The sequence below is a fragment of the Rhizobium sp. BK098 genome, assembly GCF_014193155.1.
Classification (GTDB): Bacteria; Pseudomonadota; Alphaproteobacteria; order Rhizobiales; family Rhizobiaceae; genus Rhizobium.
In genome coordinates this window covers 456,609-514,279 of sequence record NZ_JACHYY010000003.1, presented here as the reverse complement: position 1 = coordinate 514,279, position 57,671 = coordinate 456,609, and the positions used below count along the sequence as shown (strand labels likewise).

Sequence of the window (57,671 nt, the reverse complement as noted above, 5' to 3'; positions counted from 1 at the left end):
TGGAAGCCTTCCACAGCCGCAAGATTACCCTGGAGCGCCGCCAGGGTGGCGCAAGGCTGGTTAGCGACATCGAACTCACTCACCGCCAGAGAAAAGGGAACCTGATTTTGCGCCTCTTGGACGATCGAAGACCCATATTCAAAGATAATTCGACCTCGGATCAGGGCGCACGATCCCCGCGCCGATAGCGGTTAGTGCGATTGCCGCGCACGCTTCGAACCCGCGCAAAGTGAAGCAAAAGCAAATGCACCACGTCTGCGCCATTCGACATTGAGATGTATTCCCTTATGCTGGAACGTGACATACTCAACGATTAGATGCAGTTGGAGCATGTTCGATGCAACGAGAAGCGATCTGGTCGCTGGTCTTGCTTGTTCTTCTTGCCCTAGGCGCTTTCGTCGGCTCGATACTGCGCACCAAATTGCCTGCGCCGCATCGCGGCAACGAGACAATGGACTTTCTTCGGGTGGTAACCGCACTGCTCGTGACTTTTGCAGCCCTTGTCATGAGTTTGTTGCTGGCATCGGAACTCAATGCCTTCACCGCCGCCTCCCACGATCGCAATCGTTATGCCGCGGAGCTCGCCGAGATGGACGGTTGCCTGAAAAATTACGGCTCGGCCCTCGACAATGAGAGGCAGCTGTTGCGCAGCTATACCGCTGCCGTCATTGCCAGCACCTGGCCCGATGAAGCGCCTCCGCAGGGCGAGAAATATCCCGACATCTCGGACTTGCCTTTGACCGGCGAGGCGCCGGCCCTTGGATCGATGTTGAATAATGTCGGGCTTAACATTGACCGCCTGCAGCCCGCCGACCCCTTGCATCAGGCCCTTGCGACCCGCTGCAGCCAGCTTTTCAGCAATGTCATGGCCGCGCGATGGACCGTCATCGAAGATGCACATGGCTCGCTTTCCGCGCCATTTCTTGGCGTTCTCATCTTCTGGCTTATGCTGGTATTTTTGAGTTTCGGGCTTCAGGCTCCCAAAAACCCACTCGCCGGCGCGATTGTCCTTGTGGCCATCATCTCGGTCGCAAGCGTCATGTTCGTAATCCTGGATCTCGACCTTCCCTATGGCGGCTTTTTCGGTATTTCGAGCACATCGATGCGACACGCGCTGACCGACATGCAGCGCAACTAAAAATCGCAGTCTTGCATATATGTGGATCGTAGCGCTCCTGCGATGACCTCCCCTGGAGCAACACCCGCAGTCGCTTCACCTTCTGCTCATTTGCTGACATGATGGAAGGAGCTGTTTGCTGTCGTGGGCTTATCATGAACGGATCAACACCGGAAGAAAGCAGGATGCGCGCGCCGGCAGGCTCGGTTACCGGGCTTTGCTCGGCATCGGCAACCATGTTCGCAGTTGGGATGGCGTTCCTTGGCTACTGGGGCGTTTATGAGCAAGGGCGCTGGCATGTCCCGGATTATTTTGTGGTGGCCCTGGCACTCATAGGCTTTGCGGCGCTGGGTTCCGTTCCCTGGATCGTAACAACGCCGGTGGCGCGCGAGGATGAAGAAAAGGTGGTTGGCGCGCGGCGAGCGCTGGCGCTTGGAATTGCCTTGCTCTGGCTGTCGGTCTGTATCGCAGTATTTGCCTGAAAGTCCTGAATGCCCTTGTGGCAGCCACGGTTTAACGCCCGGCGCGCTCAGGCGTTCTACACATTCCACCCCTGAGGTTTTCATTGGAGAAGCATCATGAATCTCGAACTCGACGGCAAATTAGCTCTGGTCACCGGCAGCACCGCCGGCATCGGTCACGCAATCGCGGCAACTCTCTTGCGCGAGGGTGCCCACGTTATTGTCAATGGGCGGACCCAAGAAGCGGTCGATCGTGCGGTTGCCGAACTTGCTGCGATTGGAAGCGGCCGCGTGGAGGGGTTTGCCGGCGATCTCGCAACCGAGCAGGCCGCAGATGAAATCGTAAGGCGCTTTCCGAATGTCGAGATCCTCGTCAACAACCTTGGGATATTCGAACCCAAGCCGTTCGAGGAGATCCCGGACGCTGACTGGCGTCGGTTCTTCGATGTCAACGTGATTTCTGGCGTTCGTCTCGCCCGCCTTTGTCTGCCCTCGATGCGCCAGCGTAACTGGGGTCGTATCATCTTCATCTCGAGCGAAAGCGGCGTGCATATTCCGGCCGAGATGGTGCATTACGGCGTGACCAAGGCGGCCCAGATTGCAGTGGCGCGTGGTATTGCGGAATCCGTTGCGGGCACCGGAATCACGGTCAACAGCGTCTTGCCAGGTCCAACGAAATCGCGCGGCGTCGTCGATTTCGTCGCCGCGCTGCCCGGCTCGGAAGGAAAGACTTTCGCGCAATTCGAGACCGAATTCTTCGAGAAAATCCGGCCGACTTCCCTGATCAAGCGCTTCACCCAGCCTGAGGAAATCGCGACCATGGTCGCCTATGTAGCAAGCCCCCTGTCTTCGGCTACCAATGGTGCCGCGCTTCGGGTCGATGGCGGAGTGGTGAAGAGCGCGTTCTGACCATCGCGACCAAACGAACGAACTCCGGCGGCAAGATGCGCCAAGCGCAACCTATAAATGTCGCCGGACGCCACCAGATTACTCTTTTCCCACGGCGATGAGATGGGCCAGATTAAAATCATCGCCGACTCGCGGATTGAGCTCATGAACACAGAAGCATTCTTCACCAAAATCCGGACCTACACCCCTCTGTCAGAAAAAGCCGAGCTCGCCTGGTCATCACTCCTGCGGCCGAGACAGTATCGTAAGGAGGAGCCCTTCATTCGGGCGGGCGACGTACCGACGACCTATGCCTTCGTCGTCAAAGGCCTGCTGTGTCAGCGCTATGTCGGCCGCGACGGCAACATGATTATCAAATGCTTCTTTCCTGAGAACCGCATTGCTTCTTCGGTCAGCGCGACCCTGCTCGGCGAGCCCAGCCCTTTCGCGATTACGGCGATCGAGAACACCACCGTCCTCGAATATGACTTTGCGGCTTTTAGGTTGCTCGTCAGCGACTTTGCCGACATTGCCGCCTTTTATATCCGGTACATGGAGCGCCATTGGATTATCGACAAAGAACCGGGCGAGATTGCGTTCAGGCATGACGACGCGATGCAGCGCTATATCGATTTTATCCGCAAGGAGCCGGAACTGCATAAGCGTTTGAAGCAGCATCACATCGCCGCCTGGTTGGGCATCACTCCGGAAAGCCTCAGCCGGCTGCGAAAGACAATCGCTATCACAAGGCCAGACAGAGGCTGACGCGATTTCTTACCAAACATCAATTCTTTCACGGTCGGATTGCGGCATTTCTGCCGGGCAAGCAACCACCGTAACGGTCACGGCGGGCATCAGCCAGCGGATATCGACCGCGGGTGCGGCCCTGTCCTGCCGTGAAGAAAGGAAACCAAAAATGACCAAGATGATTTTCGTGAACCTGCCGGTGACCGACCTGGCTCGGTCCAAGGCCTTCTATGCAGCCCTGGGATTTGCCAATAACGCCCAGTTCAGTGACGATAGCTCGGCCTGCATGGTGGTGAGCGAGACGATCAACGTCATGCTCCTCACTCACGAAAAGTGGCGCGGTTTCACCAGCCGCCCGATCCCGCCGGCAACCTCAAGCGAAGTGATGCTGGCTATATCCTGCGAGAGCCGTAAGGCCGTCGACCAGATGAATAATGCCGCCGCGGCACATGGCGGGCAAGCGGACATCAATCCAAAACAGGACCTCGGCTTTCTGTATAATCGCAATCTCGCCGATCCGGACGGTCACGTCTGGGAAGCCGTATGGATGGATCCGAGCGCAATGTCCGCCGGTAACTGAAGCTCGTCAGGTCGCGCGGTAAAGCGTGGGGCTCCGAGCGTACCGTTTGAATGACGAGAGCCAAATTGGGGCGCAATGCTGTCCTTCAGCGATTGCGTTCCAAATATCTGAAAAACCGGGCGAGACCTGGAAAGGACGTGCCGTCGAAGCCGACCACGCGGTTCAGATACCGGCGTACGACTTATATCCGCGGTGGGGAATGGCGATGAATGCTCGCCTTCCTTCAATTAATACGCTATGCGTAGTATATGATAAATAAAGTCGATCAAGAAGCCCTCTCTCTCCTGCGCGCCGTCCTGGCGCTCGGACGGCGGCTGCGCGGCGAGCGCCCGCAAGGCGCGCCGACGCTCGCTGCCATCAGTCTTCTGGGAACGCTCGGTCGCCTCGGACCGATGCCCGCTGTGCAACTGGCGACCGAGGAACGCCTTCAGCCTCAATCTCTGACACGGATCGTAGCCGGTCTTGAAGGCGATGGACTGATCGAACGCCGGCGAGATCCGGCTGACCAGCGAGCGTTGATCATCGCTCTGACAGAGAAGGGCAAGACGGTGCTCGCAAATGATCTGCGCGCGCGACAGGCGTGGTTGCGCGAGGCGATGTTGCGCGTGCTTTCAGAAAGCGAGCGCACGACGTTGATCGCGGCAACCGACATTATGCTCAAGCTCGCCTTTGATGATCAAGGCAGATTGGAGATCGATGCTCATGGCGCATTGGATCGATAACGCCATCTTCTGGCACGTTTATCCCCTCGGTTTCGTCGGCGCCGAGCAGAGGGCCCATGCGGGCATTCGTCATCGCCTGAACCATATCGTCGATTGGCTCGACTATGCCGTCGCGCTGGGGGCATCGGGTCTGCTGTTGGGGCCGATTTTTACCTCATCGACACACGGCTACGACACGATCGATCATTTTCGCATCGATCCCCGCCTTGGTGACGATTGCGATTTCGACCAGCTCATCATGGAGGCGCGACGACGTGGATTGAAAGTCATCCTTGATGGCGTCTTTAACCATGTCGGAAGGGATTTTCCGCTTTTCCGTGCCGCCATTGAGAATGGAACGGCCTCTCAGGAGGCGAGCTGGTTCCGCTTGCTCGGCGGCAAGGACGACACGGGCGGCCCCGCCTATGCGACGTTCGAGGGACATCATGCACTGGTGGCGTTGGACCATGATTCTTCGGATGTTACCGACTATGTGACGAATGTCATGAACCACTGGCTGGACCGTGGCGCTTCAGGGTGGCGGCTTGACGCAGCCTATGCAGTATCTCGCCCATTCTGGAAAACGGTGTTGACGGATGTCCGCCAGCGCCATCCCCACGCTTACATATTCGGCGAGGTCATCCACGGCGACTACAATGGCTTTGTAACGGCGACCGGCGTCGACGCAGTGACGCAGTACGAATTGTGGAAGGCGATCTGGAGCGCGATCAATGACTGCAACCTGTTCGAACTTCAGTGGGCGCTGGAGCGGCACAATGGGTTCCTGGAGCATTTCGTACCACTCACCTTTGTCGGCAATCATGATGTCACGCGGCTGGCGAGCCGGTTGACTGATGAACGGCACATCGCTCACGCTCTTGCCATTCTTATGACAGTCGGCGGCACGCCGGCCATCTATGCCGGTGACGAGCAAGCTTTCCGAGGCATCAAGGAAAACCGGGTCGGCGGCGACGATGCAATCCGGCCTGCCTTTCCCGCAAGGCCCGAGGAGCTCGCTCCGTTTGGCTGGCCGATTTACCGGCTTCATCAGCAGCTTATTGGGGTTCGTCGCCGTCATCCCTGGCTCTTCAGAGCCAAAAGCCGAAAAATTCACCTCACCGCTCGGCAGGCCGTCTGGGCCATGGAGGCAAATAACCAGACGATCCTCGTCGCCCTTAATCTCCGTGATGGCGACGCCATTCTCCCTGCGCCGGGTGCCAAAAACCTGCTTGCTGGAACCGCTGCAGCAATAACGATTGAGCTGGATCGATCGACCTCGATCCGGTTGCCCGGATACGGCTGGGCCGTGCTTTCGACGGAGAAACAATAATCATATCGTGAAAGAGCAGGTTCCGACCCTTTCGCCGAATTGGGAGAAGTGGCTTTCGCATCTCATCCACCGGCTGATCATTGCCTTGACATTGATCACTCCATTGCTCGGGCATTCCCTTTCAAGTAACTTCTCGCAGAGCGCTGGAGCTCTCTTCCGGCACTGAAGCATCATTTCAGAACTCGGATAACGACGCGCTGTCCAATCGCCAAAGGGGCATCGCGTGGAACGGTGATGATGCAGTTTGCCGTACGTATATCGCTGCGTTCTCCGGGATTTTCCGTCGATTTCGCGTGTGTCAATACTTTGGAAACTCGGCCGACACGGCCTGAAACGGTTTGTGTGGAGCGCCCTTCGGGAATGATTTCGACAGTCATGCCAGGACCGACAAGGTTGAGATATTCTTCCGGAATGTCTGCGCGCACGATTTTCGGGCCATCCGGCAAGAGGACAAACATCTCACTCATCGCCTGTGACGAAACGGCTTCGCCGGCCTTTACCGCCTGGCGTATGATGACGCCGTCGGCCGGCGCCGTGATCTCGCGCAGACTCACCTCCCGTTTGGCCATTTCGAGACGTTCCCGCGCGATATTCAGGGCCGTCGCAACGGAGTTGGTCTCGATAGCCTGCGTCTCATAGGCGTTGCGCGCATCTTCGAGTGCCTGATCGGAAACGGCTTTGCCGGCAGCGGCGCGGCGCATTCTTTCATAGGTCTTCGAAAGGTTCCTTTCCTTGATTTCGAGGAGTTTATGATGATCTTCGGCTTGGGAAACCTCCCGCTCGGCGATACGAACCGCAGCTTCCTCCTGCCTTCTGTCGAGAAGGGCAAGGACATCACCCTTGCGCACATAAGCCCCTTCCCTTGCCGGCACGTCGGCAACGATCCCGTCGCGCACGGCCGTTATTCGATAAAGGCCTCCCTCGACATCGACTGTTCCGCGCGCAGCGGCGGTGATTGCTGGCGCAATGCGTTCGGCAGCATCCGAGCTTTCGTCCGCCTTCGGGACGCCGACGGCAGTCCATAAAATGCCCAATGTCAGGGACGAACCCAATAGGCCGGCCGCCCAAAAACGGCGCGAACGTTTAGTTTGATCCATGCCAGTACTCTCTTGTATCGGTGTTTCGCCCGGAGGCGGGCCGTTCCTCAGGCAACAGGCGCCCGTCCTCCATCCTGAGGAGGCGATCTGCTTTCGAAAACAGACGGCTATCGTGCGAGACGCACAGAACCGCCGTTCCCAACTGTCTGGCCGTATCACGCAGGATCTCGACGATCCTCGACCCATTGCTGCTGTCGAGCGCACTCGTCGGCTCGTCTGCAAACAGGATCGCGGGCTCTTTGACGATGGCTCTCGCAATGGCAACGCGCTGCTTCTCGCCGCCGGACAGATGCGAAGGCCGTAAATGCTGGCGGTGCAGCAGGCCGACACGCTCCAGCGCCGCAAGCGCCCGAGCTCGTGCCTCGGCTTCCGGAACCTTGAGGTAATCCAGCGGCACTTGAACCTGCTCGAGCGCGGAAAGTGCCGGAAAGAGATTGAAGCCCTGAAAGATAAAACCGCAGCTTCTCAGGCGAAACGCATCTCTCTGCGCGTCCGTCGAGGAAGAGAGATCGGTTTCGCCGGCGCGAAGCTGTCCGCTGTCGGGTTTGGTCATACCGCCGAGCGTCGCCAGAAGCGTGCTCTTGCCGCAGCCGGAAGGGCCGCTCAGGACAGCGAATTCACCGCGATACATCTCGACGGAAATATCGACGAGCGCGTTTGTACGAACGCCCTGGACGGTGAAGGACTTGTGGAGATTGAGAGCAGTGATAGCAGATCGCATCATATCATCTCAATAAGGAAGCCGGGTCTGCCTGACGCAGGCGATGAATCGAAAGAAGACAGGCAAGTACCGCCACGACGAGAACAACGAGCGAGGCGAGAAGGATGACGATGCCGTCGAGCACGAAAGGAACCTTGTAGACCTGCGCAATGAGGGCGATGAGAAGGCTTAATACGCCGCTGATGATCAGGCCGGAAACCCCCACCCAGGCCGCCTGCTCGGCGACAATGGTTCTCAACTCGCCAAAGGGCACGCCGAGCGCGCGAAGCGTGGCATATTGCGGAAGCGCGCCTGCGACTGCCGCCATGAGGGTCTGGCTGGTTATGAGCGCTCCGATGGTTGCGGCTATCAGCGTCGCAAAGATGAACGCAATACCGGCGCCGGAATCGAACAGCATATAGCTGGTCGACATGCTCGCAAGCCTGCCGGAAGGCCATATCTCGAACCGGTCGGCAGAGGCTCGCTCATTAAGATGCCTGATCACGCCCGCGGACTTATCGCCAGTTTTGATATCGAACAGAAAATAGGTAGCGGCACCATCGGTAGGTAGCGTCTGATCAAGCACGCGTGCGGTATCGAGCGAACCGACGACATTCACGCCACCCAGACCGCGAAGCCCGTCAATGAGGCCGACCACGCGTACGGCATGACCGTTGACCTCTGCCAGATCCCCGGGTTTGGCGGAGAGCTTGTCGCCGTCGGATGCGTCAACGACCACGGCACCGGGCTCGCGCAGCTGGCTGCGCAATCCTGCCGGAACGACCTTAGCCAGCCCGGCACTGCCGGTCTCGGTATCGATGCCTATGATCGTGACGCTGACGCCACCATTGCCTCCGGCGGCGCGCCAGTCGCCGGATCCGAGCAGCAACGGCTCGATATGGGACACAAGAGGCTCGGAATAGAGGCTCGTCAACACGCGCGCTTTCACCGTTCGCCCAAGTTCGACGCTTTGCGTGCCGGGATAGCCGGCCCAGTAATCGGCGGTCGATTGCGATACATAAAGCGAATTCGCACTCACAATCCCAAGCAGCAACGCTCCTTGGGCCGTCATGAGAAGCCCGGAAAAGGCAACGGCTGCAACAGCCGGCAAAAAGCGCCGCCATTCGTAGATAAGGGTTTTGCGCGCGATCGGAACTGGCATGACTACATCCGCCTTTCCGCTACAGGAGATGAGGAAGCCTGCTGCGCGGTACCTGTTGCCTTGTAGAAAGCGATGAGGGCGCGGGCTTCGTCTTCGATACTGTCTGTCAGGGAAGCCCGCAGTTCCAATATATCGAGCGCGCCCCTGATGGACTTCGATTTATCTTCCAGACCTTCTTGAACGAGCTTATCAGCGCTGTTGCGCACCATCGTCGCTCGCTTCAATCTCGATCTCAGCAGCGTCGTCTTTTGCCGCGCCGCATTGAACTCACGCAGCGCTTTTGACGCTTCCTCATAGGCAACGAGAACGGCCTGCCGGTATGCCAGGCCCGCTTCCCGAAATTTGGCTTCGCTCGCCGCGACGACGTCTTTGCGCCGGCCCAGATCGAACAGCGGAATTTGCAGCGATGGCCCTCCGGAAGCGCCAAACAAAGAACTTCCAATCGGAGCGCCAATCCCTATCGTGCCGGAGAGGCGTAGTTTCGGATAGAGGTCGCTTTTCGCAATGCCGACCTGCGCGCCCGCTTGGGCTACCGCGAATTCGGCTCGCCGCACGTCGGGTCGCAAACGCAGCAGATCGGCGGGATGGCCTCCCAGCAGGCTGGCTCGGACGGTTGGCTGCGGCTGAGGTTTAAGAAGGTCCGCCGTCGGCGTCGACGTTCCTTCGAGGGTCGCGATTTGCTGGACTGACGTAGCGATCTCGCTTTCCAACTCAACGAGCCTCGATCTGGCAGTGTCGATGACCGATTTCTGCAGTTCCGTGTCGGACGCCGTCGCCAGACCTACCTGCTCCCTGACGTTTGCCAGTCTGGAATTCTTCTCCAACAGACCGATCATCTCGGCAGTGTCGGCACGACGTCTTTGGAGCGCCCGAAGGTGAACGTAATTGGCGGCGATTTCCGCTGCCACCGCCAGTTTTGCCGCCGCCAGATCCTCATAAGCGATCTGCGCAGTCAGATCGGCCGATTTCTGGACCTGCCTGTCTTGTCCAAACAGAGCGACCTCCCAGCCTGCCTCGAGATTCAATTGCAGCGGACGCCGCGTGAAATCGTTATTCACCCGGGGTCCGGTTGCAGCATTTGCAATCCCGGTTGCCCCCAGCTCCGGCCGATAGCCGGAAAGCGCCGAATGCGCCATCGCTCTTGCCGCTGCAAGGTTCTGCTGGGCCTGCGCAACGGTGAGGTTGCTGTTTGCGGCACGAGAAACGAGCGACGACAACATCTGGTCGTGAAAGCCTTCCCACCATGCCAGATCCTTGGCGCCAGCCTGAGAACTGCCGGGCGATGCCCCTGCATAGGCAGAAGGCAAGGGCGGAGGCGCTGCGGGTGGAGATAGATCCATCGTTTGACAGGCCGGCAGAGCGAATGCCAACATCATCATCGACAGGATGATTTGCAGGCACCGGTGTACGCGCTTCGGTATATCGGAACTGTCATTTTGACCCATGCCGTGCGGTCGGCACACAATACTATAAGATCTGCCGATCATGATCCCGTCACTAAGCGATCCATTTCGTAACCGTTGCAGTCGCACTTTGTGGCTGATCGCATAACGAAAAGCTCGGCAACACTGCCCGGTGAAATAGCCTGGTTCTGTGCAGATTTCATGGAGATTGCATACAGATTGAGTGAACGGCGGCGCATGGCGGGCAGCCAGTGTTTCACTCGTGAATTACTCTGCGGACCCTCACAATTGCCGATGATAGCGCTGCGGCGACAGAGGCAAGCATCAAGCGCTGCAACATGGCCGAGAGATTCTAAGGACGCTCTCGAAGAGTTTTGACATCAATCATTGCTGTGTTTAAGCGCAAACTATCTGAATATACTGCCCGCCCCATCAATATAAACAGCGATCGATTGCAGGATTTTATCTTAAGCCGGGGGAAAATATTACTTCATTTCTGAGGACGCCTGAGTATGCTAAGAGAGGTACTTTGGGGATGCTGCAGCAACTTAACCAATTCAAGAAGCAAGTTTGCACATTTCTTTTGGAGGAGGCCCGGAGTGTTGGATCCTTTGATACCGACAATATTTCACGAGCACTGGTGGCTCGATGCTGCGACGAAGGGACGAGCCGAGATATCCGAAGTGACCGAAGGCGGGCGGACAGTGGGCCGACTGCCCTATCTCAAGGAAACGAGACTTGGTCTGCACAGCATCAATATGCCGACCCTCACCCACTTTCTCGGCCCGGGCATCAACGACGGTTCCGGCAGCGAGCCGAACCGCTTCGTGAAGCGTCAGGCGATCACGCGTGAGCTCATCCGCAAGCTGCCGCAGTTCTCCTCATTCCGTCAGAAGCTGCACCACAACGTCAGAGACGTGCTTGCTTTTCAGGCCGAGGATTTCGAGGTGACGGCTCAGTTCACATTCGAAGTCGGCCCGGCCCCTCTGGAAGTTATGTGGAAAGCCATGCGGGACAAGACACGAAATGTCATCCGTCGGGCAGAGGAGCGTTACGGCGTCTCGAACATCATGGACCCGCAGGCATTCTTCCGCTTTTCCATCGCCAATCTTAGGGCCAAAGGTGAGGAACCCAATATCGACTTTGTCACCTGCATAGATGTCGCCACCAGGGCACTTGACCGCGGACGTGGTCATTTCTACGTCGCAGTGGACGACAAAGGGGATGTCAGGGCAGCTATATTTTGTGTCTGGGATGCCAGATCGTATTACTACATGTTATCAACCCGCACGGCCGACAGCGGCAACGGCGCGATCCCTCTGTTGATCTGGAGTGCCATCAAAAATGCCGCTTCGATGGGGCTGGTCTTCGACTTTGACGGTGTGGCGAATGCCGGTTCCATCCTGCTCTATTCCGGCTTCGGCGGCACCGTTTCTCCGCGCTACATTGTGATGAAGTCGAACACCCTCTACCAGACTTTGCGCAGGATCCGCCGCATCAACCCAAGAGTTTCGAACCATTTTCTTTGAGGACAGGGACAAGCACGTACCGTTCACGCTGCGTCGACCGAAAAGCACGGCATCAGATAGCTCGGAACTGCATTATGTCGCCGCGTCAGCTCGGCCGGTTCGTGCTGTGAGGCGGCTGCCAGGATGCCGGTGCGCACCAGCACGGAGGCCAGACCCATATCGCCCGCGCCCTTGATGTCGTGTTCGATACTGTCGCCGATGCAGACGATCCTGCCGGCTTCGGCATTCGTCCAACGGGATATCGCCAGCATGTAGATCTCGCGATATGGCTTGCCGATCCAGTGCACCTTACCGCCAAGCTCCTCGTAGATTCTGGCGATCGCACCAAGGTCGCCGACTAGGTAAAGGCTTCCGGCGTCACCCTCAACCTCGAGATCGTCAACCTGTTCGAGAGCAATATGCTGAACACTGCCGCCCAGGGCATGGCTTACATTCGCGATACCACCGCCTCCAACGTTTTCCTGTATCTCGACACGTTCCATATGAACATCGAGGAGGCCGATGTCGGGCTCGCTATCCGCCATGCTGGCGACAAGATCGGCTACGTCCATATCGGCGAAAGCCATCGCGGCTATCTCGGAACCGGCAATATCGATTTCGCCGCCATTTTCGATGCCTTAGTCGCAATCGGCTGGAACGACTACGTAACCTTCGAATCCTTCTCAACCGCCATCGTCGATAAGGACCTATCGCTGAAGACTGCGATCTGGCGCAATCTCTGGGACGACAATGTTGCCCTTGCCAGACATGCACGGCAATTCGTCGAGCTGGGATTGGAAACCGCCAGCCGCAAGGCGGAACTGGTGAAGCTGGCCCATCTTTCCGGTTGAGCCATTTCCGAAATAATGGATCAAAGGTCACCCGACGGTCAGCAAACACCGGCGTAGAATTGCTCATCTCGCACGGCAAAGCACATACAGATCTACTTTGTCGCTCCAGCCGTGAGGCCTGTGATGAGTTTGCGCTGGAATAGCATGTAAGCGAGAATGAGCGGGCCGATAACGATGACAGCGCCCGCCGTCAGCACAGGCGTATTAACCGTATACCGTCCCTGGAAAAACAGCATGCCGATCGGCAGGGTGCGATAGTTGTCGTCATTGACCAGAACAAGTGGAATAAGAAATTCGTTCCATGTCCAGATAAACAGGAACAACGCCAGCGTCGACATCGACGGCAGCATCAAAGGCACGATAACTTTCAACAGAATGTATTGTCTGGATGCTCCATCGAGGACGGCTGCCTCTATGATCTCCGATGGCAACTGCTGCATCGCACTTGCCATGAACATCGTCGCAAAAGGCAGCGACATGGCAATTTGCGGAAGGATTAGCGCTGCATAGGTGTTGATGAGGCCGACATAGCGCATCTCATAGTAGAGCGGAATGATGAAGGCCTCGGTCGGCACCATCATGCCTATAGTCAAGAGAACGAAAATTGTGCGTCTGAAGGGAAAGCTCAGGAATGCGAAACTGAATCCCGTCAATGTCCCGAGTATAATGCTGACAATGACTACAGGGAAAACGATCAGAACCGAATTCAGGAAATAGACGTTAAAATGGCCTTCGATCCAAGCATTCGCATAATTCTCGAAATGCGGATAGGCGGGCAATACGAATGCGCCCTGGATAAGATCGGCACGGCTCTTCAGAGACGTCAGTATCAGAAGCGCGAAGGGGATAACCGTCAGGACCGCAAAGACCCAAAGAATGATACGCGACGGCAGAACCGCGTCTATCCCATGAAAATTTCTGCTCACGATGCACTCCCCTCATTCACTGGCCGCACCAGACGATGAACGGCATAATTGATTGTGAAGACGAGAATCGCACCGATGATGGCGACGGCCGATGCATAGCCATATCGATTCAATTGGAAGCCAAGCTCGTACATGTAAATATTGGGAACGAGGGTTGCATTGGCTGGGCCGCCCCTGGTCATCGTAAAGATCAGGTCAAAGCTCTTGATGGAAGCAATGATGGTGAGAAGCAACGCGATGCGTATTTCCGGCAGCAGGAGCGGCAGCGTTATGAAAAAGAAAATCCTGCTTCCTGAAGCACCGTCCACCCTCGCCGCTTCAAACAGCGAAGGATCAATCCGCTGAATACCGGAAAGAAACAGGACCATACAGAAACCGAAGAAATACCAGCTGGCGACGATGCCTACGGCCGGTAGGACAAAGGTGAAATCGCCAAGCCAGGGTAAAGCGATCGAACCCAGGCCAGCCAGCTTCAACGCTTGATTGATCGGACCGAAGGCGGGATTGTAGAGCCAGTGCCAGATGATGCCGAGAACGGCGGTCGGCATGATATAGGGCAAAAACAGCAATGTGCGCAGTGCGAACTGCTCTCGCTGCCTGAGCGACCAGACCAATGCGGCAAGCAAGAGGCCGACGACGATCGGGATGACACAGTAGAACACCATAAAGAGCGCATTGTTTTTCAATGCGACATAGAAAGTCTCATCCGAAAGCAATTTTGCATAATTGCCGAAGCCAATCCAATTGGGCGAACCGATCCCGTTCCACTCGGTGAAGCTGATACCGATTGCTGCGATAATGGGGCCGAGTACGAGAGCAAAATAAACCAGCAAACCAGGCAGAATATAAATGAGATTTCTGCTGGCGTTGGCATCAAGTGGCGAACGTTTCATGCACCATCTCATGAATATGCCAGGGGCCGACTAGCGCCTCTCTGGCCGTGATCAGGATTGACGTAGCGAAGTTTCCCGCCGCTGCTTCTCATCAAATGGAGCAGCGGCAGGATTGCTGTGTCTGGCAATCACTTGCTCTTCATGTAGGCGGCATAATCCGCATCGAGCTTGCCGATCAGCTCTTCAGGCGTTTGTTTGTTCGCAAGCAGCAAGGGCGTATTTTCATCAAACGTCTTAAGCATGGTGGGGCTCGCCCAATCGGGATAATGCCCCAGTGCGTTATCATCGTTCAGCGATTTCCAGATCGCGATACCCTCCTTCAGAAGCGGGGAAGCGTTAACCCCGGCATCTTCCGGAACGGGAGTTGCTGGCAGATAGCCGGCTCGGGCCCAGGTCACGGATGCGTCCTTGGAGACCATGTAATTGATGTATTCGCCGGCGAGATCCTTCATTTTGTCGCTCTTCGCCAGGCTGGTGATCGCCCAGGCAAGGTCGACACCGCCAACCGAAAGCGGGTGCTTGATACCGGCGGGCGCCGGGATCGGCATGAAATGGATATCCGGATTGTTCTGCATATCGCCGAAGTACCAGGTACCAGAAATCAGAAAGGCCCCTTGGCCGGCGACAAAAAGCTGAACCGCATCGTCACCCGAGATGCCCTGGTAACCATCGGAGAAATAGCCGTTTGTTGCCCATTTCTGAGCAAGTCTCACCGATTCCAGATTGCCTGGCGTATTCCAGGTTCCGCCGCGGCCATAGATCAGGTCATCGAGCGCCTTTCGATCGGACGCATCGATATGCGCCTGACTGATCCCGGCCAGCATATGGAGCGCCAGGTGGCCCTTCGCAGTGCCTATGGTAAGCGGTGGGGTGCCTGCCGCCTTGACCTTATCGAGGGCTGCAAGGAAATCGTCGAAGTTCTTGATCGGCAGCTCGACTCCGGCGGCTTTCAAGACCTTTTCGTTGTAATAAAGACCGACGATTTCGGCGAGCGACGAGATACCGTAGGTCTCCCCGACACCGAACTCGCCCTTGCTCGACCATCGGTCGCGCGCAAGCAGACTATCGGACTGGTTTTTATCCCAGCCATATTTCTTGAGATAGGTATCGACAGGAACGAGAAGGTTTTCCTTCACCATCGCGCCCATGTCGCCGGCGCCCTGGTTAACTTTGGTCACTACTGGACCATCGCCGGATGAAACCGCAAGCTTTAGCGTAAGATTGAGATCCTGGAAGTCGCGTACCGTATGGTCGAGCTTAACATCAGGATGCGCCTTCTGGAAATTGGCGTTGAGCTCGGTCATCACGGCAGCCCGCGACTCCGAGTCATGATCGTCCCAGACGGTAAGCGTCTCGGCAAAGACAGCCGTCGACATGCCGAGCCCGACGAACGTGGCGCCCGCCAAAATTCCTGCCTTCTTCAGCATTGATGCCATGTTGATGGAGATGAAATCGCTAAACATTGATTGGTTCCCTCTAGCTGCGTTTTGGCAGTTCCTATCGTTTCCAACCGGCCGGTCCTGCTGAGACGAGCCGAATGTCTTGCATCGTCAGGCCTTTACTGACCTGATGAATTTCCTTATCCTTTTCAAAAGATCAGCGGGCTTTCATCCCGCAGATGCAGTGCCTCAACCTTCCCAGTTTTACCGCTGCCTGATGTCAGCTCGCGCCGTGCAGCGGCCAGCAAATCGATGGTGCGATGCCTCCTAAGATCGACAATTATTTCATCCGTCCGGCGACCGAGAACGACGTTGACGCCCTCTTTCATATTTGCCTGGTGACGGCTGACGCGGGAGCCGATGCGAGTGCGCTTTACAGCAATCCGCGCCTTCCCGGTTACGTATGGGCGGTGCCCTATCTCAAATTCGCTCCGGAATTCGCGTTCGTTCTTGCCAGCCATGACCGGGTCGTCGGCTATGTTGTCGGTACGCCGGATACCGCCAGCTTTGACAAAGCGCTCGGCAGAGATTGGTGGCCGGTTGTTCGCCGCGAGATCGCCGGCCTGGTACCCAGCACGGAAAAAGACGCCGATGTTCTGGAGCGAATAGCCAGTCCTCACAGCGGCACGCCGGGCCTTGAAGAAACCTACCCCGCGCATCTCCACATCAATATTCTGCCCGAAGCGCAATCGGGCGGATGGGGACGCCTGATGATCAAGACCATGCTCAATACGCTTTCGAGCAACGGCGTGCCCGCGGTCCATCTTGGCGTCAGTCCCGCAAACGAACGTGCCAAGGGCTTCTATAGGCATCTCGGCTTCGAAGAACTCAGCCATGACGGGCACCTTGCCTTCGTTATGAAATTGGACAAGCCGGCAATCTGAACAGAAATCTTGCCGGCCTTCCTTCATTATCTATTCTCCGCGTTTGCCGCTTCCAGGCCATATTTGAGGACGACAGCCGCCGGCATCGCGCTCCATCCCTGCAGCAGGGAGCCGCGTCCATAGGGTGGCGAGAAATATTCGACAGCGCCGGCCCAACCATTTGCCAGGCAGGTTTCCCACCAACGTATAAGGGCATAGCGTGCGCCACCGAGACCGTGGCGTATTCTCTCTTCCGCATAGACGCCGTCCCAATAGGGCCAATCGGATCCATTGTGATAGCGAAAGGGGAAAGCGGTTTTCGATCTCACGTCACTTGCCCGCTTGAACGGCGGATAGGCGCACAACACACCCCAATCGCCATAGGGCTGTCTGGTATTGTTTCGAGCTTCTAAGACCTCTTCCATGGCCTTGAGGAGGCCAGTGGCGCGTGTCTGCGAAATCGCCCCATAACGGGAGAGCGTCAGACTGTCGAGGACAAGATGATCCTCGACAAATCCATCAGGAGTGACGAAATCGGCGTAACCATTTCTGCTGGTGACAAAAAGCCTGTCCTCGATTTCGGCACGAGCGGAGGCCGCTACCTCGCGTGCCTTCTGCGCCAATGCGGGGTCATGTCCGGCTCCCAGCTTGGCCACGCCATCCAATGCACCGACGAAAAGGCCGAGATTGTAGGAGACGAGGCCCTCCCGGTAGACATTGTCCGCCCAATCCCTGTCGTTTCGCGGCTTCAGCGGCAATACGCTGCCGGGGCCTGCAAGAGCCAGATATCGTTCAACGATGGCGGTCACAAGCGGCCAGTGCCGCACCGCCTCCGTCATATCCCCCGTCGTTTCCACATAGTCGGCGAGAAAGAGGATGAAGAAAAGCGGGCTGTCAAAATGATCGCTCCACCAATCATCGGGACGATTGTGATGCTCCGGAGCAGCCTTCCCGCGATATTTCTCGGGATTTCGTGTGGCATCGAGAACGAAGTTCTGCCAGGCGCGCGATTGCGCCGGTCCGGTCAAAATCACACCGCTCGGCGCCTCCCCGTCGGGCTGTACTCCCTTGGCCAAAAGTCGAATTTCATCGCGTACCGCTTCCGGCGCAAGCTTCAGCAGCATTTGCATCGTCCAGTAGCCATCGCGATAATAGGTACGTGCAGGCGCACTGTAGGCCTGACCCGCAGCCAGACCGGCAAACACGCCATTCTCGTCCAGCCGAATGCTGGAAAGTGCGGCGTGTGCTCCCTGCATCACCATGCTGCGCAATACGGGATCGGCCTTCGGCGTGAGGTCGCAGCGGGCTATATAACTCGCGGCTTCTGCGACGATAGCGTCGTTTGCGAGACCGAATGCAGCTTCTGCTTCCTCTTTTGAGGCTCCGGCAGCAATACGGATATCGCCATCATCGACCTCGATGATCATCGTACCCCAATCGGTCACGACGATACGGCGATTATTGCGTTTGGTGAGCTTGGGCTTCGGACTATCCTTGTCACTCTCATGCCACCAAGCGCAGCGACGCGCCGGATAAACGCCCTCCAGGCGGGCATTGCGGATCAGAAGGATGGGCCTTGATTGGGCGACAAAGATGCCACCCGCTTCGGCAATAATCCTGTTCGGCCCATAAATGTAAGGTCCGGTAAGCCTGGAAAAACGTATGCGCCCTAGACGACCGCTCCCCCAAAGAGCGAGATCAAGATAGCCATCGGGATGCGCATCCGCCTGCAGCCGAGGCGCCATGATCGGCAGAATGACCGGGTGGCTGGTTGTGATTTCGCCGTGGGACGTGGGAGTCATCATGGCAAATCAAGCACCTTTCACCGCGCGGTGTCGGACATGGGATGACGTATGAAAATCAGGCGGCAATACCAAGCAATCTTGCCGAAATGGAGCGCTATAAAGTCCGCGGCATAGGCGAAAGGAGCTCTCTCATCCGTTGGCCTCGCTTTCATGACCCCTCCGCAATTTGCTTAGTCACTGGGGAAGTCTACAAATCACGCGCCGAATTTGTCAATGATATGGACAAATTAAATGATTTCGCCCAGCCAACCGACTGAGATTTACTTGCTTTTTGTTCATTTTCCCTGGAATTTGACATTGCCGCAGCACGACATGGATGAATTAGGAAAAGGTCCCGAACTAATTAGAGGTAGAATGCGAGACCGCCATCATGCCTAACGCGCCACAGACACCGATCGCGCGAAAAATCTCGACGAACTCTGTCATTCGGACCATCCTTGCCAAAGGCCCTATTTCCCGCGCGGATATTGCCAAGCAAACCGGCTTATCAAAGCAAACCATTTCCGACGTCGTTCGCAGTTTGGAGAGCAACGGGTGGCTGAAGCCGACCGGATATACCGATGGGCGTTTGGGGCGAACGGCAATAACCTATGAGCTCGATGCGAGCGCGGGCTTTGCCGCCTCCATTGATCTTGGCGGAACCAAGATTGCCGCCATCATCTGCGATCTCGTCGGAAATGTCGTCGCCGAAACGAAGGTGCCGACGAACGCACGCGGCGGGCTCCACCTGGTCGATCAATTCCAGGCCATTATTGAGGATCTTGCCCACAGCGCCGGTATCGATCTTTCCAAATTGCGCATCATCGTGCTGGCGACGCCAGGCATACTTGACCCGGCCACCGGACATATCAACGTTGCGCCGAACATCCCGGGTGTGGAAACGATCGACTTGCGCCGGCTCCTGAGTGACAGGATGGCAACCCCGGTTATCATCGAAAATGACGTCAATCTTGCTGCGCAAGGAGAACGATGGCGAGGGCACGGCTCCACGTCGGATAATTTTGCCTTCGTGGCACTCGGAACCGGTATCGGGATGGGCATCATTGCAAATGGTCGCCTCATGCGCGGCGCGCGGGGCGGCGCCGGCGAGATAGCCTATCTGCCTCTCGGCGGGGAGCCATTTGATCCAGACGGCTTTACACTTGGAACGCTGGAAAGCGCCGTGGGCAGCGCGGCAATGGTGCGGCGCTATTGCGGATATGGTGGGCAAGGCAAGGCAACGGTAGCGGATCTTTTTTCGGCGCTGGTGGCCGGCGAACCAGCCGCTATCGCGGTCATCGAAGAAACGTCACGATTGATTGCGCTTGCCATTGCCGCAATCGGCGCAACGCTCGACCCCGAATTGGTGATCATGGGCGGCAGTATCGGCGCGCGGCCCGAACTTGTCGAAGCTATCAGCAGATATCTACCACGTTGCACACCGTACCCCCCGCGCATCGAAATCAGTCAGTTTGGCAATCGGGCGGCACTCATCGGTGGCATCAGCATTGCCGTCGAGCACATGCACCACGAGCTGTTCGGTGTCGATTTGCAAGATCCGTGAAATAGACATCTATCGCTCGGATGACGCGGAAAAGCTGTCGATTGCAACGGTGTCTACGGATCGCTGACGACCCTCAGGCCTCGGCAGCGTGATACCCTCCGGAGATAGTCACCGGTTTGCCGCTTTGCAATCTCGATTTCCCTATGCCACCGGGCTATCTTCCAAGGCCAGAAAGCCTCCCGACTGCCGTCGCCACAATCTTGCATAAAGGCCATCTTTGGCGATCAGCTCCTCATGCCTCCCCTCCTCGACGATCCGGCCCTCGTCGAGCACGATGAGCCGGTCGAGTTCCGCGATCGTTGAAAGACGATGCGCGATGGCAAGCACTGTCTTGTCGCGCATCAGACGATGAAGTTGGCCCTGGATCACCGCTTCCACCTCTGAATCGAGGGCTGAGGTAGCTTCGTCGAGCACGAGGATGGGAGCATCCTTGAGCAACACGCGAGCAATGGTGATGCGCTGGCGCTGGCCGCCGGAGAGTTTGACCCCGCGCTCGCCTACGCGCGAGTCATAGCCGGCACGCCCTTCCTGGTCAGAAAGTCCTATGATGAAATCATGGGCGGCCGCCTGCTGGGCCGCGGTCTCGATTTCTTCCCGACCGACCCCCGTGCGGCCATAGGCGATGTTTTCATGGATTGAGCGATGAAGCAGCGAATTATCCTGCGTTACAACGCCGACATGCCGCCGCAGGCTGTCCTGGGTAACGCCTGCGATGTCCTGACCATCGATGAGGATTCGGCCGGACTGGATCGGATAAAGACGCAGCAAAAGATTGACCAGCGTCGATTTGCCGGCGCCGGAGGGACCGACAATGCCGATCTTTTCGCCCGGGCGGATGACGAGCGACAGATCGGTAAAGACGGGCCTGGCGCCGCCATAGCGGAAATGAACGTGATCGAAGACGATCTCGCCTCTGGGAACCGCCAATGTGCCGGCGTCGGGCGCATCAAGGAGATCATGCGGCTTTGCAATGGTAAGCATGCTCTCCTGCACGGTACCGATATTGTCGAAAACATCGCGGATCAGGTACATCAGCCAGCCCGACATCTGGACAAGCCGCAACACCAAGGTGATAGCTGCCGCCCCAGCGCCGGCGGTCATGGCCCCGTGGCTCCACAAATATAGTGTCAAACCGGCAGTGATGACGATCAGAACGCTATTGAGGATCTGAAGCACGAGGCTGGCACCGAGGATCAACCGCATCAGGTCGAGGAAACTATCGTTCCAGCGTTTCAGAGAGTCCCGAACGGCGGTACGCTCGAGATCGCCGCGGGCAAAGAGCTTCACGGTGAGAATATTCGTATAGGAATCGACGATGCGGCCGGTGGTCGATGAGCGGCCGAGGGAATTGGCCTCCGAACGTTTCAGAGCTCGCGGGACGAAATATCTGAGAAGCACCGCATAGGCTACCAGCCAGACGATAACCGGCAGCATCAACCAGACATTGACGGAGCCGAAGAAGCCGATCGTGACCGAGGCGAAGATCAGAGCGTACCAGAGGTCGCCGATCACGGCGATGACAGCCGAACGGATGGATTGTCCCGCCTGGATGACGCGTGCCGAGAGCCTGCCGGCAAAATCATTCTGGAAATAGCTCAACGAATGGCCGAGCGTATAGATGTGATTGCGCCAGCGGATCTGATTGGTAAGCGGCGGCACCACGATCTGGTTGGTAACCACCTGCGTTACGAAAAACAGGATCGGCCGCAGCACCAGAATGACGAAGGCAGCGCCCGCAAGCGGCCAGCCATAATCCTGAAACACCGTCTGTGGCGAGTGCTTGTTGAGCAGGTCGACAAACCAGCCGACCATCAAATAAATAGCCGCTTCTATACCGCTGAAGGCGAGCTCGATCAGCATGATGGCGACGAGCCATCCTTTGACCACCTTGAGATGATGCCACATGAAGCGCCATACGCCCGTCGGCGGCGTCTCGTCCTCGTTGAACGGGGCGAAAATATCGATGCGGCTTTCCAGGAAGTGAAACAGGCGAGCAAACATCAAAATAAGACCTTGGCTGAAGACATCATCGGCTGAAAGCCGGCGAATTTGGGGAGAAGGTCTGGCACTGGCCGGTTTATGGCACGCCAACCGACAGGAACATCCCGTTCGTTGTCCGCGTTGGGCGTCCGCATGTAGGCATCGATCACCTCATTCGGTGACGTTTTCTCAAATCGTCGACAAGACGCCGCGTGTTCACGGCATTCGCAGGCACCGGGAAATTTCTGCCAACAGGCGCAAACCGCCGGTCAGAACTCTCTACGATATTTGATAATTCAGGCAAAACGACAACGGAGCGAAAGACGGTTAGGGCTATTTATACGCTGATGCCGTACCGCGATTCGCGCTTCACTTGTGATAAAGACCTAGCCGGACGATCGGCCAGAAGCAAGTTACAAATCCCATAGCCGAGCAGTAACGGCCGAAGCCGCATCGTGCTTGGGCTTACGTTGCACACGCGGAGACGCGCATACAGCTGACAGCGAATAGGACAGGCTCTAAACAGCGCCAATTCAGCACGAAGACATAGGCAAACAACCGAGCGGGTGCGGAGCAGGCCTCAGCCAGCTTGCCACTTAGCATGCAAGCAGAGGCGCTCCCATCACCCATTCGCTTCCGGCCTAGTCAGCCACGGCGTTGACGACGCGGCAGAGATTGTCGCTCATGTTGGGGGCAACCTGCCCCTGCGGCACCATGAAAACCGCATCGACGCGACTGCCCTTGCCGGTTTTGCGGACGACGACGCGCAATGTCTGCGGGCGACCTGAGCCGGACGTCTCCTGCTGTGCCGTCAGCGTGCCGAGTTGCTTCTCGACATTCACATCCACAAAGCCTTCCGCAAGAACGGCTCTCGATACTTTGTCGAAAGCTGCGGCGGGGCTAACGGAGGGAAACTCCATCCAGGTCTTGTAGGTCACACCGGTGACGAGGGGAACGCCGCTGCTTTGATAATGCTGCGAACACACGCTGGCAGCTGCGGGCGTGAATGAAAGGGCGACGAAGGCAGAAGCACAGATGACCTTACGCAAGGTGAGTTTCCTCTTTTGACGAATATACTGATAGATACTTCGATAATGACTCAAGCCGCGGCAACGGCCGAGCTTTGCGACTGCGCAGCGATCTGTCAGTCGATTCCGGATAGCGTTGGAAGACTTGAGCCTTTGACGTTCGGGATCGAATGGCGTGTCGCGTCGTGATCGCCGCGGCTTGGATAAATAGGAGGCAAGCTCAATGGTATGCCGCCCATTCACGCATTGCTACAGATGGGCACCGCTATCGGGGCTTGTGAGGTTGATCGCGGCTCCTGACTGATTTCCATTCCAGTTCGGGAACATAACAGCAAAGCCCGATCGAGCAACAATAACGACCCGATCATCGGGTGCAAGATCGTCCATAACAGGTGCACATGGGTTTGGAATTGCAGGAATCACTTAGCGTCGGCCGTGATATCGGCTAGTGAACCATGGCTGGAAAGCCGAGCGGTCGAGAAGTCCGAATTGCAAAAATTCAGTGCGTCACCGGCCCAACATCGTTCAAGACATGCTGGCCGGCGGCCGGTTTGCTCAGGTCCATTTCGAGTACACATTGGTACATCTTATGCTCGCGCAAACGCAATTAACGGCCCGGCACGCCAAAGGGCAATGTCCAGCCAGAAGGAGCGTTCGCCGGCTTTTCGCGGGTATGGAAACCAATCGTTTCTGAAGCGACGGTCGAGTGGGAAATGTTTTCCAGTGTCTCGCCCGGAGTGTGGCCGAATTCGGCCTTGAATAGCCGGTAGAAGTACTTCTCGTTCGAGAAACCATGTCTCCACGCAAGCTCAGCTATGTGGAGCTTTGGTCCGCTTGGATTTGCCAGCATCTGATAGGCCCTGAGCAAGCGCTTGCGCTGTATCTGCCGCATGATGCCGCCATTGCCCTCGAATAAATGGTAGAGTTTCGCACGCGAAACCCCAACATCGCGGCAAATCCGATCGGGTGTCAGGTCGGGTTCGAGTAGATGCGCATCGAGATACCGCAAGATACGCCCCAGTAACAGTTCGCGAAGCGGACCGGCTGTTTCCTGCATCGCCTCGGATGCCGACGACACCGCGGCAGTCAAAAGCTGCAGCGTTGATTGCACCACATAGGGGATCTCCCCTGGTTGCAACCTATTGAAATTGTTCAGCAGCGAAACGAGATGATCGGTCAGAAGCCGGGCAACGCCCGTTGAGAGGGTATGGCCGTGCAGGAGCGCTGTTCGGTTCGGCAATAAATCCCTTGGAACGGCGATGGAAATCGTGTTGTCTGCCTCAACCAGGCAGTCGTTAACCTGAGCGGCATCCAATATGAACAAGTCGCCCGCCCTCTTGACCGACGACGCATCCGCCGATCGAAAGGCAAAACGGCCGCTCAGAATTGAGGTAAATCGGTAAAAATCATAGCCGTCGGTTCGGATGCGTCGCTCGGATCTCAGAACCTCGTAAGCCGGGAGCGGGCCTTGGCGAAGCAGCCGTCTGCCGGATAGGATGAGCGGACCGAGCGCTGCGCCGGTGGCCTCCGCATCGAACGGGCCGGACTCAGGTTCCTGCAGCCTGCAGTCGCAATGATTATCCTTAACCCAAGTGTGAAATCGGTCTTTCTCGGGGAAGTTAAGTGTCGAGAAATTATAGATTAAATCGGATGACGTCTGTGCCATAACTACAACCCCGGCCCCTCCGGCCCGAGGCATACATAGGCAAACCATAGCTTGTGGCAATAGGCGACTAGACGTATTAAGTGTTTATTTGAGTGACGCTCTCAGGGATCGATAGGTCGCCGTCGGTATTTGGATCAATCGAAAATATGACGGGCAATGATCAGCCTCATGATCTCGTTGGTGCCTTCCAGGATCTGGTGCACTCGCAGGTCGCGGACGATCTTCTCGATGCCGTAATCTTCCAGGTAGCCGTAGCCACCATGCAATTGCAGCGCCGCATTGGCCACATCGAAGCTGGTGTCCGTCACGAACCGTTTGGCCATGGCACAGAATTTGGATGCATCTGGGGAGCTGGCGTCGAGCTTCCAGGCAGCCTGATATAACAAGGTCCTTGCGGCCTGAAGCTCGGTTTCCATGTCCGCCACTTTGAACTGAAGGGCTTGAAAACTGCTCAATGCGGCACCGAATGCGCGGCGTTCACGCATGTGGAGAACCGCTTTATCAAGGGCAAACTGAGCTCCGCCGAGTGCGCAGGCGGCGATGTTCAACCGTCCGCCATCCAGAGCCTTCATAGCATAGCGGAACCCCGCTCCGATCTCACCAAGCCGATTTTCGAGCGGAACTTGGCAAGCGTCGAAATGAACCTGCGCCGTTGGTTGGGCGCGCCATCCCATCTTTCGCTCGAAGGCGCCGAAACTCATGCCCTCGCTGCCGCTCGGCACCACGAGTGTTGAAATACCCTTTGCCCCCTCACCGCCTGTCCTGCACATGACGATATAAAGATCGGAATAGTTGCCGCCGGAAATGAACGCCTTTGTCCCGTCAAGGACATAATGATCGTCGATGAGGCGTGCGGTCGTGCGCAATGCTGCGGCATCGGAACCCGAACCGGGCTCCGTGAGGCAGTAGGATGCCACCTTGCGGAAGGCGCAGAGATCGGGAAGCCATGTCGATTTCATCGTATCCGATCCGAACGTATCGATCATCCAGGCGCACATGTTGTGGATCGAAACGAAGGCCGCCACGGACGGGCAGGCATGCGACAGCGCTTCGAAGATCAGCACCGCATCCTGCCGAGACAGGCCAGAGCCGCCGAACTCCTCCGAAACGTAAATTCCGCCGAATCCCAAGGCGCCGATCTCTTCCAGCATATCCCTTGGAATAGTGCCCTCATGTTCCCAGGCCGCGGCGTGAGGCGCGATGCGTTCCGCAGCAAAAGAAGCGGCCAAGTCGAAGATCGCCTGTTGTTCGGCAGTTAGAGAGAAATCCACGATACGCTCCGCAATTCGGCAGGAATGAAATCGTGCCGAGCATGCATCGCTTCTTGAGCTCTGACAACGGTGAGATCGATGAGCGCTCAATACCAGGCGGAGAGCACGCGGATCGCCCTTGCCTCGCCCGAGTGCGGCACATCGATCGTGCCGGGCATCGCGGCCGGGCAGAATGTCGAAAGCCGCGTCCGTGTCGTGTTGCTTCATAATCCCAACGCCCGGCGGGCTCGCGGGACCATTACAAGCCTGGGCTATATGCTGCAGCAGCGATATGCCGAACAGCTTATCGCCCTCATCCGAACCAATCTGCGCGGTAAAGGTTGAGTTTTATTCCGTCTGTATCCAAACGGCCTTGGTTTCGAGATATTCGTGCAGGTGCTCAATGCCCCCTTCGCGCCCGTAGCCCGACATCTTCATGCCGCCGAAGGGCACGGCCGGGTCGAGCGCATGATACATGTTCACCCAGATCGATCCGGCCTTGATGCGACGCACCAGCTTGTGCGCCATTCCGAGATTTTGGGTGAAGACGCCAGCCGCAAGTCCATAGGGCGATGCATTGGCGCGCTCGACGGCTTCCTCGATCGTATCGAAGGGCATCGCTGAAATGACCGGCCCGAAGATCTCCTCGCGGGCGATCCTCATCTCGTCCTTGACGTTACCGAATACAGTCGGGGCGATGAAGTTTCCCTTGTCGTAGAGCGCGCCCGAAAGGCGCATGCCGCCCGCGACCAACGCGGCGCCTTCGCTCTGCCCGGATGCGATGAAGCTCTCGACGACCTGCGCCTGGCGAGCCGAGATCAGCGGTCCGATATCGGTATCGGCTTCGATCCCGTGGCCGATCCGCAGCGAGCGGGCAAATTCGCCGACCTTGGCGACGAATTCTTCGTGGATCTCGCGCGCCACGAACAAGCGCGAGCCGGCGATGCAGATCTGCCCCGAATGCGCAAAGACTGCCATGGCGGCGACGGGCACGGCCCGGTCTATGTCCGCATCACGGCAGACGATCACCGGCGACTTACCGCCGAGCTCGAGAGAGACCCGTTTTAAGTTGCCAACCGCGGCACGAGCGATCGATTGCCCGGTGGCGGTGGACCCCGTGAAGACGATCTTGTTGACGTCGGGATGTTCGGCCAGGCGGGCGCCGGCGACCGATCCCTTGCCGGTGACGATATTGACCACGCCGTCCGGCACGCCCGCCTCCTGCATGAGTTTGGCAATCAACAACGGAGTGAGCGGCGCATCCTCCGAGGGTTTCAAAACCACCGTGCAGCCCGTCGCCAGCGCTGGGGCGATCTTCCAGATCGATGCGGCGGTGGGCGCGTTCCAGGGGATGATCGCACCGACAACCCCGATCGGCTCCCGACGGGTGAAGGTGACGATCTCGCCGGGTATCGAATTGTCGATCACCTCGCCATGAAGGGCGGTCGCCATGCCGGCATAAAACCGCAGCATGCCAATGACCCGTCGTTTGTTGGCGAGCGTGCGCATAATTGGCATGCCCATGTTCAGCGTGTCGGAAACCGAAAGGCTTTCCCAATTTGCTTCGAATAAATCGGCGATTTTCAGGAGCAGCGTCTGGCGCTCATAGGGCGAGAACCTGGACCACGGCCCTTCGAGAGCCCGTCGCGCCGCAGCAACGGCGAGATCAATATCAGCGGGCGCGGCCAGCGGAACTGTCGCAAGGACCGCGCCGGTAGCCGGATTGTAGGTCTCGCTTACTGCGCCGGATTGGGCGGCAACCCATTGGCCGCCGATGAACATTGGCCGAAAGCCGCCGTCGTAAAGCTCGGCCGCCATTTGCTTGGCGTCGAAAGTTAATGTCATGGCGCGGCCTCCCAGCTTCATTCTGTCGTCGATATTCGCTATCAGACGGTCACAATACAAATAAAGAAAGCTATAAAAAAGCGTTCAGATAATCGGACTGTGAAATCACTCCGAGTTATCCGATGCTGGAGCAAATGGAGGAGCTTGATATGCGTCTTGTGGGAAAAGTGGCGATCGTCACGGGTGGCGGGTCGGGTTTCGGCGAAGGGATCGTCCGGAAATTCGTCGAGGAAGGCGCGCGGGTCGTGCTCGTCGATCGTGACCTTGCGGCAGCAGAGCGGGTGGCGGCGCAGCACGAAGGATCGGTCGCACCGCTTGCCGGTGATGTCGCCACGCTCGACAGCCTCGCCGCCGCAAGGGATCTTGCGCTGTCGCAGTTCGGCGGTCTGCACATCCTCGTCAACAATGCCGGTGTCGGACAGCCGCCGATGCCGATGGAGGATATGGATGAAGGCCTGTTCGAGCGCATCTTCAATGTCAACATCCGCTCGATCTACAACGGTGCGCGCGCGGTGCTGCCGCATTTCAAGGCCGAGCGGCACGGCGCCATTTTGAACATTGCCTCGACCGGTGGGGTCTCCCCTCGCCCCAACCTCACCTGGTACAACGCCTCGAAGGGATGGGGCATCGCCGCCACCCGCGCGATGGCCGTGGAGCTTGCTCCCTTCGGAATTCGCGTCAACGCCATCAATCCCGTCGCCGGCGATACGCCACTGCTCTCAACCTTCATCGGCTCCGACAGCGACGAAAGCCGGGCGCGGATCGTCGCCACCATTCCGATCGGGCGGCTTTCGACACCGGCGGACATGGGCAACGCCGCCGCTTTCCTCTGCTCGGACGAAGCGAGCATGATCACCGGCGTCGATCTCAATGTCGATGGCGGCAAGTGCATCTGAAGAGGCGGGCAAGCCCATCAGCACGGCGACTTGCTGTAAACAAGGGTCCTTCCGCTGAGCGAATTGAGTTTGTTCTTGCGCTGTCCCTTGGATGGTCTAAGTCATGTGGTCGTGGCAGCGAGCGACGTCGGCCTAATCGAATTCGACTATCGAAGGTAATTCAATGAGCGGACAACTTTCTCTTCCCCGTGATCGGATTTCAGTCCTTCTGCTGGAAGGGATCAGTCAGAGCGCGGTGGACTATTTTACTTCATCTGGCTACGTCAATCTCACGCATTTGCCGAAGGCCCTCGACGACAAGGATCTCAAGAACCATATCGCCGAAGCCCACATCATCGGCATTCGTTCACGCACACAGCTGACAGAAGAGATTTTCAGCTCCGCCAAGAAGCTCATGGCGGTCGGCTGCTTTTCCGTGGGGACGAATCAGGTCGATCTGGATGCGGCTCGTCGGCGCGGGATACCTGTATTCAACGCTCCTTATTCGAATACGCGCTCGGTCGCCGAACTCGTCATCGGTGAAATCATCATGCTGACCAGGCGGATCTTCCCGCGTTCGACTTCCGCTCATGCGGGCGGATGGGACAAATCCGCCGAAGGCAGTCGCGAGACACGTGGGAAAACGCTTGGCATCGTCGGCTACGGCAATATCGGCTCGCAGCTAAGCGTCCTTGCCGAAAGCATGGGTATGAACGTTCGCTACTTCGATCCGTCGGACAAGCTTCGCCACGGCAATTCAGAATCCATGGCTTCGCTCGGCGAGCTGCTGGAAATCTCGGATTTCGTGACGATGCACGTCCCCGAAACCAGCTCGACCCAGAACATGATCACCGAAGCAGAGCTGCGCAGAATGAAGAAGGGCGCCTTCTTCATCAACAATTCCCGCGGCACCGTGGTCGATCTTGAGGCTCTTGCGAAGGTTTTGAAAGAGGGACATCTCGCAGGCGCAGCCGTCGACGTGTTCCCCAAGGAGCCGGCGTCGAACAAGGAGCGCTTCGAAACGCCGCTGCAAGGGCTGGATAATGTGATCCTGACGCCGCATATCGGCGGATCGACCGAAGAGGCCCAGGAGCGGATCGGAAGGGAAGTTTCCAGGAAGCTTGTGGAATATTCCGATATCGGCTCGACGCTTGGTGCGGTCAATTTCCCGCAGGTTCAATTGCCGCCGCGTCCAAACGGCACGCGTTTCATCCATGTTCACGAAAATCGCCCGGGGATCCTGAACAGCCTGAATACGATCTTTTCATCGCGTGGGTTGAATATCGTCGGCGAGTTCCTGCAGACCCACGGCGACACGGGCTACGTGGTTATCGAAGTGGAAGGGGTGGGCCAAACGGCGAATGAAATACTCGACACGCTCCGCCAGATCCCCGGAACGATAAGAGCTCGATTGGTTTACTGACGCCTTTTATTGATACCCACGGGCGATTGGCATTCTCCAGCTATCCCTCGCTTGATCGCCAGATGACGCCGCTAACTGCCTTAGCCACACGCTGCGCGAGCATAGGCAGGCGACGCCATGGGACTTGAACAGCTCGTCTTGACAAAGCTGCACTTTGAAATACTTCCATTGCGTTCATCCGTATGGGCTATACAACGTAAGCGAGGAATTTTAATGAAAAGTGCAGCTTTGTTCGCCACCGCATTCATCGGTGCCCTCATCACAGGCGCTGCCTCACATGCAGGCGAACCTTCCGGTAAGGGATCTTTCGAGATGCTGGTCGCGCCGGAGCAGGTTTTCAATTTGAAAGCAAAGGCTTGGAAACCGGTCCTAAACGAAGATAGTTTTGCGCTGACGCATGATGGCGAATTCTATCTCACTGTCGCAAAACGCAAAGACGGCATGCTGATGTTGCTTGTACGCCAGCCCAGCACCGAAAAGCAGGGGCAGCCCTTCTACGCGGGATATTATCTTAAATGCGGTGTGATGGCCGATGTGCCGGTCTTCCCGCAAAATGCGGCTGAGCTGAAGAGCGAGCTCGCCAATCCGCAAGCAGATAGTGAGGAGGCTCGAATCGGGTTTGGCCCAGGCAGCGGCATGCATGACCTTTACACTCTCGTTTGTCGGTGTTGAGAGCATTTGCAGGGCTGCCGTGACATCGACAGTCCTGGCCTCTGCCATCTAGCGCAGCAGACCTTGGCCCCCGTCCACCCAGATGGGCGAGCCGGTTATATGACGGGCCTTATCGGACGCCAGGAAAGCGATCGCGTCAGCCACATCTTCGCTTCGGCCCGGCCGACCACCGGTAATCGGCACCTGGCCCTTGGGCCAGATGACGGGGATCGATGTTTCCTCGCGTTTGCGCAGGCTGGTATTCGCATCGATATTGGTTTCGATTTCACCGGGACAGACCGCATTGATACGTATGTGATGGCGGGCCAGTTCGAGAGCCAGCTGCTGCACCATGGCGACCTGCCCCGCTTTGGTGGCGGTATAGGCCGTCGCGCCTGGGGTCGTGAACGTCCTAGTTCCGTTGATGGAGGAGACGACGATGATCGAGCCGCCGCCCGAGCGCTTCAGCTCCGGCACCGTCGCGCGGATGGTCAGAAAAGTTCCGGTCAGATTGATCGAAATGGTGTCATTCCATTCCGATAGGCTCAGATCGTCGATCGGCGCCCAGACTCCGTTGATGCCGGCATTGGCAACTACGACATCCAGCCGGCCGAAGCGCGCGACAAGCTCTTTCACGGCTGCCGATATCTGACGTTCATCCGAAATGTCGGCGAGGAGGATGGCCGCCTGCCCGCCCCTGACGGAAATCTCATCAAATGTCGAGGAAATCTCTTCCTGCGTGCGTCCCAGCACACCAATTGCAAAACCATCCTCCGCAAGCGCCAATGCGGTCGCTCTTCCAATCCCCGAGCCAGCTCCGGTGACGAGGGCGACGGCAGAACTCATTGGAACCTCCAGCGGACCTAAACTTACGTGTGACGACGGCGACAGCAGCGCCAGAGAATGAAATCTTCTTGCTCGCATCCTTGCTCGCCGTTGAGCTGCTGAAACGCGCGGATCTATCGTATGTTCCGGAATAATTGGCACTCGGGGACGTCGCCCTCAGAAGCTCCTTCAACACGACGAAGCGCGGTCTGAGTGTACCTGACGCGGAGAGTATATCGCCGATTTAACCCGAGCATGCCGCCGCAAATTTCCAGTTCGAGCCTCCGGAATATGTACGGCTACAACTATGGAGTAATTTAGAATTATATGCCCCATATCTATGGCGGTATTTGTCGAACTATCGGACGAATATCGAACAGGATTAACCGTTTTGTCAGCTTGGTTATAGATTTTGAAAGAACAGCGCCAAGATGCGACGAGCAGGATGCTCCCTCTCTGTAATGCCCCCATTATCCAGAGCAGGTCATCGCTGGCACTCCCCTCTTCAATCGTCCTAGCGGTTGCCGACCCTTTCGAGAGCGAAACAAGCCATGTCATTTCTCCAGAACGCCAAGATCAAGACGAAAGTCCTCACGATCTTAATCCCGATCTGCCTGATCGGGATCGCCGGTGTCCTCGTCGTCTCGAACCAGTTCAGGGACACGGTTGGCACCTACTCGAATTTTATCGCCAAGGATGAAACCGCTGCGGTAGAGATGTCGAGAGCCAGCCAGCGCATGACTGCCATGAGTTACAACGCCTACCAGATTCTACAATATCCAGCGGGGGATCCGCAGACGGCGGCGTTCTCCAGGGACTATCAGGAGAACAAGCAAGTACTTCTGCAGCGTTTCGCAAACGCCAGGCAGTTGGTTCCGACAGAAGCAGATACAATCGACAAGCTCGTCGCAAGGGCAAATGACATCATCGCTCTCACAGACCAAGCCGTGAAAGCCGGCCTGATAGACGACAATAGTACTGCCGGCACGCTTTTGAAGCAGGTGGATCCGATGATCAATGACGAGGTCGTTTCGATTCGTCAGTGGCTCGACGCGTTCAACAAATCCCTCAACGACAAGAGCAACATGTTGGCAGAAGAGGCAAGCAGCACCATCGACGACGCTTTGATCGCGCTCGGCCTTCTCTTTGCCGCCACCATTGCAATCGCTATTCTCGTTTCAGCACGCGGGATCGCCGCCCCCATCGAACGTCTGCGGGCGCGCATGGTTTCGCTTGCGGATGGCAATACCGACGAGCCTGTTTCAGGGATCGAGCGCAAGGACGAAGTCGGCCAGATGGCCGCGGCCGTCGCAGTCTTCCGCGACAGTGCCATTGAGCGTCTGCGCCTGGAGCAGGAAGCCGACGCCAATCGCAGCCTCTCCGAAAAGGAAAGGCTGGAGCGCGAGGCGCAGAAGGCCAAGGATGCCGCCGATGCACAATTTGCAGTCGACAGTCTGGCACAGGGCCTGGGAGAGCTCTCGAACGGCAACCTGACCTATCGCCTGGAACAACCCTTCGTCGCGAATCTCGATCGTCTGAGAATGGATTTCAACGCCTCGATGACGAAGGTCGAGGAGACCCTCGTTGCGGTCGGTCAGGGTGGTCAGGCCATCGCCGCCGGCGCCAATCAGATCCGCTCGGCAGCCGACGACCTCTCCAAACGCACCGAGCAGCAGGCGGCCTCGATCGAGGAGACGGCGGCGGCACTCGAGGAGATCACCACGACGGTCAAGGATTCTACCCGGCGTGCAGAAGAGGCAAGTTCGCTGGTCGGACGCGCGCGCATCGGCGCCGAAAAATCCGGCGAAGTTATGCAGGACGCGATTGCCGCAATGGAAGCAATCTCGAAATCCTCGGGTGAAATTTCCAACATCATTGGCGTCATCGACGATATTGCCTTCCAGACGAACCTACTGGCGCTCAATGCCGGCGTCGAGGCGGCGCGTGCCGGTGACGCCGGCAAGGGCTTTGCCGTCGTTGCGCAGGAAGTCCGCGAACTCGCTCAGCGCTCCGCCACAGCGGCGAAGGAGATCAAGGCGCTCATTTCCACATCCGGCCAGCAGGTCGGCAGCGGCGTCGATCTCGTCACGAGAACGGGGCAATCGCTGCAGCAGATCGTCAAGGAGGTGGAGGAAATCGACCGCAATGTACGGGCGATCGTCGAAGCCGCCCGCGAACAGGCGACCGGCCTGCAGGAGATCAATACGGCCGTCAACAGCATCGACCAGGGAACGCAGCAGAATGCGGCCATGGTCGAGGAATCGACGGCTGCCAGCTACAGCCTCGCCAAGGAGGTGACGGCGCTGAACGAAATTCTCGGTCAGTTCAATCTGCAGAAGGGGCGCTCGCATGCAAGACCGGTTGCAGCCACCGAGCGCTCCAGCCCTGCCGCATCGCCGGCACGCTCGCTGCGAGCCAAGATTGCTGGCGCATTCGGAGGCTCCGGCGCTGCCACTGCGGCGTCGCCGTCCTGGGAAGAGTTTTGACCTGGCGCGCTTCGGCCCATCCTTGAAATATTGCCGGATTTAAAATTGAAGGTCGCGGGAAGGTGCGAGTTTCCTTCCCGCCGCCATGACTGGTCGCCGATCAGACAACCTCTTCCGATAGCTTTTCAAAGATCGGCTTCAGCCGTCGATGGCGTCCGAGCGGCGGATGCTCGATTTCGACCAGGCGTCCCGATTTTTTCTGCCGTTTTAGCCACTCACGCAGTGTTTCGGCGCTCGTGTGGTCAAGATAATGCAGGCGAGCGCCGGCAATCCTGATCTTGCGACCCTCTGGAAGCGTTTCCAGCGTGTTCAGCAGGGCGGGAACATCCTTGCATGTCGCCACACCGACGAGGTCGAGATGGATGGTTTCATCATCCTCCAATCTGTCGATGGCGAGCTTGCGCCGCAGATAGGGAAGGATTTCCAATATGGACAGTGCAAGGCCGAGCGCCACGCCGACGAGCAGGTCCTGAAGCACCACCATGGCCACCGTAGCGGTCCATATCCCGACGGGAACCCAGCCGTGATGATCGAAGAGGTGGCGGACATGATGGAGACTGATCAGCCGCCATCCCGTCACCAGCAGCACTGCGGCAAGCGCCGTCAGCGGCACCATTGCAAGGAGCTGCGGCAGAAATGCCACCAGCCCAAGGATCCAAACACCATGCAGCACGGCAGATGCCCGGCTACGCGCGCCTGCCTGAATATTGGCGGACGACCTGACGATGACACCCGTGATCGGCAGTGCACCAAGCAGACCACAAAGCCCATTGCCGATACCTTGCGCAAACAGCTCCTTGTTGAAGCGCGTTCGCACGCCATCATGCATGCGATCGACGGCGGCGGAAGACAATAGCGTTTCCGCGCTGGCGATCACGGCGATGACCAACGTCGCCAAGATGATACCGGGCTCGGCCATTCTAGCAAAACCCCCAAGCGTCGGCAGCGAAATGCTGTCGATGAGAGAAGACGGCACTTCCACCCTGGCGATCGGCAGCTTCATCCCGGCCGTCAATATCGTGCCGGCAGCAACCCCCACCAGAGCACCGGGCACCAGCATCAATGGCTTCGGCCTGAACTTCTCCCAGGCGACCATGGCGAGCAAGGAGATCAAGCCTACAAGGAGAGCAACCGATTCCTGGGTCAGTCCCGCGCCCCATACGCGGCCAAGGGTCTGCTCCATGGCAGTCACGTTTTCGATGCCGCCGGCAGCGGGTCTTGCCCCCATCAACACATGGACCTGGCCAAGGATGATGAGGATGCCGATCCCGGCGAGCATGCCGTGGACCACCGCAGGCGAAATTGCCCGAAACCACGATCCGATCTTCAGGAATCCGGCAATAACCTGCAGCAATCCCGCCACGATGAGGACCGGCCCGAGCATGGCAACGCCATGTTGCTCGACGAAGCCGAAGACGATCACGGCCAGTCCCGCCGCCGGCCCTGACACCTGAAGTGGAGATCCGGCCAAAAGGCCGACGACGATGCCCCCGACAATGCCTGAAATAAGACCCATGGCCACCGGAACGCCTGACGCCACGGCAATCCCGAGGCAAAGCGGTATCGCGACGAGAAACACGACAAGCGACGATGCGAAGTCTCGCGAAAGAACAGAGCTTGACATCATCGGGCCTACTCCGCAGCTTGCGGCATCACATGCGGACGACCACGACCGGTGACGGCGACGGGCAAGGGCCTGTCCTCGTTGATATCCGTGAACCGAGCGGCGGCACCGTCATAAACGAGCACCTCCCCGGTCTCGATGTCGAAAAACCAGCCATGCAGGGCAATGTCGTTGGTCGCCAGCTTGGCCGCGACCGAAGGATGCGTGCGCAGATGGTCAAGCTGGACAACAACGTTTTCCATGGCTATGGCGCGGACCCTTTGGCGCTCGGGCAGATCGCCAGGATAGGCTTCGCAAACGATCGAATGGGCAGCATGGCTGTGTTTCAGCCACGCAGCAACATTCGGCATCGGCTTCAGGAGATCCGGATAGCAAAGCCCCTTCATAGCGCCGCAATCGGAATGCCCGCACACGATGATATCGCGAACTCCCAGCGCGACGACGGCATATTCTATCGCCGATGATACGCCGCCGTTAGCGGTGGAAAACGGAGGAACGATATTTCCGGCATTGCGGCAAACGAAAAGTTCGCCGGGGCCGGATTGCGTGATCGTTTCAGGCATCACCCGGCTGTCGGCGCAGGAAATCATCAGCGCCTGTGGTTGCTGTCCCTCCTCCGCCAACCTGCGATAAAGTGCCTGATGGTCGGGAAATACGGCTCCGCGAAAGCTGGAGATACCCTTGAGCAAATCACCCATTGTCGAGTCCTTGTGATGGGCCGGACGGCAGGCAGGGGGGCGTACCCATGCCCGGCGGGTTGGAATGCGCGATCATTTCGCAAGTGCGAGATAGGAACGGGTGGCCGGAAGAGAATAGCGGAAATGAATTTAGTCGAATCTAATTTATAAAATTCTTGTGAGTGAACTGTGAGATGGTTTGAATCGACCTGGGATCCATATTGTGTGCCCGCGCCGGAATGAAGCGATCTCGTTCCAACAGCGTCAATCGGCGCGGCAGTCACGCTCCTTACCGATGCGGAATGCTTCGGTTGCCGCATCGCTTCTGCCCTATTCCAAGTTTGCCCATCGGTCAGCGCACGCAAAAAGGCAGCGGCACGGCCGCAAATTGATGCTTTCCACCGTTACCATCCTTGCCGTATCCGTTGAGCAACCAGGCGCTGACGAGAGGACATGGCAATGACGAAGCCCTTCTATTGGAACGAACTCAATACCCATGATTTCGCCGAGCTTTCGCCAGACACCACGATCGCGATCCTGCCAATCGCCTCGACGGAACAGCACGGTCCGCATCTGCCGATCGCGACGGATGTCGCGATCGCTGAAGGCATGCTGACGGAATTGAAAGTGCAGCGTCCGGACGATCTCGAGTTTCTCGTGCTACCGCTACAGGAGATCGGCAAGGCCAACGAACATGTCTACGGCCCCGGCACGCTGTCGCTCTCCGCGGAGCTGCTGATCCCGGTCTGGACCGCCATCGGCGCGAAAGTGGCCGAGGCTGGCATCCGCAAGATGGTGATCGTCAATTCCCACGGCGGAAACGTCGACATCATGAGCATCGTCGCGCGCGAACTGCGCGTGCGCTACCAGATGGCCATCGTCGCCACGCAATGGACCCGCTTCGGCACACCCGACGGCATGATCGACGACCATGAACAGCGCTACGGCATCCATGGCGGCGATCTCGAAACGTCGCTCATGCTGCATTTCCGGCCCGAACTCGTGCGCATGGACAAGGCTCAGAATTTCGCCTCCAAGGCCGAATGGATGAAGGAGCGCTCCAAATATCTGCAGCCATTGCCGCCCCATTCGCTCGCCTGGATCGCCCACGATCTCAATCCGAACGGCGTCGTCGGCAATGCCGCCAACGGCACGGCGGAAAAGGGCGCGCTCATCTGCCGGCATGAGATCGCGGGCTTCATCGAGATGCTGCGTGATCTGCGCGACTATCCGCTTGCCAACCTCTATTCGAAATAGGCGTCCGAGCGGCGGCGTTCGGAGGGTAGCATGATATGCCCCTTCGCCTGCAGCTCCTCGACCATCCCTGCAAGCTCGGCAAGCAGGTATTCGACAAAGAGGCTGGTCGCAGCGTCGAGTGGCGCTCGTGCACGGGCGACGAGCTTCATCGGTTGATGCCGCGAATGAGGCTCGGCGATCGGCCGGAAGACCAGCTCTCCCCGGCGACATTCGGTCAGCACATCAAGAGGGTTGAGCAGTGTCAGCCCTGCCCCGCATTTCACTAGCTGCTTCAGCATTTCCGATGCATTGCTCTCCAGCACAGGTTCGACCTGTACGGAAAGACGCGAAAGCATCAGATTGATGACCTCTCGCAGGCTCGTCCCGGGCTGCGCAAGCAATAGCCGCTCCTCCACGACATCGGCGAGATTGATGGGACCAGGCCCGATCAGCGGATGACCGGGCGGCAGGACGACGCCGATCGGTATATCGAAATTGGCAAGGGAGCGAATGCCAGGCATTGCCGGAATGTTGAAGCCAAGCCCGAGATCTACTTCTCCTGAGACGACCGGCGCCATCGTCGTCGATCCGGCATCGTTGCGCAGCTGGACGAAGACCCTTGGATGCTCGGAAAGAAAACGCGCGATGATCTCGGGTAGCGGACCTGAGGCCAGGCCGACAGTGGCGACGATGCGAACCTTGCCCGCCTGCTGCATCTTGAGACTGCGAATGCGGCCCTCAAGCCGCTCATAGTTCTTCAGAACCTCGCGAATGTGCTCGATACAGAGCTCGCCGGCCGCCGTCAGTCTGAGCCCGCGAGGCAGCCGTTCGAAAAGCGGTGCCCCCATTTCCTCTTCCAGCGCCAGGATCTGCCGGTTGATGGCCGACGAGGCCACATTGAGCCGTGCCGCCGCCTTGCGGATCGAGCCACAGCGGGCGATTTCGTTGATATAGAGAAGCCGTCGCGAGTGCAGCATATTTGCCCCCATTGCTTAATTTTTGCCCAGACCGCACAATTTAGGCACAGACCCGGGAACAGATGCCGAAAAGGCATCAATGCGCACGAATTTTGATGCTTTTCAAAGAGCAACGCAACCGCTCAAATGCAGGAAATGGGCGCCAACCACGACGTCCCATGGCAGATAAGGGGAATAGTCAGCCATGTATAAAGCCTTGAACACAAAAACATTCTTTGCCGCCATGGGGCTTGCCGCCGCGATTATGGCCGCCGAGCCTGCAAATGCGCTCGATAAAGTCAGCTACGGCACGAACTGGCTTGCGCAAGCCGAGCACGGCGGTTTCTACCAGGCGGTGGCCGACGGCACCTACAAGAAATACGGCCTTGATGTCACGATCGTCCAGGGCGGCCCCAACGCGGCCAATTCGGCCCTACTGATCTCCGGCAAGCTGGATTTCTACATGGGCGGCCCGCAGCAGGAGATCGATGCGGTCAAACAGGGCATTCCGATCGTTGACGTCGCCGCCATCTTCCAGAAGGATCCGCAGGTGCTGATCGCCCATCCGGATGCCGGCGTGGAAAAATTCGAGGATCTTGCCAAGCTGCCGACGCTTTTCCTGAGCAAGGATGGCTACATCACCTATTTCGAGTGGATGAAGGCGAACTTCTCGGGCTTCAAGGACGAACAATTCAAGCCCTACAATTTCAGCCCGGCACCCTTCCTCGCAGACAAGCAGTCCGCGCAACAGGGTTACGTCACCTCAGAGCCCTATGAGATCGAGAAGCAGGCCGGCTGGAAGCCGAAGGTCTTCCTGATCGCGGATGCCGGCTACTCGCCCTATTCGACGATGATCACCGCGCAGAAGGCGCTGGTCGACAAGAACCCGGATCTCGTGCAACGTTTCGTCAATGCCTCGATCGAGGGCTGGTACAATTATCTCTACGGCGACAACAAGGCGGCCAACGAACTGATCAAGAAAGACAATCCCGATATGACGGATGGTCAGATCGCCTATTCCATCGCCAAGATGAAGGAATATGGCATCGTCGAATCCGGCGAGGCCCTCGAAAAGGGCATCGGCTGCATCACTGAGGCCCACTACAAGAAGTTCTTCGACGAGATGGTCCAGATCAAGCTCTTCGATGCCGACATCGACTACAAGAAGGCCTTCGATACGCAGTTCGTCTGCAAGGGCATCGGGATGTCGCTGAAGAAGTAACATTGGCGCGGGGCAGCCCCCTCACCCCGCTTGCGGGGAGAGGGAGCGACCGAGCAAGAAGCGCCACCACTGAACCGCGAAAGCAGCAACTGCCGTCACAGGCTGTTGTGATTGTAATGAGTGCCACGAACACGATCGTCCCCTCTCCCCGCAAGCAGGGAGCGGGCTAGGGTGAGGGGAACTTCTTGCTCCAAACCCAATTGCTGATTTCGACAGAGAACCGGATATGAGCTTATCCAAAGCAACCACTGTCCCCTCCGCGGAAATGCGCAAGCGGCCGCTCGTCGTCATGGAACAGGTCTCCAAGGTCTTCTCCAATGGCACGCTGGCGCTATCGGGCATGTCGCTCAACGTGGAAAGCGGCGAGTTCATCAGCCTGCTCGGCCCTTCCGGTTGCGGCAAGTCGACGGCCTTGCGCATCATCGCAGGCCTTGGTGGTGCCTCCAGTGGCAGGATCGATTGGCCGAGTTCACGTATCAACGCCAAGGGCCTGCCGGAGGGCGATATCAGCTTTGTCTTCCAAGAGCCGACGCTGCTTCCTTGGAAGACGGTGCTCGGCAACGTCCATCTGCCCTTGAAGCTCAGGGGTATTTCGAAAGCGGCCGCTCACGACCAGATCATGGAAACGCTGGCAACGGTCGGCCTCCAGGATTTTGCGCAAGCCTATCCGCGCGAATTGTCCGGCGGCATGAAGATGCGCGTTTCGATCGCCCGCGCCTTGGTGACGAAGCCGAAGCTGCTGTTGATGGACGAGCCCTTTGCGGCACTCGACGAAATTACCCGACAGAAACTGAACGACGATGTTCTCAACCTTTGGCAGAAGACCGGCATTACAGTCATCTTCGTCACGCATTCGGTCTATGAGTCTGCCTATCTCTCCAATCGTATCGTCGTCATGAAGGCACGACCGGGCCGCGTTCATAGCGATTTTCCGCTGAAAACCAGCGGCGAGCGCGATCCGCTTTATCGTTCGTCGGAAGAATATCGGCAGGTGTGCGAAAAAGTGTCCCGTTCCCTGATCGAGGCCATCGGCTGGCCGGAGGCCCATTGATGAGCGACAGCACCAGCCTGCCCGCCACTCTTTCCGTTGAATCGGCCGATGCGCCGGCGGCAGATGCAGCCAGAAAGCGCAGTATCGAACGCACGCTTGGCATCTTCGTGCCCATCCTGACCGTCCTTGCGCTTCTTGTCCTCTGGCAGCTTCTGGTCGTCGGCACCGGCATTCCGCAATATATTCTGCCAAGCCCCATCGCCGTCGCCAAGGCGCTCGTTTCCGACTGGGGCATCCTTTGGCCGGCTCTGTGGGTGACGACTGAGATTACCTTCATATCCCTCGTGCTGGCGCTGATCGGCGGCGTCGGCTTTGCGATCTTCCTCGTGCAGTCCCGCTGGATCGAACTTGCCTTCTATCCGCTGGCCGTCATCCTTCAGGTAACGCCGATCGTCGCGATTGCGCCGCTGATCCTGATCTATGCACCGACGCGCGAGGCCGCACTTCTGATCTGCGGCTTCCTCGTCGCCTTCTTTCCGATCCTCTCCAACATGGTGCAGGGATTGAAGAGCGTCGACCATAACCTGCTCAACCTCTTCGATCTCTATGGCGCTTCGCGCTGGCAGGCCTTGCTGCATCTGAAGCTGCCTGCCGCCCAGCCCTATTTCATGACGGGCCTGAGGATCGGCGGCGGCCTCTCGCTGATCGCATCGGTCGTTGCCGAATTCGCCGCTGGTTCGGGCGGCCCCAACTCCGGCCTCGCCTTTCGACTGCTGGAGGCGCAATACCGCCAAAACATGCCGCGTCTCTTTGCAGCACTCCTGCTGCTATCGGCGCTTGGCGTTGCAATCTTCGCCTTTACCTCTTTCATCTCATGGCTGAGCCTGCATCGCTGGCATGAAAGCAGCCTCAAGCGGGAGAACTGATGTCACACGCCTTCATGTCGCCGCCGAACGCCGCCCGCTTCGTGCTGAGCAATGCCACCATCCCAGCCGTGACGCTTTCCGGTTCCAAGACGCCTGCCAACGAGGGTCTCGTCAAGGCCGATATCGTCGTCACCGACGGTCTCGTCAGCGGTATTCTGGCGCCTGGCACCGCGCCAGTCGAATATGCCAAAGTCGATATGAAGGAAGGTATGGTCTGGCCGACTTTCGCCGACATGCACACCCATCTCGATAAAGGCCATATATGGGAGCGGCGTTCTAACCCGGACGGCAGTTTCATGGGTGCGCTCGACGCCGTGCGCGCCGACCGCGAGGCCAATTGGTCGGCCGAGGACGTGCGCAAGCGCATGGAATTCTCGCTGCGCTCGGCTTACGCGCATGGCACCGGCCTGATCCGCACCCATCTGGATTCGCTGGCGCCGCAGCACCGCATTTCCTTCGAGGTCTTCACCTCGGTCCGCGAGTCCTGGAAGAGCAAGATCGCGCTGCAGGCTGTCGCTCTCTTTCCGCTCGACAACATGGTCGATGATGCCTTTTTCGCCGACCTGCTTCGCGTCGTGCGCGAGGCAGGCGGGTTGATGGGCGGTGTCACCCAGATGAACCCCGATCTCGATGCTCAGCTTGACAAGTTGTTGCGCGCCGCCGCCGACAACGGCCTCGATGTCGACCTGCATGTCGATGAAACCGAAGACAAGCAGGTGCTGACGCTTCACGCGATTGCCGAAGCCGTGTTGCGAAATGGCTACCAGGGCAAGATCACCGCCGGCCATTGCTGCTCGCTTGCCCGGCAGGATGAAGATGTCGCGCGCGCCACCATCGATCTCGTTGCCAAGGCCGGGATCTCCATCGTTTCGCTGCCGATGTGCAACATGTACCTGCAGGACCGCCATGCCGGCCGTACACCACGCTGGCGCGGCGTCACGCTTCTGCACGAGCTTGCCGCCGCCGGTGTTCCCACGGCCGTCGCCTCCGACAACACCCGCGACCCCTTCTATGCCTATGGCGATCTCGATCCGGTGGAAGTGTTCCGGGAAGCCGTGCGCATCTTGCATCTCGACCATCCGCTGGATACGGCTGCAAGGGTCATCACCACCTCGCCCGCAGAGATACTTGGCCGCCCGGATATCGGGCGGATCGCCGTCGGCAGCCCGGCCGACCTCGTGCTATTCAGCGCGCGGCGCTGGAGCGAATTCCTCTCTCGTCCGCAGTCCGATCGCGTCGTCCTTCGCAAGGGCAAGGTGATCGATCGCAGTCTGCCGGATTATCGTGAACTCGACAGCGTCATTGGAGCCTGACATGCCGGATTATCAGCGCATCAAGAAAGAACTCGAAGGTATTGCCGTCGAAGACAATCCGGCGCTCGTACGCCAGAAAAGCCGTGACTTCTACTGGTATTCGCCGATCCTGAAGGCGCAGCTCGACAATGTCACGGCCGATCTCGTCGTCACCCCGAAAACCGAGGAGGAGGTGATCCGGACGCTCAAGGTCGCCTATGCGCATGACGTCCCCGTCACGCCGCGCGGCGCCGGCACCGGCAATTACGGCCAGGCCATGCCGCTTTCCGGCGGCATCGTGCTCAACCTTGCCGCCATGAACAGGATCAAGGAGATCCATCCCGGTCGCGTCATCTGCGAGCCCGGCATCGTCATTGCCGAGCTCGACCGGCAGACCAAGGCCCATTCGGGCCAGGAACTGCGCTTTCACCCCTCGACCGCGCAGATGGCGACCATCGGCGGCTTCATCGCCGGCGGTTCGGGCGGCGTCGGCTCTATCACCTGGGGCGGTCTGCGCGATCTCGGCAACATCCTGCGGCTGCGCGTCGTGACGATGGAAGCCGAACCCCGCACGCTCGATCTCACCGGCTGGGATCTGACCAAGGTCAGCCATGCCTACGGCACCAACGGCATCATCACCGAAATCGAAATGCCGCTGGCGCCGGCCTATGATTGGATCGACGTGCTGGTCGGCTACGACGACTTCATGGACGCAGTGCGCTTTTCCGACGCGCTTGCCAAGTGCAACGGCATTCTGGTCAAGGAGATCGCTCCGATTGCCGCTCCCATCCCGCAAGATTATTTTACCCGCCATAAGTCCTACATCCGTCAAGGGCAATCGATCGTGGCGCTGATGATTGCGCCGCATTCGATGGACCCTTTCGTCGCCTTCACCATGCAGCAGAAGGGTGAAATCACCTTCCGCTCCGACACGGTCGAGAGCATGAAAGGCATTCCGCATGCCTATGAGCTTGCCTGGAACCACACCACACTGCGCGCCCTGAAGGTCGATCCGTCGATCACCTATCTGCAGGTGCAGTATCCCGGGCCGGATCATGTCGCCAAGGTCCGGAAGATGGTGGAAATCTTCGGCGACGAGGTGCCCGGCCATCTCGAATTCATCAGGTTCGACGGTCAGATCCAATGCTCGGGCCTGCCGCTGGTTCGCTATACGTCTGAGGCTCGGCTTGAAGAGATCATTAGGATTCACCAGGATCACGGCTGCCCGATCTTCAATCCGCATCGCTATACGCTGGAGGAAGGCGGCATGAAGCAGACGGATGCGGTCCAACTTGCCTTCAAGAAAGAAACAGATCCAAAGGGCCTGCTCAATCCCGGCAAGATGATCGCCTGGGACGACCCGAATTTCGACTTCGAATCCGGCAAGAACTATCTCTTCCCCGGCCTTGCGGCGCTGATGGAGGCTTCATGAAGGTTCTGGTCCTTCATTCCCATCCGGTCGAGGAAAGCTACGGTGCAGCCCTGCACCGTAAAACCATTGAAAGCCTGAAGAGCGCCGGCCACGAGGTGGACGATTGCAATCTTTACGCGGAAGGTTTCGATCCCGTGCTGTCGCGTCGCGACCGCATGATCTACCATGATTATCCGGACAATACCGAGGCGGTCAAATCCTATGTCGAGCGGCTGGCGCGCGCCGAGGCTTTGGTGATCGTCACCCCGGTCTGGAATTTCGGCTTTCCGGCCATTCTCAAGGGCTATTTCGATAGGGTCTGGCTTCCGGGCGTCTCCTTCGAACTCGTCGACGGCAAGGTGCGCTCAAAGCTGCAGCATATCCGCAAGCTCGGCGCTGTCTTGACCTATGGCGCCGATCCGTTTCGCGCCTTCATCGCCGGCAATCCGCCGAAGAAGATCGTCAAGCGCGTGCTGCGCGCTCAGATCAAACCCTTCGCCCCGGTCGTCTTCCTTGCTCACTACGACATGAACCGCTCGACCGACATATCCCGTAGCCGATTTCTGACGAAGGTCGGTCAAGAGATGGAACGGTTCTAGAGCATTTCCGTTTTTCGTCGGATCGCGAACGCGCAAGCACTTCTGTCGGGACTAGCGGTCAGGTTCGCGGACACCCAGGACCAGGAAATGCGGCGTTCGATTTCAGATTCCCAAGCCATCGGGATTCGTATTCAATCCCGGACGGGAGGCAGATAGCGATTTCAACCGACGCCGCTTTAGCTGCTGACTGAGCGGCAACCTGCCGCAAATCTTCGCCAAACGGCCAGATGCCACGACGAATTGGGTCGATCGAAGACCTGCGTCGGCCAAGCGAAGGAACATTTCCCCATTGCTGCTGTTAGATCATTCCAGATGATAGGTGGCTGTAAGGAGGTCAATATGGCACCGCCACGTAAACCAAACCCGTTGTCTCGCGAAGAAGACTATCGCGATTACGAGGATCGGGAAATTCGAGAGGGCTGGCCCTATTCGGATGTCCATGGCAATCCGTTGGAAAGCCATCCCGACAATACTCCCTACGGCGACACACCGGCCAATTTCGACGAAGATCCGAGTACAGGATTCACCGTAGATACCGCCGACGCGTCAGGTCGCGAGGAGAGGGTGGATACGGCCGTTCCCTTGCCAGCCAGCAGAATTGACGACGATGAGTTAGAGGCACAGATCACCGAGCGGCTCGAAGAGAGCGGCAAAGTCGTTACCGACAACATCGAAGTGCATTCCGTCGACGGGATTATCACGCTGGAGGGGCGCGTCGAGACGATTTCGCTGGCACGCAATCTCGAGGAGATCGTTCTGACGGTTCCGGGTGTCGTGGGCGTACATAACAACCTCGAAACGCTCGGCGTCGATTCTCATATGCCCGATGAGGAATAGCGAGGTGGAGCCGGACGGCAACGATGGCGGGGCGGCCGACGTCCGTTCGTCGGATGTCATGCCAGATTCATCGTTGCCAGCGCCACGATGACGTAACGTCCGAGCTTGGCAATCGTCCCCAGCAGCAGGAAGGTTGGCAACGGCTCGCGCAGAACGCCGGCGACCACCGTTATCGGATCTCCGACGATGGGCACCCAGCTCGCAAGCAGAGACCATTTTCCATATTTTCGATACCATGCCTGCGCACGATCGAGGGTATCCTCACCAACAGGGAACCAACGGCACTGTCGAAATCGTTCGATCCCCCTTCCCAGCATCCAATTGACGAGCGAACCCAGAATATTGCCGACGCCGGCGGTAACCACCAGCCAGACCGCGGAGTATCTTCCGGTCAGAAGCAGGCCAGCAAGCACCGCCTCCGATTGCATCGGCAGGATCGTTGCGGCACCGAAGGCTGCCATGAACAATCCGAAATAAGCCAATAGGCCGGTCATGCCGCCGGAGGTATTTCGCATTGGTGTTGAGTTCGTCGGTCGGCCACCGATAATTGCCGAGCGATGTCAAGACACGGCCTGCCGCCCCCGATCATGCTGGTGACGCTATTCACATAGTCTTCAGAGCGCTTGAGCCGCTTGACCGCCTTTGGATGGGTAGCGCGAGTGTGTTCCGTCATGACGCTCTGTATCCCCGCAAGAAAGCATGATTGTCAACGTCGGTCTGGTCGCGTACTTGACTGCGCGCGAAGGGGTTTGAATTTGGGTTTGGTAGGCCGAGAATGGCGGGCCGCCCGTTCAACCACCGCAAGAGCCCAAAGGATTTGGACCGCACCTCGAACGCATGACGGCACAAGAGTTGAGAGGTTTGATCGACCGTTTCTGGGATCCTGCGGGCCTGCGGATCAATTTGGGAATTCCGCTCCCTAGCTCTCAAGGGTTAGACTGTAGTATCGCCTTCTCAACACCTCGCTTCAGATGAATGAACCTGCGACGGTTGCTCAAACGGTTAGATGCCTGCGGGCGTCGGCTGTATCCAGCGTTTCAGCCAGACCTTCATGCACGATCTCGCCGCGATCCATGATGTAAACGTAGTCGGCAAGCTCCCGGCAGAAATCGAGATATTGCTCGACCAGCAGGATCGCCATGCCGGTGGAATCCCGGAGATAGCGGATCGCCCGGCCGATATCCTTGATGATCGACGGCTGGATGCCCTCGGTCGGCTCGTCCAGGACGAGAATCTTCGGCCGTGTCACCATCGCCCGGCCGATCGCCAGTTGCTGCTGCTGTCCGCCCGAGAGGTCGCCGCCACGGCGCGACAGCATGGATTTAAGCACCGGAAACAGGCTATAAATGTCATCCGGAATATTGCGGTCACGACGGGAAAGCGGCGCATAACCGGTCTCGAGATTTTCCTTCACGGTCAAAAGCGGAAAGATCTCGCGTCCCTGCGGCACATAGCCAATCCCCTGCTTGGCGCGCGCGAACGGCGCCATGCCGTTCAGCGTCACGCCGTTGAAGGCAACGGTGCCGGCCGACAAGGCATGCTGCCCGGTGACGGCGCGCAGGAGCGAGCTTTTGCCGACGCCGTTACGTCCGAGAACACAGGTGATCTTGCCCATCTCGGCCTTGATGGAGATGCCACGTAGCGCCTGTGCAGCGCCATAATGCAGATTTGCGTTTTCGACTGTCAGCATCTTACCGCCCCAGATAATTCTCGATCACCTTCGGATCGCTGCTGACGAAATCGATGGAGCCTTCCGCCAGAACCGACCCTTCCGCGAGGCATGTCACCTTGACGCCGAGATCGCGGATGAAGCCCATGTCATGCTCGACCACCACGACCGAACGCGTCTTGGCGATTTCCTTCAATAGCACGGCGGTTTCCGCCGTCTCGGCATCCGTCATGCCCGCCACCGGTTCATCGACCAGAAGCAGCTTTGGTTCCTGCGCGAGCAGCATGCCGATCTCCAGCCACTGCTTCTGGCCGTGGGAAAGATTGGCCGCCAGCTCGTCGCGACGATGCGAAAGCCGCACCGTCTCGAGGATTTCTTCGATACGATCGCGATCGATAGGCGTCAGGCGGTAGAAGAGCGTCGAAAAGACACCGCGATTGCGGTTGAGCGCCAGTTCGAGATTGTCCCAGACGGTATGGCTTTCAAACACGGTCGGCTTCTGAAACTTGCGACCGATGCCGAGCTGGGCGATGTCAGCCTCGTCCTTCTTCGTCAGGTCGATCTGGCCGTTGAAGAATACCTCGCCCTCGTCAGGCCGGGTCTTGCCGGTGATGATATCCATCATCGTCGTCTTGCCGGCGCCGTTCGGGCCGATGATTGCGCGAAGCTCCCCTGGCTCGATGACGATCGACAGCGAGTTCAAAGCCTTGAAGCCATCGAAGGAGACGGAGACGTTGTTGAGGTAGAGCATGCTGTTGGGTTTGATATCCGGGATCATGGTCCTACTCCGCAGCCTGCACGGACTTTTGGGCTTCATCCTTCGCGGCCTTCGGCGGCGGGCTTGCCGGTCGGCGTGTCTTGCCGAAATAGTGCGCGATGGTGCCAACGATGCCCCTCGGCAGGAACAACGTCACGGCCACGAACAGGCCGCCAAGCGCAAATAGCCAGAAGTCGGGGAACAGGCCGGTGAAAACAGTCTTGCCGCCATTGACGAGGATGGCGCCGATAATCGGTCCGATCAGCGTCGCTCTGCCGCCGACTGCGGTCCAGATGACCACTTCGATCGAATTGGCAGGCGCAAATTCTCCTGGATTGATGATGCCGATCTGCGGCACGTAGAGCGCGCCGGCAATACCGGCCATCATCGCCGATACGACGAAGACGAAGAGCTTCATATGCTCGACACGATAGCCGAGAAAGCGCGTACGGCTTTCGGCGTCGCGCACGCCCACAAGCACCTTGCCGAACTTCGAACGCACGATCGCCGAAGACAGCATCAATGCCAGTGCCAGGAACACGGCCGTGACGGCAAAAAGCACGGCGCGGGTGCCATCGGCCTGGATGTTGAAACCGAGAATATCCTTGAAATCGGTCAGGCCGTTATTGCCGCCGAAACCCATGTCGTTGCGGAAAAAGGCGAGCAGCAGCGCATAGGTCATCGCCTGCGTGATGATCGACAGATAGACGCCGTTGACGCGCGAACGGAAGGCAAACCAGCCGAAGACGAAGGCAAGCAGGCCGGGTGCTGCGAGAACCATCAGCATGGCGAACCAGAAATGATCGAAGCCGTACCAGAACCAGGGCAGGTCCTTCCAATTCAGGAAGACCATGAAGTCGGGCAGGATCGGATTGCCGTAGGTGCCGCGCGAACCGATCTGCCGCATCAGATACATGCCCATCGCATAGCCGCCGAGCGCAAAGAAGGCGCCGTGGCCGAGCGAGAGAATGCCGCAATAGCCCCAGACGAGATCGAGCGCCAAGGCGAGCAGCGCATAGGTCAGGTACTTGCCGAAGAGCGACATGAGATAGGTCGGCACATGCAGTGCGCTCGTTTCCGGCAGAGCCAGGTTCGACAGCGGCACGAGCACCGCGACGGCAAGCAGGATCGCGATGGCGATGCTGATCCGGCGGTCGAGCGAGCGAAGGATAAAGGCCGTGATCATGCTTCCACCGCCCTTCCTTTGAGCGCGAAGAGGCCGCGGGGACGTTTCTGGATGAAGAGGATGATGAGGACGAGAACGAGGATTTTGCCGAGCACCGCCCCCGCATAGGGCTCGAGGAACTTGTTGAGAATGCCGAGCGAAAAGGCACCGACGAGCGTTCCCCAGAGATTGCCGACACCGCCGAACACCACGACCATGAAGCTGTCGATAATATAGCCCTGGCCGAGGTTCGGAGAGACGTTGTCGATCTGCGAGAGCGCCACACCCGCCATGCCGGCGATGCCGGACCCCAGCGCAAAGGTGAAGGCATCGACCCATGAGGTGCGTATCCCCATCGAAGACGCCATGCGCCGGTTCTGCGTCACCGCCCGCATCTGCAGCCCGAAGGCCGAACGCTTAAGGAGAAGCAGCAGCGCCACGAAAACGCCGAGTGAAAAGACGATGATCCAGAGCCGGTTCCAGGTGACCGAGAGATAGCCGAGGTCGAACGAACCGGACATCCAGGAGGGGTTGCCGACTTCCTGATTGGTCGGCCCAAAGATCGAGCGCACTGCCTGCTGCAAGATCAGCGAAATGCCCCAGGTAGCGAGCAGCGTTTCGAGCGGCCGGCCATAGAGGAAGCGGATGACGCCGCGCTCGATGACGAGACCGACTGCGCCGGTGACGACGAAGGCGACCGGAAGAGCGATCGCGAGCGACCAATCGAAGAGTTCGGGATAGGAGGTGCGGATGATGCTTTGAACCACGAAGGTCGAATAAGCGCCGAGCATCACCATCTCGCCATGCGCCATGTTGATGATGCCCATGACACCGAAGGTAATCGCAAGGCCGATGGCGGCCAGCAGCAGCACGGAGCCGAGCGACAAGCCGTACCAGACGTTCTGCACAGCGTCCCAGAACTTCAGTTGATCCTGGATGCTGGCAATGGCGGCAGCCACATCGGGCTTCAGGCTATCGTCGACGGAAACCGACGAGAGAATGCCGACGGCATCGCGGCCGCCTTCGTTCTTGATCGTCTCGATCGCCGCCTTTTTGTCTTCGATCGGACGGTCCGAGCCAAGCACGGCAACCGCTTTTGCGCGTTCAAGCACATCACGAATGTCCGCGTCCTTCTCGCTCTGCAGTGCCGTCTCCACGGCGTCAAGCGAATCCGCACTCGGTGCCTTCAGAATGGATTGCGCCGCCTCTAGCCGCGTCGCGCGATCCGGGCTCATCAGCGTCAGACCGCCGAGAGCCGCGCGAACCGCACGGCGCAGATTGTTGTTGATCTTGATCTTGCCGAGATTGTCCTTGGCTTCCTGACCGGCCGCCTGCCCGGTCAAAGGATCCACCAGATCCATCACGTCGCCGGAGGATTTGGCGATAAACACCTGATTGTCGGATTTTCTTATATAGAGATCACCGTCGGAAAAGGCCTGCAATGCCGGCACGACCTTGGGATCGCCTGACTTCGCAAGGCTTTGGACGATATCGCCGGCCTTCTGGAAATTGGCTTGGCCGAGGGAATTGATGAGGCCGTGGGCGTCTTCCTGGGCGCGCAGGCTTGTCGCTGTCAGCGCCAGCATCAGGCAGAACCCGGCGATCAACGCCAGGGCGATACGGTAAACGAATTTGTCGAACATTGCGCTAGTCCCCTCAAGCTGCCGCGGCCAGAAAATCCTGCCCGCGGCGGTCTTGCGTCGGCTGAAATCAGGAGCCCTTGCCGCCGCACTTGCCGGTGGTGACGTTGAAGTTGCCGCAGTTCATCGGCATACGCCAATCCGAGATCAGGTCCTTGCTGTCAGGCAGGTAGTCGGACCATTCCTTGCCGACCACGGCGGGGGTCTGTGAAACGACGTCGAACTGACCGTTTTCCTGCACTTCGCCGATCAGGACCGGCTTAGTGATGTAGTGGTTCGGCATCATGGTGGCGGTACCGCCGGTGAGGTTCGGCACCGAGACGCCGACGAGCGCGTCGATCACCTTGTCCGGATCGGTCGTGCCGGCCTTCTCGACAGCCTTCACCCACATGTTGAAGCCGATATAGGCGGCTTCCATCGGGTCGTTGGTCACACGCTTGTCGTTCTTGGTATAGGCATGCCATTCCTTGATGAAGGCGGCGTTGGCGGGCGTGTCGACGGACTGGAAGTAGTTCCAGGCGGCAAGATGGCCGACAAGCGGCTTGGTGTCGACGCCGGCAAGCTCTTCTTCGCCGACCGAGAAGGCGACGACCGGAATATCTTCAGCCTTGACGCCCTGGTTGCCCAGTTCCTTGTAGAAGGGAACGTTGGCATCGCCGTTGATGGTGGAGACGACGGCGGTCTTCTTGCCGGCCGCGCCGAAAGCCTTGATCTTGGAGACTTCCGTCTGCCAGTCCGAGAAGCCGAACGGCGTGTAGTTGATGATGATGTCTTCGTCCTTGACGCCCTTGGACTTCAGATAGGCTTCGAGGATCTTGTTGGTCGTGCGCGGATAGACATAGTCGGTGCCTTCAAGCACCCAGCGCTGTACGCCTTCGTTCTTCATCAAGTAGTCGACAGCCGGGATCGCCTGCTGGTTGGGAGCGGCGCCGGTGTAGAAGACGTTACGCTCGGACTCTTCACCTTCGAACTGCACCGGATAGAACAGGATCGAATTCAGTTCCTTGAAGACCGGCAGCACCGACTTGCGCGACACGGAGGTCCAGCAGCCGAATACGGCCGAGACCTTGTCCTTCTGGATCAGCTCGCGAGCCTTTTCGGCAAAGAGCGGCCAGTCGGAGGCCGGGTCGACGACGACGGGCTCGAGCTTCTTGCCGAGAACGCCGCCCTTCTTGTTCTGCTCATCGATGAGCATCAGCATGGCATCCTTCAGCGTCGTTTCCGAAATCGCCATGGTGCCGGATAGCGAATGCAGGACGCCGACCTTGATGGTGTCGTCGGCTGCGAAAGCGCCGTGGAATGCTGTGGTGGACATGATGGCGCCGAGCAGCGCGCCGGAGACGAGAGTCTTGAATTTCATCCGTGGTTCCCCTCTTTTTGTCTGCCGCAACGGCCGGTAAACAAGGATTAGCCGCTGCCTTCCGCGACTATCCGGCGCGCCCTCAGGAAACCACATACGTAAAATGACGTAGACGCCGGGGCGAAATGTGCAGCTTTGGGCACTCCGACGCCCTTAAGCACGGCATCGATCCATGTTACGACGTCTTCGGACCGCCGAGGTGACGATGGCGGGACTGCTGAAGGGTAAGCATGGCTGCGCGGCAACGCATCATTCCGGTAAGACGCGAATACAATCGCTGGGTCGCAAACCAGACGCTGGAAGACTACGCCTTGCGTTTCACCGCCAAGAGCGCCCGCCAGTTTTCTTCGCAACGCATCTCGCAAACCGCGATCGGCGCCATTTCCTTCCTAGCGCTGGAGGCGATCGGCGGCACGATCACGCTCTCCTACGGCACCACCAACGCCTTCTATGCCATCATCGTCGCAAGCCTCGCCATGCTCGCAGTCGGCCTGCCGATCAGCCGATATGCGATCCGTCATGGCGTCGATATCGATCTTCTGACGCGCGGCGCGAGCTTCGGCTATATCGGCTCGACCATCACCTCGCTGATCTATGCCAGCTTCACCTTCATGCTGTTTGCGATCGAAGCCTCGATCATGTCCGGCGCGCTGGAGCTGACGCTCGGCATACCCGTTTGGATCGGCTACATCATCAGCGCCGTCATGGTGATCCCGCTCGTCACCCATGGTGTCCGTCTTATCAGCCGGTTTCAGCTGCTGACGCAGCCCTTCTGGATCGTTCTCAACATCCTGCCCTTCGTCTTCATCGCCTTTGCCGACTGGGAAAAATTCGACCTCTGGCGGGCCTTTGCCGGCATTCACCATCCCGCAAGCGCGCCGGGCAGCGCCGCTCCTTTCGATCTGGTGGAGTTCGGCGCCGCTTCCGCCGTCATCCTGGCGCTGATGTCGCAGATCGGCGAACAGGCCGACTTCCTGCGCTTCCTGCCGCCGGAAGGTCACCGCAAATGGCGCCATCGCCTGGCCATCTTCCTCGCTGGACCCGGATGGGTCATTATCGGGGCGCCGAAGCTGCTCGCCGGCTCCTTCCTTGTCGTCCTGACGCTGACGTCAGGCGTGCCGGCCGACCGCGCTGCCGATCCGGCACAGATGTATCTGACCGCCTTCGGCTACATGATCCCCTGGCACAACGCGGCATTGCTGTTGATGGCCGCCTTCGTGATGATCTCGCAGCTGAAGATCAACGTCATGAACGCCTATGCCGGCTCGCTCGCCTGGTCGAACTTCTTTTCGCGGTTGACGCACAGCCATCCAGGCCGCGTTATCTGGCTGGTCTTCAATGTCGCCATCGCGCTCTTATTGATGGAGCTCGGCATCTACCGGCTGCTGGAGGAGACGCTTGGCATCTTCTCGATCATCGCCATGGCCTGGCTCTGCACCGTCTCCGCCGATCTCTTCATCAACAAGCCGCTCGGGCTTGCACCTCCCGGCATCGAGTTCAAACGCGCGCATCTCTACGACATCAATCCGGTCGGCCTCGGCGCCATGGCGCTTTCGGCAACCATCGCTCTCATCGCGCATTTCGGCGCCTTCGGTTCGATTGCCGCCTCGCTTGCGCCCTATATCACCCTGATCGTCGCGCTTATCGCGTCACCTGCTATCGCCTGGATCACCAAGGGCAAATATTATCTCGCCCGCAAGCCGCGGCAGAGCTGGAAGAACCTGACCACCATCACCTGCTCCGTCTGCGAGCACCCGTTCGAGCCGGAGGACATGGCCTGGTGTCCGGCCTATGCCGCGCCGATCTGCTCGCTCTGCTGTTCGCTCGATAGCCGCTGCCACGACATGTGCAAGCCGAAGGCTCGGCTCAACACGCAGGTCGCCACCGTTGCAAAAACCTTGCTGCCGGAAAGCATCGTCGCAAGGCTCGCGACGCGCCTCGGCCGCTATGGAATTGCCGTTGTCTTGGCGCTGACCGCCATGGGCGCTATTCTTGCAATGATCGCGCATCAGGTCGGCGCAGCCTCTCCCGAGACCGCTGCCGTGGTCGACCGCACCATCCTCATCGTCTTCTTCGTCTTTGCCGTCATCGCCGGCGTCGCGTGCTGGTTCTATGTGCTTGCCCATGACAGCCGCGTGGTCGCCGAAGAGGAATCCTCGCGCCAGAACACGCTGCTTTTGAAGGAAATTGCCGCGCACAAGAAAACGGACGCTGCCCTGCAGGGTGCCAAGGAGGCGGCAGAGGCGGCAAACCGCGCCAAGAGCCGCTATGTTGTGGGCCTCAGCCACGAATTGCGCACGCCGCTCAACGCCGTGCTCGGCTACGCGCAAATCCTGGAGCGCGACGAGACCATTCCGGCACCCAGGCAATCCTCGCTGAAGGTCATCCGCCGCAGCGCCGAACATCTTTCCGGCCTGATCGACGGGCTGCTGGACATTTCGAAGATCGAGGCGGGCCGCCTGCAGGTCTATTCCAACGAGATCAATATCCACGATTTCCTCGATCAGATCGTCGACATGTTCCATCCGCAGGCGCAGGCCAAGGGGCTGACTTTCGTCCACGAGCGCGCCGCAGCTCTGCCCGATTATGTCCGCACCGACGAGAAGCGATTGCGCCAGATCCTCGTCAACCTGCTCTCCAACGCCATCAAGTTCACCGACGCCGGAACCGTTCGCTTCGAGGTGGGCTATAGAAACCAGGTCGCAACCTTCACCGTTTCCGACACGGGCCGCGGCATCGCGGCCAAAGACATCGCCCGCATCTATGAACCCTTCCAGCGCGGCGAGGCGGACAGCGTACGCCCTATGCCCGGCCTTGGCCTGGGGCTGACGATCACGCAGCTGCTGACGAATACGCTCGGCGGCGAGATTTCCGTCACCAGTGAGAAGGACGTGGGCTCGACCTTCAGGGTACGCCTGATGCTGTCGGCCGTAATCCGTCCGATGAAGCCGCCGGCGCAGGAACAGCGTATCGTCGGCTACGAAGGTCCACGCCGCACCATCGTCGTCGTCGACGACAATGAGGATCATCGCGAACTGATGCGCGAGATACTGTCGCCACTCGATTTCATCGTGCTCACCGCCGCCGGCGGGCCGGACTGCCTGACGCTGATCGAGGGGATCAAGCCGGATCTGTTCCTGGTCGATATTTCCATGCCCGGCATGAACGGATGGCAGCTCGTGTCGCGGCTCAGGGAGAACGGCCAGACGGCGCCGATCCTGATGCTGTCGGCCAATATCGGTGACGCTGCTGCGGCGACCGACAGCGACGACAGCCATAACGACGCCATCTCCAAACCGGTCGACATCCGCCAGCTTCGCGACAAGCTCGCGCTGCATCTCGGGCTAAAATGGATCTATGCCGATGCTTCTATCCCGACCGCGCCGAAGCCGCCACCGCCCCTGAAGAGCCCTGGGATCGAGCATGTCCGCGAATTGCTGCGGCTCGGCGAGATCGGTTATGTCAGGGGAATCGAAGCAAAGCTTGCGGATCTTGCGAAACTTGAAGAAAACAGACCCTTCATCGATGCCCTGCGCGCCCATGTCCAGGCTTTCGATCTCGACGGTTTCCTGAAAGTGCTGCGCAGCTTCGACACTGAAAAGGTAGAACAGATTGGCTGAGCCTGCCCTTCCCCGCGATATAGTCCTGCTGGTGGACGATTCACCGGAGGCGCTCGGTTTTCTGACTGACGCGCTCGAGCAATCCGGCTTTTCCGTGCTGATCGCCACCTCGGGACCGGCGGCGCTCAACATCGTCGAGCGCATCACACCCGATCTCATCCTGCTCGATGCCGTCATGCCTGTCATGGATGGTTTCGAAACTTGCCGCCGGCTGAAAGCCAATGCCGGCATCGCCCAGATTCCGGTCGTCTTCATGACCGGGCTCACCGAAACCGAACATGTGGTGCACGCGCTGGAATCCGGCGGCGTCGATTATCTCACCAAGCCGATCAATATCGACGAACTGCGCGCCCGCATCCGGGTCCACCTGCGCAATGCCCGCTCGGCTCAAAGCGCCAGGGTGGCGCTCGATGCCGCGGGCCGCCATCTCCTGGCGGTCAAGGGCAATGGCGCCATCCATTGGTCGACGCCCCAGGCAACCCGCCTGATCAATGCCGCCACAGGCAGCGACGATGGCCTTGAGCTCGCCTCGAAACATATCGCCGCCTTCATGCTGGAACGCGAGCGGCTCGGTCCTGCTCGCGACAATCTTCTTTCGATGAACAATGGCGGCCAAGCGGCGCTGCAATTCACCTTTCTCGGTGCCATCGGCGCCGACGAATACCTTTTTCGCCTGACGGCCACCAGCCAGCGTGCCGACGACGAAGCCCTGCGCCGGCATTTTGCGCTGACGCAGCGCGAATCCGAAGTATTGCTGTGGCTCGCCAAGGGCAAATCCAACCGCGATATTGGCGAAATCCTCGGCCTTTCAGCCCGCACCGTGAACAAGCATCTTGAGCAGATCTATGTAAAGCTCGGCGTCGAAAACCGGGCATCAGCAGCTGTCAGGGCCGCCCACGTCCTGCATGAAGCTTAAGCCGCGGCCAGTTTTTCATTCCTCGCTCAAAAAACGCTGGAGCGAGTTTGCAAGGTCGACCGGATTTTCTTCCGCGACATGGTGACCGCTTTCGATACCGTGGCCGGTGACATTCACCGCCCATAAGCGCCAGATTTCCCTCGGATCGCCGAAGAAGTATTCCAGATCGTCTTTCGTCGACCAAAGGCAAAGCAACGGGCATGCGATCCGTTTACCGGCAAGGCGGTCCTGCAGTTCATCTTCCCGATCAACGGTCAATCCTGCCCGATAATCCTCAATCATCCCATGGACGACCGCGGGATCGTGGATCGCCGTCAGCAGATCGTCATAGGCCTCTTTCCCCATGAAATCAGGGTGAATGCGGCTGTACCAAGCCCGAGGGTCGGCATTGATGGCCTGCTCGGGCTTTTCCGGCTGCGCGAAGAAGAACCAATGATACCAGTCACGCGCAAAGCGCCAATCCATCCGTTCGAGATGCTCGATGATCGGAATGCTGTCGATCACGGCGACCTTGGTGACGATCTCGGGATGATCGAGGGCAAGGCGGAATGCCACGTAGCTGCCGCGGTCATGACCCGCCACGGCAAAAGTCCGATGACCTAAAGCCTGCATCAGCGCTACACAGTCCAGCGCCTTCGCCCGTTTCGAAGAATAACGGCTATCCTCGCTGTCAACGGGCTGGAAAGACTTCCCAAATCCCCTGAGGTCAGGGCAAACAATCGTGAAGTGA

General features: G+C 58.5%; 51 protein-coding genes and 3 pseudogenes (2 of these 54 cut by a window edge). 28 read left to right on the top strand and 26 right to left on the bottom strand.

Annotated elements, in window-relative coordinates; genetic code table 11:
* The 8 genes from FHT73_RS11710 to FHT73_RS11675 form a co-directional block, all read left to right on the top strand.
* A protein-coding gene (locus FHT73_RS11710) for an ABC transporter ATP-binding protein/permease (RefSeq protein ID WP_183711727.1) crosses the window boundary here: on the top strand, positions 1-188 show its 3' portion. It extends 1,819 nt beyond the left edge of the window; 188 of the gene's 2,007 nt are visible here — the last part of the coding sequence; the start codon falls outside the window, past its left edge; its stop codon occupies positions 186-188.
* Between the two features lie 149 nt (positions 189-337).
* Positions 338-1,138: a hypothetical protein gene (locus tag FHT73_RS11705; RefSeq protein ID WP_183711725.1), complete on the top strand. Its 801-nt coding sequence runs from the start codon at positions 338-340 to the stop codon at positions 1,136-1,138.
* A gap of 164 nt (positions 1,139-1,302) precedes the next feature.
* Positions 1,303-1,599: a hypothetical protein gene (locus FHT73_RS11700; RefSeq protein ID WP_246712082.1), complete on the top strand. Its 297-nt coding sequence runs from the start codon at positions 1,303-1,305 to the stop codon at positions 1,597-1,599.
* Between the two features lie 96 nt (positions 1,600-1,695).
* Entirely contained in the window at positions 1,696-2,487 is a 792-nt protein-coding gene (locus FHT73_RS11695) for an SDR family oxidoreductase (RefSeq protein WP_183711724.1), read from the top strand.
* Positions 2,488-2,544: 57 nt separating this feature from the next.
* The gene (locus FHT73_RS11690; protein ID WP_112609008.1) at positions 2,545-3,231 is read left to right on the top strand and encodes a Crp/Fnr family transcriptional regulator; all 687 of its coding nucleotides are present in this window, start codon (positions 2,545-2,547) and stop codon (positions 3,229-3,231) included.
* 151 nt (positions 3,232-3,382) lie between these two features.
* Entirely contained in the window at positions 3,383-3,793 is a 411-nt protein-coding gene (locus tag FHT73_RS11685) for a VOC family protein (protein WP_183711722.1), read from the top strand.
* A 248-nt stretch (positions 3,794-4,041) separates the two neighbouring features.
* Positions 4,042-4,515: a MarR family transcriptional regulator gene (locus tag FHT73_RS11680; RefSeq protein ID WP_112337737.1), complete on the top strand. Its 474-nt coding sequence runs from the start codon at positions 4,042-4,044 to the stop codon at positions 4,513-4,515.
* Positions 4,496-5,824 carry an alpha-amylase family protein gene (locus FHT73_RS11675; protein ID WP_112412517.1) on the top strand — a complete coding sequence of 443 codons (1,329 nt, stop codon included), beginning with the start codon at positions 4,496-4,498 and terminating at the stop codon, positions 5,822-5,824. The genes FHT73_RS11680 and FHT73_RS11675 overlap by 20 nt, the downstream gene beginning before the upstream one ends.
* Positions 5,825-5,994: 170 nt before the next feature.
* Here the strand turns inward: FHT73_RS11675 and FHT73_RS11670 are convergent, their stop codons facing one another.
* From FHT73_RS11670 to FHT73_RS11655, 4 genes are read right to left on the bottom strand one after another with little or no spacing between them, the layout of a single operon-like run.
* Positions 5,995-6,921, bottom strand: coding sequence for an HlyD family efflux transporter periplasmic adaptor subunit (locus FHT73_RS11670; protein ID WP_183711720.1), 927 nt, complete (start codon positions 6,919-6,921; stop codon positions 5,995-5,997).
* Positions 6,908-7,645, bottom strand: coding sequence for an ABC transporter ATP-binding protein (locus tag FHT73_RS11665; RefSeq protein WP_246712083.1), 738 nt, complete (start codon positions 7,643-7,645; stop codon positions 6,908-6,910). Before FHT73_RS11665 ends, FHT73_RS11670 begins: the two co-directional genes overlap by 14 nt.
* A 1-nt stretch (position 7,646) precedes the next feature.
* Positions 7,647-8,783: an FtsX-like permease family protein gene (locus FHT73_RS11660; RefSeq protein ID WP_183711718.1), complete on the bottom strand. Its 1,137-nt coding sequence runs from the start codon at positions 8,781-8,783 to the stop codon at positions 7,647-7,649.
* A gap of 2 nt (positions 8,784-8,785) precedes the next feature.
* A complete protein-coding gene (locus FHT73_RS11655; protein ID WP_246712084.1) occupies positions 8,786-10,090 on the bottom strand; it encodes a TolC family protein in 1,305 nt (434 codons plus the stop codon).
* Positions 10,091-10,785: 695 nt separating this feature from the next.
* On the opposite strand from FHT73_RS11655, the gene FHT73_RS11650 reads away from it, so the two are divergent.
* The gene (locus FHT73_RS11650) at positions 10,786-11,715 is read left to right on the top strand and encodes a GNAT family N-acetyltransferase (protein WP_112608996.1); all 930 of its coding nucleotides are present in this window, start codon (positions 10,786-10,788) and stop codon (positions 11,713-11,715) included.
* Between the two features lie 23 nt (positions 11,716-11,738).
* Here the strand turns inward: FHT73_RS11650 and FHT73_RS11645 are convergent, their stop codons facing one another.
* The gene (locus FHT73_RS11645; protein ID WP_348648131.1) at positions 11,739-12,002 is read right to left on the bottom strand and encodes an HAD hydrolase-like protein; all 264 of its coding nucleotides are present in this window, start codon (positions 12,000-12,002) and stop codon (positions 11,739-11,741) included.
* 39 nt (positions 12,003-12,041) lie between these two features.
* Between FHT73_RS11645 and FHT73_RS11640 the strand changes: the two are divergent.
* Positions 12,042-12,545 (top strand): annotated as a pseudogene (locus tag FHT73_RS11640) (sugar phosphate isomerase/epimerase family protein); the annotation flags it as partial.
* Between the two features lie 92 nt (positions 12,546-12,637).
* Here FHT73_RS11640 and FHT73_RS11635 read toward each other — a convergent pair.
* The 3 genes from FHT73_RS11635 to FHT73_RS11625 all read right to left on the bottom strand — a co-directional run bounded on the left by FHT73_RS11635 (position 12,638) and on the right by FHT73_RS11625 (position 15,827).
* Positions 12,638-13,471: a carbohydrate ABC transporter permease gene (locus tag FHT73_RS11635; protein ID WP_183711716.1), complete on the bottom strand. Its 834-nt coding sequence runs from the start codon at positions 13,469-13,471 to the stop codon at positions 12,638-12,640.
* The gene (locus tag FHT73_RS11630) at positions 13,468-14,364 is read right to left on the bottom strand and encodes a sugar ABC transporter permease (RefSeq protein WP_112608992.1); all 897 of its coding nucleotides are present in this window, start codon (positions 14,362-14,364) and stop codon (positions 13,468-13,470) included. Before FHT73_RS11630 ends, FHT73_RS11635 begins: the two co-directional genes overlap by 4 nt.
* 128 nt (positions 14,365-14,492) lie before the next feature.
* The gene (locus tag FHT73_RS11625; RefSeq protein ID WP_183711714.1) at positions 14,493-15,827 is read right to left on the bottom strand and encodes an extracellular solute-binding protein; all 1,335 of its coding nucleotides are present in this window, start codon (positions 15,825-15,827) and stop codon (positions 14,493-14,495) included.
* A gap of 236 nt (positions 15,828-16,063) precedes the next feature.
* Here FHT73_RS11625 and FHT73_RS11620 point away from each other — a divergent pair, with 236 nt between their 5' ends.
* Entirely contained in the window at positions 16,064-16,687 is a 624-nt protein-coding gene (locus tag FHT73_RS11620; protein ID WP_183711707.1) for a GNAT family N-acetyltransferase, read from the top strand.
* Between the two features lie 26 nt (positions 16,688-16,713).
* Here the strand turns inward: FHT73_RS11620 and FHT73_RS11615 are convergent, their stop codons facing one another.
* A complete protein-coding gene (locus FHT73_RS11615; RefSeq protein ID WP_183711705.1) occupies positions 16,714-18,471 on the bottom strand; it encodes a glycogen debranching protein in 1,758 nt (585 codons plus the stop codon).
* Positions 18,472-18,512: 41 nt separating this feature from the next.
* On the opposite strand from FHT73_RS11615, the gene FHT73_RS11610 reads away from it, so the two are divergent.
* Positions 18,513-18,728 (top strand): hypothetical protein, encoded by a 216-nt coding sequence (locus tag FHT73_RS11610; RefSeq protein ID WP_162708060.1) that lies wholly within the window; start codon positions 18,513-18,515, stop codon positions 18,726-18,728.
* 113 nt (positions 18,729-18,841) lie between these two features.
* The gene (locus tag FHT73_RS11605; protein ID WP_183711703.1) at positions 18,842-20,014 is read left to right on the top strand and encodes an ROK family transcriptional regulator; all 1,173 of its coding nucleotides are present in this window, start codon (positions 18,842-18,844) and stop codon (positions 20,012-20,014) included.
* Between the two features lie 141 nt (positions 20,015-20,155).
* Here FHT73_RS11605 and FHT73_RS11600 read toward each other — a convergent pair whose 3' ends face one another.
* From FHT73_RS11600 to FHT73_RS11585, 4 genes are all read right to left on the bottom strand, one after another.
* Positions 20,156-22,015: an ABC transporter ATP-binding protein gene (locus FHT73_RS11600; protein ID WP_112337749.1), complete on the bottom strand. Its 1,860-nt coding sequence runs from the start codon at positions 22,013-22,015 to the stop codon at positions 20,156-20,158.
* A 620-nt stretch (positions 22,016-22,635) separates the two neighbouring features.
* Positions 22,636-23,043 carry a hypothetical protein gene (locus FHT73_RS11595; RefSeq protein WP_015343243.1) on the bottom strand — a complete coding sequence of 136 codons (408 nt, stop codon included), beginning with the start codon at positions 23,041-23,043 and terminating at the stop codon, positions 22,636-22,638.
* Between the two features lie 586 nt (positions 23,044-23,629).
* Positions 23,630-24,688 (bottom strand): AraC family transcriptional regulator, encoded by a 1,059-nt coding sequence (locus tag FHT73_RS11590; RefSeq protein WP_112399950.1) that lies wholly within the window; start codon positions 24,686-24,688, stop codon positions 23,630-23,632.
* 134 nt (positions 24,689-24,822) lie between these two features.
* Positions 24,823-25,959, bottom strand: a complete 1,137-nt coding sequence (locus FHT73_RS11585; RefSeq protein WP_183711702.1) for an acyl-CoA dehydrogenase family protein — start codon at positions 25,957-25,959, stop codon at positions 24,823-24,825.
* Positions 25,960-26,037: 78 nt separating this feature from the next.
* Between FHT73_RS11585 and FHT73_RS11580 the strand changes: the two genes are divergently transcribed.
* A complete protein-coding gene (locus FHT73_RS11580; protein WP_183711694.1) occupies positions 26,038-26,283 on the top strand; it encodes a hypothetical protein in 246 nt (81 codons plus the stop codon).
* A 3-nt stretch (positions 26,284-26,286) separates the two neighbouring features.
* Here FHT73_RS11580 and FHT73_RS11575 read toward each other — a convergent pair whose 3' ends face one another.
* On the bottom strand, positions 26,287-27,783 hold the full coding sequence (locus tag FHT73_RS11575) for an aldehyde dehydrogenase family protein (protein WP_183711692.1): 1,497 nt from the start codon (positions 27,781-27,783) through the stop codon (positions 26,287-26,289).
* A gap of 149 nt (positions 27,784-27,932) precedes the next feature.
* On the opposite strand from FHT73_RS11575, the gene FHT73_RS11570 reads away from it, so the two are divergent.
* The 3 genes from FHT73_RS11570 to FHT73_RS11560 all read left to right on the top strand — a co-directional run bounded on the left by FHT73_RS11570 (position 27,933) and on the right by FHT73_RS11560 (position 30,753).
* The gene (locus FHT73_RS11570; protein ID WP_112337808.1) at positions 27,933-28,679 is read left to right on the top strand and encodes a glucose 1-dehydrogenase; all 747 of its coding nucleotides are present in this window, start codon (positions 27,933-27,935) and stop codon (positions 28,677-28,679) included.
* Positions 28,680-28,842: 163 nt separating this feature from the next.
* Positions 28,843-30,081, top strand: coding sequence for a phosphoglycerate dehydrogenase (gene serA / locus FHT73_RS11565; RefSeq protein ID WP_112337752.1), 1,239 nt, complete (start codon positions 28,843-28,845; stop codon positions 30,079-30,081).
* Between the two features lie 117 nt (positions 30,082-30,198).
* A complete protein-coding gene (locus FHT73_RS11560; protein WP_246712086.1) occupies positions 30,199-30,753 on the top strand; it encodes a hypothetical protein in 555 nt (184 codons plus the stop codon).
* Between the two features lie 48 nt (positions 30,754-30,801).
* Here the strand turns inward: FHT73_RS11560 and FHT73_RS11555 are convergent, their stop codons facing one another.
* Positions 30,802-31,578 carry an SDR family NAD(P)-dependent oxidoreductase gene (locus FHT73_RS11555; protein ID WP_183711690.1) on the bottom strand — a complete coding sequence of 259 codons (777 nt, stop codon included), beginning with the start codon at positions 31,576-31,578 and terminating at the stop codon, positions 30,802-30,804.
* Positions 31,579-32,108: 530 nt separating this feature from the next.
* Here FHT73_RS11555 and FHT73_RS11550 point away from each other — a divergent pair.
* Entirely contained in the window at positions 32,109-34,043 is a 1,935-nt protein-coding gene (locus tag FHT73_RS11550) for a methyl-accepting chemotaxis protein (RefSeq protein ID WP_183711688.1), read from the top strand.
* 100 nt (positions 34,044-34,143) lie between these two features.
* Here the strand turns inward: FHT73_RS11550 and FHT73_RS11545 are convergent, their stop codons facing one another.
* Both FHT73_RS11545 and FHT73_RS11540 read right to left on the bottom strand, forming a co-directional pair.
* Positions 34,144-35,670 carry a SulP family inorganic anion transporter gene (locus FHT73_RS11545; RefSeq protein WP_183711686.1) on the bottom strand — a complete coding sequence of 509 codons (1,527 nt, stop codon included), beginning with the start codon at positions 35,668-35,670 and terminating at the stop codon, positions 34,144-34,146.
* 5 nt (positions 35,671-35,675) lie between these two features.
* Positions 35,676-36,365 carry a carbonic anhydrase gene (locus FHT73_RS11540; protein WP_183711684.1) on the bottom strand — a complete coding sequence of 230 codons (690 nt, stop codon included), beginning with the start codon at positions 36,363-36,365 and terminating at the stop codon, positions 35,676-35,678.
* Positions 36,366-36,803: 438 nt separating this feature from the next.
* Between FHT73_RS11540 and FHT73_RS11535 the strand changes: the two genes are divergently transcribed.
* A complete protein-coding gene (locus tag FHT73_RS11535) occupies positions 36,804-37,601 on the top strand; it encodes a creatininase family protein (RefSeq protein WP_183711845.1) in 798 nt (265 codons plus the stop codon).
* On the opposite strand, the gene FHT73_RS11530 is transcribed toward FHT73_RS11535, so the two are convergent.
* The gene (locus FHT73_RS11530) at positions 37,589-38,557 is read right to left on the bottom strand and encodes a LysR substrate-binding domain-containing protein (protein ID WP_112412612.1); all 969 of its coding nucleotides are present in this window, start codon (positions 38,555-38,557) and stop codon (positions 37,589-37,591) included. The genes FHT73_RS11535 and FHT73_RS11530 overlap by 13 nt on opposite strands.
* A 184-nt stretch (positions 38,558-38,741) precedes the next feature.
* Here FHT73_RS11530 and FHT73_RS11525 point away from each other — a divergent pair, with 184 nt between their 5' ends.
* The 7 genes from FHT73_RS11525 (at position 38,742) to FHT73_RS11495 (ending at position 45,814) form a co-directional block, all read left to right on the top strand.
* Entirely contained in the window at positions 38,742-39,758 is a 1,017-nt protein-coding gene (locus FHT73_RS11525) for an ABC transporter substrate-binding protein (protein WP_112608966.1), read from the top strand.
* Positions 39,759-39,984: 226 nt separating this feature from the next.
* Positions 39,985-40,809, top strand: coding sequence for an ABC transporter ATP-binding protein (locus tag FHT73_RS11520; RefSeq protein ID WP_112608964.1), 825 nt, complete (start codon positions 39,985-39,987; stop codon positions 40,807-40,809).
* Entirely contained in the window at positions 40,809-41,675 is an 867-nt protein-coding gene (locus tag FHT73_RS11515) for an ABC transporter permease (RefSeq protein WP_112608962.1), read from the top strand. Before FHT73_RS11520 ends, FHT73_RS11515 begins: the two co-directional genes overlap by 1 nt.
* Positions 41,675-42,988 (top strand): cytosine deaminase, encoded by a 1,314-nt coding sequence (locus FHT73_RS11510; protein WP_183711682.1) that lies wholly within the window; start codon positions 41,675-41,677, stop codon positions 42,986-42,988. The genes FHT73_RS11515 and FHT73_RS11510 overlap by 1 nt, the downstream gene beginning before the upstream one ends.
* 1 nt (position 42,989) lies before the next feature.
* Positions 42,990-44,399 (top strand): FAD-binding oxidoreductase, encoded by a 1,410-nt coding sequence (locus FHT73_RS11505; RefSeq protein ID WP_183711680.1) that lies wholly within the window; start codon positions 42,990-42,992, stop codon positions 44,397-44,399.
* Positions 44,396-44,977 (top strand): NAD(P)H-dependent oxidoreductase, encoded by a 582-nt coding sequence (locus FHT73_RS11500; RefSeq protein ID WP_112608956.1) that lies wholly within the window; start codon positions 44,396-44,398, stop codon positions 44,975-44,977. Before FHT73_RS11505 ends, FHT73_RS11500 begins: the two co-directional genes overlap by 4 nt.
* Before the next feature lie 339 nt (positions 44,978-45,316).
* Positions 45,317-45,814, top strand: coding sequence for a BON domain-containing protein (locus FHT73_RS11495; RefSeq protein ID WP_112608954.1), 498 nt, complete (start codon positions 45,317-45,319; stop codon positions 45,812-45,814).
* A 56-nt stretch (positions 45,815-45,870) separates the two neighbouring features.
* Here FHT73_RS11495 and FHT73_RS11490 read toward each other — a convergent pair whose 3' ends face one another.
* The 7 genes and pseudogenes from FHT73_RS11490 to urtA all read right to left on the bottom strand — a co-directional run bounded on the left by FHT73_RS11490 (position 45,871) and on the right by urtA (position 52,405).
* Positions 45,871-46,308: a YqaA family protein gene (locus tag FHT73_RS11490; protein ID WP_183711843.1), complete on the bottom strand. Its 438-nt coding sequence runs from the start codon at positions 46,306-46,308 to the stop codon at positions 45,871-45,873.
* A 50-nt stretch (positions 46,309-46,358) separates the two neighbouring features.
* A pseudogene (locus FHT73_RS11485) lies at positions 46,359-46,487 on the bottom strand (metal-sensing transcriptional repressor); the annotation flags it as partial.
* A gap of 321 nt (positions 46,488-46,808) precedes the next feature.
* On the bottom strand, positions 46,809-47,504 hold the full coding sequence (gene urtE, locus FHT73_RS11480) for an urea ABC transporter ATP-binding subunit UrtE (RefSeq protein ID WP_112412496.1): 696 nt from the start codon (positions 47,502-47,504) through the stop codon (positions 46,809-46,811).
* A 1-nt stretch (position 47,505) separates the two neighbouring features.
* Positions 47,506-48,261 carry an urea ABC transporter ATP-binding protein UrtD gene (gene urtD, locus FHT73_RS11475; protein WP_112337768.1) on the bottom strand — a complete coding sequence of 252 codons (756 nt, stop codon included), beginning with the start codon at positions 48,259-48,261 and terminating at the stop codon, positions 47,506-47,508.
* A 97-nt stretch (positions 48,262-48,358) separates the two neighbouring features.
* Positions 48,359-49,426 (bottom strand): annotated as a pseudogene (urtC, locus tag FHT73_RS11470) (urea ABC transporter permease subunit UrtC); the annotation flags it as partial.
* Positions 49,423-51,048 (bottom strand): urea ABC transporter permease subunit UrtB, encoded by a 1,626-nt coding sequence (gene urtB, locus FHT73_RS11465; RefSeq protein ID WP_112608946.1) that lies wholly within the window; start codon positions 51,046-51,048, stop codon positions 49,423-49,425. The gene urtB and the pseudogene urtC, both read right to left, overlap by 4 nt.
* Before the next feature lie 67 nt (positions 51,049-51,115).
* Entirely contained in the window at positions 51,116-52,405 is a 1,290-nt protein-coding gene (urtA, locus tag FHT73_RS11460) for an urea ABC transporter substrate-binding protein (protein WP_112337771.1), read from the bottom strand.
* Between the two features lie 230 nt (positions 52,406-52,635).
* Here urtA and FHT73_RS11455 point away from each other — a divergent pair, with 230 nt between their 5' ends.
* Positions 52,636-56,025: an ATP-binding protein gene (locus tag FHT73_RS11455; RefSeq protein ID WP_183711678.1), complete on the top strand. Its 3,390-nt coding sequence runs from the start codon at positions 52,636-52,638 to the stop codon at positions 56,023-56,025.
* A complete protein-coding gene (locus FHT73_RS11450; RefSeq protein WP_015343271.1) occupies positions 56,018-56,941 on the top strand; it encodes a response regulator transcription factor in 924 nt (307 codons plus the stop codon). Before FHT73_RS11455 ends, FHT73_RS11450 begins: the two co-directional genes overlap by 8 nt.
* A 15-nt stretch (positions 56,942-56,956) precedes the next feature.
* Here FHT73_RS11450 and FHT73_RS11445 read toward each other — a convergent pair whose 3' ends face one another.
* Positions 56,957-57,671, bottom strand: partial view of an alpha/beta hydrolase gene (locus tag FHT73_RS11445; RefSeq protein WP_112337773.1) — the 3' portion only. It continues 149 nt past the right edge of the window; 715 of the gene's 864 nt are visible here — the last part of the coding sequence; its start codon lies off the right edge, out of view — the gene reads right to left on this strand; its stop codon occupies positions 56,957-56,959.

Bases quoted from the DNA above. Each gene is read 5' to 3' on its own strand.
- FHT73_RS11705 (WP_183711725.1), top strand. From the start codon at position 338: ATGCAACGAGAAGCGATCTGGTCGCTGGTCTTGCTTGTTCTTCTTGCC.
- FHT73_RS11700 (WP_246712082.1), top strand. From the start codon at position 1,303: ATGCGCGCGCCGGCAGGCTCGGTTACCGGGCTTTGCTCGGCATCGGCA.
- FHT73_RS11695 (WP_183711724.1), top strand. From the start codon at position 1,696: ATGAATCTCGAACTCGACGGCAAATTAGCTCTGGTCACCGGCAGCACC.
- FHT73_RS11690 (WP_112609008.1), top strand. From the start codon at position 2,545: ATGTCGCCGGACGCCACCAGATTACTCTTTTCCCACGGCGATGAGATG.
- FHT73_RS11685 (WP_183711722.1), top strand. From the start codon at position 3,383: ATGACCAAGATGATTTTCGTGAACCTGCCGGTGACCGACCTGGCTCGG.
- FHT73_RS11680 (WP_112337737.1), top strand. From the start codon at position 4,042: ATGATAAATAAAGTCGATCAAGAAGCCCTCTCTCTCCTGCGCGCCGTC.
- FHT73_RS11675 (WP_112412517.1), top strand. From the start codon at position 4,496: ATGGCGCATTGGATCGATAACGCCATCTTCTGGCACGTTTATCCCCTC.
- FHT73_RS11670 (WP_183711720.1), bottom strand. From the start codon at position 6,921: ATGGATCAAACTAAACGTTCGCGCCGTTTTTGGGCGGCCGGCCTATTG.
- FHT73_RS11665 (WP_246712083.1), bottom strand. From the start codon at position 7,645: ATGATGCGATCTGCTATCACTGCTCTCAATCTCCACAAGTCCTTCACC.
- FHT73_RS11660 (WP_183711718.1), bottom strand. From the start codon at position 8,783: ATGCCAGTTCCGATCGCGCGCAAAACCCTTATCTACGAATGGCGGCGC.
- FHT73_RS11630 (WP_112608992.1), bottom strand. From the start codon at position 14,364: ATGAAACGTTCGCCACTTGATGCCAACGCCAGCAGAAATCTCATTTAT.
- FHT73_RS11625 (WP_183711714.1), bottom strand. From the start codon at position 15,827: ATGTTTAGCGATTTCATCTCCATCAACATGGCATCAATGCTGAAGAAG.
- FHT73_RS11620 (WP_183711707.1), top strand. From the start codon at position 16,064: ATGCCTCCTAAGATCGACAATTATTTCATCCGTCCGGCGACCGAGAAC.
- FHT73_RS11615 (WP_183711705.1), bottom strand. From the start codon at position 18,471: ATGATGACTCCCACGTCCCACGGCGAAATCACAACCAGCCACCCGGTC.
- FHT73_RS11610 (WP_162708060.1), top strand. From the start codon at position 18,513: ATGACGTATGAAAATCAGGCGGCAATACCAAGCAATCTTGCCGAAATG.
- FHT73_RS11605 (WP_183711703.1), top strand. From the start codon at position 18,842: ATGCCTAACGCGCCACAGACACCGATCGCGCGAAAAATCTCGACGAAC.
- FHT73_RS11600 (WP_112337749.1), bottom strand. From the start codon at position 22,015: ATGTTTGCTCGCCTGTTTCACTTCCTGGAAAGCCGCATCGATATTTTC.
- FHT73_RS11590 (WP_112399950.1), bottom strand. From the start codon at position 24,688: ATGGCACAGACGTCATCCGATTTAATCTATAATTTCTCGACACTTAAC.
- FHT73_RS11580 (WP_183711694.1), top strand. From the start codon at position 26,038: ATGAGCGCTCAATACCAGGCGGAGAGCACGCGGATCGCCCTTGCCTCG.
- FHT73_RS11575 (WP_183711692.1), bottom strand. From the start codon at position 27,783: ATGACATTAACTTTCGACGCCAAGCAAATGGCGGCCGAGCTTTACGAC.
- FHT73_RS11570 (WP_112337808.1), top strand. From the start codon at position 27,933: ATGCGTCTTGTGGGAAAAGTGGCGATCGTCACGGGTGGCGGGTCGGGT.
- serA (WP_112337752.1), top strand. From the start codon at position 28,843: ATGAGCGGACAACTTTCTCTTCCCCGTGATCGGATTTCAGTCCTTCTG.
- FHT73_RS11560 (WP_246712086.1), top strand. From the start codon at position 30,199: ATGGGACTTGAACAGCTCGTCTTGACAAAGCTGCACTTTGAAATACTT.
- FHT73_RS11555 (WP_183711690.1), bottom strand. From the start codon at position 31,578: ATGAGTTCTGCCGTCGCCCTCGTCACCGGAGCTGGCTCGGGGATTGGA.
- FHT73_RS11550 (WP_183711688.1), top strand. From the start codon at position 32,109: ATGTCATTTCTCCAGAACGCCAAGATCAAGACGAAAGTCCTCACGATC.
- FHT73_RS11545 (WP_183711686.1), bottom strand. From the start codon at position 35,670: ATGATGTCAAGCTCTGTTCTTTCGCGAGACTTCGCATCGTCGCTTGTC.
- FHT73_RS11540 (WP_183711684.1), bottom strand. From the start codon at position 36,365: ATGGGTGATTTGCTCAAGGGTATCTCCAGCTTTCGCGGAGCCGTATTT.
- FHT73_RS11535 (WP_183711845.1), top strand. From the start codon at position 36,804: ATGACGAAGCCCTTCTATTGGAACGAACTCAATACCCATGATTTCGCC.
- FHT73_RS11530 (WP_112412612.1), bottom strand. From the start codon at position 38,557: ATGCTGCACTCGCGACGGCTTCTCTATATCAACGAAATCGCCCGCTGT.
- FHT73_RS11525 (WP_112608966.1), top strand. From the start codon at position 38,742: ATGTATAAAGCCTTGAACACAAAAACATTCTTTGCCGCCATGGGGCTT.
- FHT73_RS11520 (WP_112608964.1), top strand. From the start codon at position 39,985: ATGAGCTTATCCAAAGCAACCACTGTCCCCTCCGCGGAAATGCGCAAG.
- FHT73_RS11515 (WP_112608962.1), top strand. From the start codon at position 40,809: ATGAGCGACAGCACCAGCCTGCCCGCCACTCTTTCCGTTGAATCGGCC.
- FHT73_RS11510 (WP_183711682.1), top strand. From the start codon at position 41,675: ATGTCACACGCCTTCATGTCGCCGCCGAACGCCGCCCGCTTCGTGCTG.
- FHT73_RS11505 (WP_183711680.1), top strand. From the start codon at position 42,990: ATGCCGGATTATCAGCGCATCAAGAAAGAACTCGAAGGTATTGCCGTC.
- FHT73_RS11500 (WP_112608956.1), top strand. From the start codon at position 44,396: ATGAAGGTTCTGGTCCTTCATTCCCATCCGGTCGAGGAAAGCTACGGT.
- FHT73_RS11495 (WP_112608954.1), top strand. From the start codon at position 45,317: ATGGCACCGCCACGTAAACCAAACCCGTTGTCTCGCGAAGAAGACTAT.
- FHT73_RS11490 (WP_183711843.1), bottom strand. From the start codon at position 46,308: ATGACCGGCCTATTGGCTTATTTCGGATTGTTCATGGCAGCCTTCGGT.
- urtE (WP_112412496.1), bottom strand. From the start codon at position 47,504: ATGCTGACAGTCGAAAACGCAAATCTGCATTATGGCGCTGCACAGGCG.
- urtD (WP_112337768.1), bottom strand. From the start codon at position 48,261: ATGATCCCGGATATCAAACCCAACAGCATGCTCTACCTCAACAACGTC.
- urtB (WP_112608946.1), bottom strand. From the start codon at position 51,048: ATGTTCGACAAATTCGTTTACCGTATCGCCCTGGCGTTGATCGCCGGG.
- urtA (WP_112337771.1), bottom strand. From the start codon at position 52,405: ATGAAATTCAAGACTCTCGTCTCCGGCGCGCTGCTCGGCGCCATCATG.
- FHT73_RS11455 (WP_183711678.1), top strand. From the start codon at position 52,636: ATGGCTGCGCGGCAACGCATCATTCCGGTAAGACGCGAATACAATCGC.